Below are 44572 nucleotides of genomic sequence, written 5' to 3'. Positions count from 1 at the left end.
TCCTTCCCGGGCTAGTCCCCGCCGCCCCCCAGCCTTCGCAAGCTCAGGCCGGGGCCCTCGCCGGCGTGGGCCCACCCACCGCCTCCCTAACCTCGCTTCGCTCGGCCAGGGAACCCTGGCGGCGTGGGCCCACGTTCCGACAACGTCGCCACTTGTTCTCCACATAGCGCGGTTGGGGAGTGTTGTCGGCCGTCGAGGAGCCGGATGCTTGGGGCATGGGTACTGTGGGCCGTTGCCGGGTGCGTGACCCTGACCGCACTGTGGTCCCGAGTGACGACGCACGCCATCGGGGAGTCCATCCTGCACGATTGGCGAGGCTCGCGCAGGGCGTCGGTGAGGCCTTCGTCGAGCTGCTGGCTGTTCTGGCCCCGGTGGAATGTGTGTGCTGTGGTTTCGAAGATTCGGCGCTCTGCGGCACCTGTGCACGGCGACTGCGGCTGCTATGCGCCCGTCCGTTTCGCGCCGAAGGACAGGCACCGGCTTTGCTCACGGCGGAAGGGGCCGTGATCCTGCCCGTCGTCGCGGGCGGACACTACCGGGACGAACTGGCCCAAGCCCTGCTTTCTTTCAAGCATCTGGGCCAGGGACGGCTCGCCTCCGTGCTCGCGCCTGCACTGGGCAAGGCCATCCGGTCTGCCGTTGGAGACGCGGCAGGCGTCTGCCTTATACCTGTTCCCAGCAGTAACGCGGCTTTCCGGCGCCGCGGATTCAGTCCGGTCCATCTCTTGCTTGGCCGCTTGGGACAACGTGGCGCTTTGCCGGGTCTGCACATGACGGATGCCTTGAAGAAGGCGCCCGGACCGGGAAGCGGGCAAAAGGGCTTGGGCCGCGGAGAGCGTGCGCGCCGTGTCCGTGGTTCCATGACCGTTCGCCTGTCCCGCAAAAGGTCATTGGAGGGCAGGGCATGCGTCATCGTCGACGACGTCCTCACTACGGGTGCGACCCTCGCCGAAGCCGCCCGGGCCGTGTCGTCGGCGGGAGGCGTGGTGTGTGGAGCGGTGGTCCTTGCCGCCACCCGGCCGCCGGCCGGCAGCGACCTACCTGCGGACGGGCTGGACACCCAGCCCGCGCCGACTCAAACAAAAAATAAGTGACGAAAGGATGAATTACCAGTGGCGATGAACTAACGTCGGTTATGGGTACCAAGAACAGATGTACCTGTCGATAGCGGCTCGGAAAGGGGCTCGACTGTCCGTCAGATCAGCCCCTAGAAGCGCCCTTATCGTGTCACCTGAGTTGTTTGGAGGGCACCATGGAGTTCATGATCAGCGGCCGTAATCTGACCGTTTCGGATCGCTTCCGCGAGTATGCCGGCGAGAAGATATCAAAGATTGAATCGCTTGGGGACAAGGTCCAGAGGGTCGACGCGAAGGTTTCAAAGGAAACCAACCCGCGCCAGACACCGGGCCAGCTCACGGTCGAAGTGACAGTTCTGGGCCGGGGCCCTGTGATCCGGGCCGAAGCGAGCGCCGCTGACAAGTTTGCCGCCTTTGATCTCGCCTATAGCAAGCTGCTGGAGAGGCTCCGCAGGGCCAAGGACCGCAAGAAGGTCCACCACGGCCGCCACACCCCCAAAGCCGTTCGTGAGGCTACTGCGACGCTCGAGCCGGCCAGCGCGAGCGAACCCATTTACGTAGAGGCAAGCAACCACCAGGAGCCAACGACGCCACCGGTGGAGACCTCGCCCTACGACGTCGACAACGACATTCCGGCCGGTGATTCCCCGGTCCTGATTCGTCGCAAGGTTTTCCCCGCCGCTTCGCTCACCCTTGATGACGCGGTGGACAACATGGAATTGGTGGGCCACAATTTCTACCTGTTCGTGGACAAGGAAACCAACACGCCGTCGGTCGTCTACCGCCGCCGTGGCTGGACATATGGAGTAATCACTCTGGACTCCACATGCGAACCAGGAGACGAACCCGTGGAGGAAAAGATCCACGCTTACCGTTCGAATGACCAAGCCGCCACAGCCTAGCTTGCATTCGTAATTCCCATGAAAGGACTGGCATGGCCGCTTCGCTGAGCCTGTTGCAGGCGCGGCGGATTGCATTGGCAGCCCAAGGACTGGACAAGGAACGGCCCACCGGCCCCGTGACTTCGCGGGCGGTGGGCCGCACCTTTGCCCGCCTCCACGTGGTGCAGATCGACTCCGTCAATGTCCTCTCGCGCAGCCACTACCTTCCTTTCTTCTCAAGGCTTGGCAACTACGACCGGAGCATCCTTCATGCGATGGCCGGGCGAAGTCCGCGGCGCATGATGGAATACTGGGCGCACGAGGCGAGCTTCATCCGCCCGGAACATTTCCAGGATCTGCTGCTCTGGCAAAACCGCGCATGGGTGGGCGCAGCCCACTTGGAACATGGACTCCGGGAGGACATGGCCAACCGGATCCTCGATACGCTCGCGACCGGGCGCCCCATGACTGCCGCACAATTGACGGCCCACCTAGGGCACCAGGAAGACCGGCAGCACGATAACTGGGGGTGGAACTGGAACCTGGTCAAGAGGGTTTTGGAGCACTTGTTTGAAGAGGGGCTCGTGACGGCCGCGTCGAGGACGGAGCAGTTCGAACGCCGGTACACGCTGACATCGCGGGTCCTGCCACCGGGATTGCCTGCGGTCATCCCCCGAGCAGGAGCCCTCCCGGACGGCGGCTCCGAGCTGTCGACGGCGGCAATGGACCGACTGATCGACGCGGCAGCCCAGGCCCATGGAATCGGATCAATCCGCTGCTTCGCCGATTACTTCCGGACTCCGGTGAAGGCAGCTGCAGCATCGATCGACAGGCTCGTTGCCGCCGGCCGCCTGGAGCCCGTCACGGTGCGTGGTTGGGACCGGGCCTTGTACCGGCACGCGGAGGCCCGTCTTCCCAGGGCCGCCACGGGCCGTGCCTTGCTCAGCCCGTTTGATTCACTGGTCTTTGAGCGTAGAAGGCTCGAGGAGTTGTTCGGCTTCCATTACCGGATCGAGATCTACACGCCTGCGGAGAAACGCAAGTTCGGGTATTACGTGCTGCCCTTCCTCCTTCGGGACGCAGTGGTCGCGCGCGTAGACCTCAAGGCCGACCGCGCAGCCAAGCAGCTTCTGGTGCGTGCCGCCCACGGCGAGCCGGACGCTCCGGCGGACACCGCCGTCGAGCTTGCCGCCGAGCTGCGGCTTATGGCGCAGTGGTTGGGGCTCGACGACGTCGTCGTGTCACCGATGGGCGATCTCTCGTCGCCGCTTGCCTCGGCAGTGGCCCGCGGCTGAGGTCATGGGTCTCCGGCGGTGGCCTGCGGGCGCCTTGCGCTCCGCTCTCAGGGAAACGGGGCCGCGTGGCGTTGGTCTCTCCCGTAGACTGAAACCGCCAGAATTCGGCAGCTTGAGACTGGGAGCAACTTTACGTGGCATCACTTATCGAAAAACTTCTCCGCACGGGTGACAAAAAAACCCTGAGGCAACTGCGGACCTACGCCGATTCCATCAACGCCCTCGAAGACTCCTTCAAGACCTTCTCCGATGCCGAATTGCGCGAGGAGACGGACAGGCTGCGCGCCCGCCACGAGGACGGCGAGAAGCTGGACGATCTCTTGCCGGAGGCTTTCGCAGCGGTGCGTGAAGCTTCCTCCCGCACCTTGGGGATGCGCCACTTCGATGTCCAGCTCATGGGTGGGGCCGCCCTCCACCTGGGCAATATCGCCGAAATGAAGACCGGTGAAGGAAAGACCCTTGTGGCCACCGCTCCGGCCTTCCTCAATGCCCTGACAGGCAAGGGCGTGCACGTCGTTACAGTCAACGACTACCTCGCCGAATACCAGTCCGAACTCATGGGCCGTGTCTATCGCTTCCTTGGCCTCAGCAGCGGTTGCATCCTGTCGAACCAGGATCCCGAAGTGCGCCGTCAGATGTACGCGGCAGACATCACCTACGGCACCAACAACGAATTCGGCTTCGACTACTTGCGCGACAACATGGCGTGGGACAAATCCGAGCTTGTGCAGCGCGGCCACAACTACGCGATTGTCGACGAAGTGGACTCCATCCTCATCGACGAAGCCCGTACTCCGCTCATTATTTCCGGTCCTGCCCAGGGTGACACCAACCGCTGGTACAGCGAATTCGCCAAGGTCGTGCAGCGCCTCCAGGCTGAAGTCGACTACGAGGTCGACGAAAAGAAGCGGACGGTCGGTGTTCTCGAAGCCGGCATCGAGAAGGTCGAAGACTACCTCGGCATCCAGAACCTGTACGAATCCGCCAACACCCCGCTTATCGGCTTCCTGAACAACGCCATCAAAGCCAAAGAGCTCTTTAAGCGGGACAAGGACTACGTCATCCTCGACGGCGAAGTCCTCATTGTTGACGAACACACCGGCCGTATCCTCGCCGGACGGCGTTACAACGAAGGCATGCACCAGGCGATCGAGGCCAAGGAAAACGTCGAGATCAAGGCTGAGAACCAGACTCTCGCCACTGTGACCTTGCAGAACTACTTCCGCATGTACTCCAAGCTCTCGGGCATGACCGGCACGGCTGAAACCGAAGCCGCCGAGTTCATGAGCACCTACAAGCTTGGCGTGGTACCCATTCCCACCAACCGGGACATGCAGCGCATCGACCAGTCGGACCTCGTGTACAAGAACGAAATCGTGAAGTTCGAAGCCGTCGTGAAGGACATCGCGGAACGGCACGAGAAGGGCCAACCCGTGCTCGTCGGCACTACCAGCGTTGAGAAGAGCGAATACCTTGCCAAGCTGCTGGCCAAAGAGGGCATCCGGCACGAGGTCCTGAACGCAAAGAACCACGCACGCGAGGCCGCGATTGTCGCGCAAGCGGGACGCAAGGGCGCCGTCACGGTCGCCACCAACATGGCTGGCCGCGGTACTGACATCATGCTGGGCGGAAACGCCGAGTTCACGGCCATCGCCGAACTGGCAAAGCGGGGCCTGGACCCTGAGGAAAACTCCGAGGAGTACGAGGCCGCATGGCCCGAAGCGCTCGAAGCGGCCAAGCAGGCAGTCAAGGACGAGCATGAGGAAGTGCTTGAACTTGGCGGGTTGTATGTGCTGGGCACGGAACGCCACGAATCCCGTCGAATCGACAACCAGCTGCGTGGCCGCTCGGGCCGCCAGGGCGACCCGGGGGAGTCCCGCTTCTACCTCTCGCTGACCGATGACCTCATGAGGCTCTTCAACTCCGGCGCTGCCGAGCGCCTCATGAACAGCTCGGTACCGGACGATGTTGCACTCGAATCCAAGCTCGTGTCCCGCGCGATCGCTTCGGCCCAGGGCCAGGTTGAAGGGCGGAACGCCGAGCAGCGCAAGAACGTCCTCAAGTACGACGACGTCCTGAACCGCCAGCGTGAAGCCATCTATGGCGACCGCCGGAGGATCCTTGAAGGCGACGACCTGCACGAAAAGGTCCAGTTCTTCCTGGAAGACACCATCAATGCCTTGATCGATGCCGCGACGGCAGAGGGAACCGGCGATGACTGGGACTTCCACCAGCTGTGGACCAACCTCAAGACCCTGTACCCGGTAACTGTTACGGCCCAGGACATCATCGACGAAGCCGGCGGGAAGGCGCGGGTGTCCGTTGAATTCCTTAAAAACGAGATCCTTTCGGACGCCCAGCTCGTTTACAAGGAGCGGGAAGAAGCCATTGGCGCCGAGAACATGCGCGAGCTTGAGCGCAGGGTTGTCCTCTCGGTCCTTGGCCGCAAGTGGCAGGAACACCTCTATGAGATGGACTACCTCAAAGAAGGCATTGGCCTGCGCGCGATGGCCCAACGGGATCCCCTGGTCGAGTACCAGCGTGAAGGATTCACGATGTTCCAGAGCATGATGGAAGCCATCCGCGAAGAGAGCGTGGGCTTCCTCTACAACCTGGAAGTGGAAGTAACGCCCGCCGAAGACGTGGTGGTAGTGGATGGCAGCCCTGAAGGCGGTCACGTGGAACATCACGATCCGCAGATCCGCGCGGCCGGCCTCGAAGCCCCGGAAAAGCCTGTTCAGCTGCAGTACACGGCGCCTGGTGAAGACGGCGCGAGCCAGACCCGCGTCGAGGGGAGGGCCTCGGGCCGCTCAGGCAACCCCGCCAAGGCTGCCGCTGATGACAAGCAACGCGGATCCAACAGGAAGAAGCGCCGCTGACACTGCGACTGCCTGACGCATGTAGCTGACGCCCGCAGCCTCCGGACGTTTCCAATAAGCCGATGCCTGCAGCGAAAACGGAGAGGGACCAGAACGCGCGTTCTGGTCCCTCTCCGTTTTCGCGTGCTTTGAACCGGGCCGTCAGCCGATTTCGAGGGCGGTAACCCGCCATGCGCCGTTGATCCCTTCAAGCCTCATGGCTACGGCGCGGGAGCGGAGTTCTTCCGAGACAACCAAGCTGGCCTCGTACACTCCGTCGTTCACCGCGCAGACACGCACGGAACGGACCATTGGACTTCGGTGAAGGCGCCGCCCACCCGGGGCGTTGGCAGCATGGGCTCGCGTCAATGCGGCACGGTGTTGAAGGGCGCTGAGGCATCCGGGATCCAGGGTCCGTGAGAGCTGTTGCGCCGGCCGGGTGCCTGCAAGGACTTCGACCGCGGCTTGGGCGATGCTGCGGGCCAGTGCGCGGATTTCGCCGTCGAGACTGCGGATCTGGGCCGCTTTGCGGGCAGGAGATGGCCCCCCGCCCGACGGCCCGTCCGTTCGGGCTTTCGCACGAGGGGAAGCCATGATCGAACGGGAGGCAATGGGTGGCGAAGCCGCCTGAAGGACTTCATTCGGCACGCTGCGGAAGGCTGGTGATGCGCTCATGGACTTCCTCGGTTACGGATCGCTGGTTGGTGGTGGTTGGGCTGGGTCACTGGTTCGGCGGTGGTTGGAGGACCTGACCCGGTAGGAGGAGCCCAGGGTCGTCTCCAATGACATGCCGGTTGGTGGAGTACCACCTCGGCCAGTGGTGGGCAATGTCGACGTCGCTGGCCATGGGGCCCAGCTGCCGGGCGGCAATCGACCACAGTGAATCGCCCTGTTTCACCACCACTTCGCGTTGATTTGGCGAAGCAGGCTGTTCGGCGCCACGCTGCGGCCCGTTACCCAGGAGCCCAGGCGCAGTGGCAGGTGCGCGGGGTTGCCAATGCGGGTTGATCTCCAACGAGCCGGACTCAAACGAGGGAATGGCCGGGAGATGGGGAGAAGGACTAGGGGAGGGTTTCCATTGGGCAGAGATGCCGCTCGACGAGTTTGAGCCGTTCGCCGGGCTCCACGCTGCTTCAAACTGTGCCGGTGCCGCATTCGCCACGGGGATTCCCGCGAGATTCAGGCCCAGAATTGCAACGGCCAGTCTGCGCATGAACGCAGGGCTGAGTTTGGCGGTGGCGCTCGCGCAGCGGTTCTTTCCCATTTGCTGGAGGAACGCGGCGGCCATTGCCAGGATGAACGTGGCGATCCACCAGGCGCCGATCCCCAGACCGGAGGCAGTTGCGACAAATCCCAGGAGGTCTTCGAACATGGGTGTCTGGAGTCGTCCTGCCGCGGAGTTCCATCGGTCAACCAAGATCAGTCCAGTGACAGCGAGCAAAAGGGCGAGCACCAGGATGGTCACCGCCATTGCAACATCGTTCCGAACGGGCCTGTTCGTCTGTTCCATGGGTTCCCCTTACCCAGTTGATGCAAGTATGTGCAATTTGATGCTATTTAATGATGTTTGAATTATTTTGGTCACAACGAGCGGCATTTGTCTAGGACTAGCTTGTCGATAAAGACAGATTGACCGTCGAGGGATGCCCGCTTACGCTGACGCAATGCGTTGGGATGCTCTGTTTGAAGACATGGAGGCACAGTTGGCCTCTGAGCGATTGCTGGGACTTGAATCGGAAATTTCAGAGCGGGCACGTGTGGAGATCGCCGGAATCGACGTCTCCGACAGGCTGCGTGGCGCGATCGGCCGGAAGATTGATGTGAAGCTCCGATCCGGAACGCAGGTGTCAGGGACGCTTAGTCATGTCGGGAGCGAATCGGTGGTTTTGGACGAAGGTCGCCACCAGTGGTTGGTGCCCGTCGCGGCGGCTTTGGCGTATCAGGGCCTGGGTCGGCAGGTCCGGGCTGGCCAATCGAAGGCATCACAGCGGCTTGGCCTGGCCAGCGCACTGCGAATGCTGGCCCGTGACAGGGCGGAACTGGCGGTTCATCTGCTTGAGTTGGCGCAGGAGGAGCGGACGATGCGGGGCGTCATTGATCGCGTGGGCAAGGACCACTTTGATCTCGCGGTTATGTTGCCGGGCGAGGTCCGCCGGTCCGGGAACGTCGTATCTGTGGCAACAATTCCGTTCCAGTCACTTGCCGCGCTGCGTTCATTGCGGGGCCAGGACTTCTAGCCCGGCCGGCTCCCCGCCGTCGTTGTCCTGGGGCGCTGGACGGAGATCAGGACGACTTGGATTTGGCTTCTTGGATGATCCTGCTGGCCTCGGCGTAGCGTTCCTCGATGTACTGCTCCAGCATCTTTTCTTCGACGCGCCACTGGCCCCTGCCGCCCACTTGGATGGCCTTGAGCTCACCGCTTCGCACCAGAGCGTATGCCTGCGGCGAGTTGATCTGAAGCTGTTCGGCGACATCAGCGAGGGTGAGGAATCGGGGCATGCATCCATTTTGCCACTGTTCGATCCACTTGCCGCGGTTATCCACAGGTTGACGTAATTTGAGGCATGTGGCTTTCGGAAGGGACCCAGATGCGGTCAGAATAAAGCCCACTGAAGGTCGACGCCGACTAACAAAACAAACGGGGGAGCAGGATGGGTGTAACTACCGCGGCCGCTGCAGCGCGGCTCAGGAAACCGTCATGGAGGGATCCGCGGCTTTTGGTGGGGATTCTCCTGGTCTTGGCATCGCTGGCCGGCGTCATCGCCCTCGTTGGAACCGCGGACCGCACCATTCAGGTCTATGCGGCGCGCGAGTCGATTGCCGTGGGCCAGAAAGTCAGCAAGGACGATCTTGCGGTTGTCAAGGTCCGGCTCGACGACGTTGAGTCCAGCTATGTCACTCTGGCTGGCGGTCTGCCGGAGGGAAGAGTTGCCATCCAGCGAATTGCCAAGAACCAACTCGTCCCGCAGGAAAGCCTGGGCGCCGCCGACTCCTTGGACCGCAAGCCGGTGGCGATCGCGATCCAGGAATCGCTGCCTTCCCAGGCTGTGGCAGGATCCCGCGTCGACGTCTGGGTGGCCCACCCCGATGTGCGCAACGGTTTCGGCACGCCGCAGTTGCTGTTGCCCGGGGCGGAGATCGCCCAGGTCACGGAGGGTGCCTCCACCCTTGGAGCGTCCAAGGAGAAGGTGGTTCTGGTCCTGGTGACCGATGAGCAGATGCCGAACCTTCTTGGTGCGCAGGCTAACAAAGCGAAGATTGCCGTGGTGTGGAATCCGGGCGGTGCCGGCAAGTGAGTATCCCGGTTGTCACAGTCGGGCAATCCCGGGAAGATTTGGTCGGCGGACTCGAACGGCTCCACGGGCCGGTGACGGTGGTGCGTCGGTGTGGTGAACTCGCCGAACTCCTGGCCGCATGCCAAAGCGGTCTCGCCCGCGCCGCAGTCATCGCCGAAGGCGCTGGGGAATTGACGGCGTCGCTGGTCGACCGGCTGGCGGCTGTCGGAGTCTCCATCGTCGCCCTGAGCGACGATCCGGGAGAGGAGAGCCGCCTGCGCAGCATCGGCGTCGTGACGGCGTCGCTCGATGTCGATTCGGCAACGCTGGCGTCGAGGATCTCCGATGCCGTAGGCCAGTTGCCCGGACAAGGAAGACGACGCGCGGAGCCTCGGGATTCCGGGTTTGCGGATACTGCGGCAGAACTCCGTCCCACCGATGCGCCGGAAGAACCGGAACACGTGCCGGCCGGGGCTGGCCGGATCATCGCGGTCTGGGGGCCTACCGGGGCGCCTGGCAGGACTCTTGTGGCGGTCAACCTTGCTGCAGAGTTGGCGGCGGAAGGCAAGTCAGTGATCCTCCTCGATGCAGACAGCTACGGGGCCAGCGTCGCGGCTTCGCTGGGCTTGCTGGACGAATCCGCCGGACTGGCGCAGTCTTGTCGACTGGCGGACCAAGGATTGCTGGATACCGAATCGCTCAAGCGGATCGCCGCGCCGGTCTTCGCCAAATCCACCAGCTTCCGGGTTCTTACCGGCATTACGCGCGCGGACCGGTGGACGGAGCTCCGAGCCGCCGCGCTCTCTTCGGTGCTTGAGCTCTCCAAGGAGATCGCGGACGTCGTCGTAGTCGATGCAGGTTTCTGCCTTGAAGCGGACGAAGAACTCAGCTTCGACACCATGGCACCTCGACGCAATGCCGCGACCCTCCGCAGTATCGAACTGGCGGACACCGTTTACGCCGTCGGCGCGGCCGATGCCGTTGGCGTTCCGCGACTGGTGCGTGGCCTCGCGGAGCTCGAACAGGCTGTCCCGCACGCGGCTCCCCGAGTGGTTTTGAACAAGGTCCGGGCCGCATCCGCTGGCCGCTCACCCGAACGTGAACTCCGTGAAGCATGGGAGCGGTACGGACCCAATCAAGGCATCGAAGCGTTCCTGCCATCCGATCCTGAAGCCTGCGACGTGGCCCTGTTGTCCGGCTCTGTCCTCTTCGAGGCTGCGCCCGAATCTCCATTGCGGCTCGCCATCGCAAATATGGTATGTGCACCTGTCCAGCAAAATCGCAAATCCTCTGTCATTTATTCCAGAGCAAGGCGTCGTCTAAAGCGTTAGGCTCGCCATGTGGGCTGCAAGGACGCAGCAATTGAGATGTGATGGAGGCGTTTGTCGATGTCGTCAGGATCCAGCGTGGAGGATCGTTCTAAACCTGCAGTAGTCCGGGAGGGATTCTTCGGGGACTACTACGAGCATCTCGCAGAGGAGGACGCGCGCGGGTACGCTGCCGAGCAGTTGACCTCCAGGGCGGCGGCACACCGGGAAGCGGGGCAGAGCCGCAAGCCGGGCACTGCCAACGTCAGGATCGCCAATGAGGGTGACCGCAGCATTCTGTACATCGTCACGGATGACATGCCGTTCCTCGTGGACTCGGTGAACGCCGAACTCGTTCGCCAGAACTGCGCTATCCGGCTCGTCATGCACCCGCTCTTCGTGGTTTCGCGTGACCACCTCACCGGCGACCTGTCCGACATTGCCCGGGTGCCGTCGAACATCGGCATCTCGAGCGGTGACACCGCGGCGATGCCGAACATCGCCCATCTGATCGCCCAAGGTGACAATGTCTCCCACATGGAGTCGTGGATCGCCGTCGAGGTTGACAGGGTGGCCGACGACTTCCAGAAGGAACTCGTGGACGGAATCCACCGCGTCCTGAACGACGTCCGGGCCGCCGTCGAAGACTGGCCCAAAATGCGCACGAAGGCGCTCGAGCTGGCATCGTCCCTGGACAAAGTGGCCCACCCGGAAGACATCGCGGAACTCAGGCAAGCGCAGGACCTGCTGCGTTGGTTGGACAACGGCAACTTCACGTTCCTTGGTTACCGGGAATACGACCTCATCACCGAGAACGGTGAAGACGTACTCGAGTTGCGTGAAGCAAGCGGTTTGGGACTCTTGAGGGCGGGGGACCACCCGCACCAAATCCAGCACCTCACCGATGCCGGACGCCGGAAGGCGCGCGAGAAGCGTGCCTTGGTCATCACCAAAGCCAACTCGCGGTCCACCGTTCACCGCCCTGCGTACCTGGACTACATCGGTGTCAAAAGCTTCGATGTTGCCGGCAACGTCAACGGTGAGCGCCGCTTCATCGGCCTCTTCGCAACGAGCGCGTACACCGGTTCCGTAAGGAACATCCCGATCGTTCGGGAAAAGGTCGACGCCGTGCTCCGCTCGGCCGGTTTCCCCCAGGACTCACACTCTGGCAAAGACCTTGTCGGTATCCTCGAGACCTACCCCCGTGACGAACTCTTCCAGATAGAGACCGAGGACCTGGCAGCAACGGCTTTGGGCATCCAGCGTCTGCAGGAGCGGCGTCGTACGAAGCTCTTCCTGCGCCCGGACATCTATGGGCGATTCATGTCGGCATTGGTCTACCTGCCCCGTGACCGCTACACCACCAACGTCCGGCAGCGAATTGAACAGGAACTCCGCGAGACTTTCGAAGCCGAGAGCATCGACTACGAGGCCCGGATCACGGAGTCCGCACTCTCAAGGGTGTTCTTCCGTATCCGGCTCCCGCGGGAGGCTGAGCTTCGCGACGTCGACGCCGGTGAACTCGAAAAGCGGCTTGTCCGGGCTTCGCGGTCCTGGGCCGAAGGAATTGCGGAGGTGCTCCGCGAGAACACCAGCGGTTTGGATGCCGAGCGGTTGTCCGCCCTGTGGGCAGATGCGTTCCCCGCCGGCTACCGGGTCGACTACGAAGTCGAAGACGCCCTCAAGGACATTGAGCGTTTCGAGAAGTATGCCGCCACAACCGACCGCGACGCCGTCGCTGTCCAGGCGGTCCCCGGCGTGCATGTCTACCTGCCCAACGGCGCCGGTGAACTGCTCGAAGAGGATGCCCGCGTCAAGCTCTACCTTTTGGAACCGAAGAGCCTGAGCCAGATCCTGCCCTACTTCCACAATCTTGGCCTTGAGGTTCTCGATGAGCGGCCTTTCGAGATTGAGACTGCCGACCACCGGGACTTCTTCCTCTACGACCTTGGCCTGAAGTACCCCGCCGGTGTCGATCCCGTGGCTACCGGCCAGCTCTTGGCGGACTCCTTCAGCGCCGCCGTGACCGGTGCGGTGGAGTCCGACAGTTTCGACCGGCTCGTCCTCCGGGAAGGTATCCACTGGCGGCAGGTTGTCATGCTCCGCGCCTATGCGAAGTACATGCGCCAGATGGGGAACACCAACTCCTTCGAGTTCATAGCGGATACCCTCCTCGCCAACCCGGAGGTTGCCCGCGGCCTTATTGACCTCTTTGGGGCGCGCTTCGATCCGTCGTCGCCTGACGCCGCGCGTCCGGCCCGCCAGGAGGGCGCCCGCGCCGCACTGGCCGAAGCAATTGACCAGGTGGCAACGCTCGACGCCGACCGGGTCCTGCGGACTTTCGTCAACCTCATCGAGTCGACGCTGCGCACGAACTACTTCCAGGGCAAGTCGTACGTCAGCTTCAAGCTCGATCCGACCACGATCGACGGACTGCCGTTCCCGCGGCCAAAGTACGAGATCTGGGTGTACTCGCCTCGCGTTGAAGGCGTGCACTTGCGCTTCGGCAAGGTGGCCCGTGGCGGTTTGCGGTGGTCGGACCGCCGTGAAGACTTCCGGACCGAGATCCTCGGGCTGGTCAAGGCACAGACCGTCAAGAACGCCGTGATTGTGCCGACCGGTGCCAAGGGCGGATTCTTCGCGAAGCAACTTCCGGATCCGGCACTTGACCGTGCCGCATGGATGGCCGAGGGCATCGAAAGCTACAAGACCTTCATCCGCGGCCTGCTCGACCTCACCGACAACCTCGTGACCACAGCCGACGGCGAGAAGATTGTGCCGCCGTCGGACGTTGTCCGTCAGGATGACGACGATTCGTACCTGGTGGTGGCAGCTGACAAGGGCACCGCTACCTTCTCGGACACCGCGAACGGCCTGGCCGCCGAGTATGGATTCTGGCTGGGGGACGCATTCGCTTCCGGTGGTTCCGTGGGGTACGACCACAAGGCCATGGCTATTACGGCCCGCGGCGCATGGGAGTCGGTCAAGCGCCACTTCAGCGAGCTGGACCTTGACACCCAGAGCGAGGAATTCACCGTGGTTGGCGTCGGTGACATGTCCGGCGACGTGTTCGGCAACGGAATGCTGCTTTCCAAGCACATCCGCCTGCTGGCCGCCTTCGACCACCGCCACATCTTCCTGGACCCGACGCCGGATGCGGCTTCGTCCTTCGGCGAGCGGCAGCGTCTCTTCGAGCTTCCCCGCTCCTCCTGGGACGACTACGACCGCTCGCTCATCAGCGCAGGCGGCGGGGTCTACCCCCGGCAGGCCAAGGTCATCCCGATTTCGCCGGAAGTCCGCCGTGCCCTTGGCCTGCCGGACGGAACGGTTCAGCTGAGTCCGCCTGAACTTCTGCGTGCAATACTCCTGGCTCCGGCCGATCTCCTCTACAACGGCGGGATCGGAACGTACATCAAGGCCAGCACCGAGTCCCACGCCGAGGTGGGAGACAAGGCAAACGACGTCATCCGCGTGAATGGGCGCGAACTCCGCGTCAAGGTCGTGGGCGAAGGCGGCAACCTCGGAATGACGCAGCGCGGACGTATCGAGGCCGCTCTGCAGGGTGTCATCCTCAACACCGACGCAATCGACAACTCTGCCGGCGTCGATTGCTCCGACCATGAAGTCAACATCAAGATCTTCGTCGACCGGATGGTTGCCGCAGGAAAACTGGATGCTTCCGAGCGCACCTCGTTCCTCGCCGACATGACCGACGAGGTCGGGCGCCTTGTGCTCGAAGACAATATCGATCAGAACATCCTCTTGCTCAACGACCGCACTCGCGTCGCCGAATGGAGCCCGAGCTACGAGCGCCTGATGGACTGGCTCGAGAAGTCCGCCGACCTCAAACGGGACCTCGAAGCGCTGCCGACCACCGAGACGCTACGCGAACGGTTGGAACAGGGCCAGGGCCTGACGTCCCCGGAACTGTCCGTGCTCGCCGCCTACGCCAAGATCGAATTGGGCTCGGCATTGCGGGACAGTGATCTGGCGGATGACCCCTGGTTCCGTAAGACGATCCGCTCCTACTTCCCGAAGCAGCTCCGAGAGCGGTTCGACGCGGAACTGGACACCCATCCCTTGCGCCGCGAAATCATCGCCACCGTGGTGGCCAACGATATGATCAACCTGGGCGGGATCACCTTCGCCTTCCGCACCATGGAGGAGACCTCGGCTACCGAGGTCGCCGTCGCCAAGGCGTTCGTAGCCCTCCGTGAGATCTACGAACTCGAGTCGATGGTGCGGGAGCTCAATGCCCTGCCTGCCTCGTTCCCCACGGAACACTGGAGCACCGTCCACCTCGACATCCGGAGGCTCCTGGACCGTGCCGTTCGCTGGTTGCTGAGCCAGGGCAACGCCTCGAAGCCGATCTCGGAGATCGTCGCGGAATTCAAGCCGATGATGGATCCGATGCGGGCCCGGGTGCTCGACTACTTGCGCGGCAGCGACAAAGAGCGCGTTACCGGCTGGCTCGAAAAGGCGCGCTCGTGGGGACTTCCCGACACGCTCGCCCATCGCTGGGCCGAGCTGTTCGAGAGCTTCGTGCTCCTGGACATCGCCAAGATCACGCACAGCCGCGACGCCCGTGTGGAAGAGGTCAGCCACGTCTACTACACGGTATTCGACCGCTTCCACGTCGATTCATTGCTGGAGCGAATTACCGCGCTCCCGCGCGATGACCGCTGGCAGGCTCTTGCCCGTGCAGCCCTGCGCGACGACCTCTACTCGACCGTAGCGGACATGACGACATCGGTGCTCGAATCGACCGACGCCGACCTCGACGCCGAGGCCCGTTTGCGGGCCTGGGAAGGCATCAATGCCGAGCAATTGGGCCGCGCGAAGAGCATGTTCGACGAGGTCAACGCGCTGGAGGCCGACGACATGGCTTCTCTGTCGGTAGCATTGAGGCTCTTGAGGTCAATCGTTCGACGCTAGGGACAAGCCCGGGCGTTATATGGAGGTGCAGTGGCAATCTTTACAGACCCCATCAGGGAGCACGCTGATTTCGGGCCTGGAGATGCCGAATGGCTGCACCTCCTGGTCGGCGACTGGCAGATGGTCGCCGACCTGGCGTTCGCGGACTTGGCCCTATGGTTTCCGCATCCTGAATTCGGTTACATCGCGCTTGCTCACGTGAGGCCGTCGACGAGCCACACGGTGTTTCATGCGGACTTCGTCGGGGAAGGCATCCGCTCGGATCTGCGACCGATAGTCGACAAAGCGTGGTCCAGCCGTTCCATCGAACGCTCCAGCGAAACGAGCTGGAGCAGCGAGATGGCCCTGCGCGTCGAGGCGGTTCCCATGGTCAGGAACGGACGGACCCTTGCCGTCGTCACGTCGCATATGGACCTTTCCAGTTCGCGGATGCCTTCCCGCCTGGAGCTCACCTATCGGCAATGCGCCTACGATCTGCTCCGGATGGGAACGCTGGGACTCTGGCCGGATTTCGCTTCACCGACGGGTTCCCGCCGTGGCGCTCCCCGCGTGGGTGACGGCCTGATAAGGCTCGACGCCGACGGGATCGTCCAGTACGCGAGTCCAAACGGTGTCTCCGCCTTCCGTCGCCTCGGCGAGGTGGAAACCTTGGAAGGACGGTCCCTTGCGGAAGTAACCGCAGGACTCCTCAAGGACCGGCGGATGGTGGACGAGACATTGCCGCTGGTCGTCACGGGTCGGATGCCCTGGAGGAGCGAGATCGAGTCCCGCGGTGTCAGCTTGTCGTTGCGCGCGATTCCGTTGCGTGACGAGAAGCATCGCTTCGGAGCCTTGGTGCTGTGCCGCGACGTGTCCGAACTGCGACGCCGTGAGCTCGAGCTGGTGACCAAGGACGCGACAATTCGTGAAATCCACCACCGCGTCAAAAACAACCTGCAGACCGTGGCGGCTTTGCTGCGCATGCAGTCGCGACGGATGGTCAGCGATGAGGCGAAGCAAGGCCTGGAGCAGGCAATGCGGCGAGTGGCGACGATTGCCTTGGTTCACGAGACACTTTCGCAAGGCCTCACGCAGAGCGTTGATTTCGATGAACTTATTGGACGCCAGTTCCGGCTCTCCGCAGAAGTAGCGTCCCCTTCGCAGCACGTCCGGACCGAGCGCGCGGGCCTGTTCGGCGAGTTGCCGAGCGACTTTGCCACGCCCCTTGCTCTTGTCATCAATGAGCTCGTGACGAATGCGGTGGAGCACGGCCTTGAAGGACGGGCCGGAACGGTTTGGCTCATGGCCGATCGGTCCACGGGGGAGCGCGGCGATGAACTCCTCACCGTGACGATCGCCGATGATGGCGTCGGGCTGCCCGAGGGGTCATACACGGAAGGTCTAGGCCTTCAGATTGTGCGGACGCTCGTCACGAGCGAATTGGGTGGCAGCATCCAGTGGCGGCCGCGCGACGGCGGCGGCACCGCCGTCGAGATCGTCCTGAACCTCGTCCGGAGCTGACGCCGGCCGCTGGCGACGCGTTCTGTCTCTGACCGCGGTCAGAAATGCGAAGATGGCCCGGACTTATCAGTCCGGGCCATCTTCGTGTGTTCTCTTTGCCTCAGGCGTTGTGTTTTGCGGGCCGAGTCGCTTAGGAAGCGCGGCGGGCGCGGGCGGCGCGGCGCTTGAGTGCACGTCGCTCGTCCTCGCTCATTCCGCCCCAGACGCCAGCGTCCTGACCCGACTCAAGGGCCCACTGAAGGCATGTGTCCACGACGGGACAGCGGCGGCAGACACTCTTCGCTTCCTCGATCTGGAGAAGCGCAGGGCCGGTGTTGCCTACGGGGAAGAAAAGCTCCGGGTCCTTGTCAAGGCAGGCTGCGCGGTTACGCCAATCCATGCTGATCAGTCACTCCATTCGTGAGTACTAGTTAAGCCTTTTGTGAAAATATTCACGAGAGGCTTCATAGGAAAGGGGACCCATTGGGCCCCCTTGGTCGTCTGAGTCAAGCGTGTCATGTTAACGCCATGTAAACAAGGGGTTCAAGCGTTTGAAACCGTGAGCGATGCATCACATTGGATACCGGCCTACTCACAGGTATTCGACTATGTCCGGTAGTGTGCCAGTGTGTCAAGACCCCCTCTGAACCCCCACCATCACCCAGCAGCGCCCGGCGACGACGGCCAGGGGACCAGCCGCGATAACTTAGGCCGGGCAATCGGCGGAGGACCGCGTCCTGCAGGAATCGTTGTTATTTCGATTGTGGTTGTGCTGGAAGCCCTCGCACTATTGATCGCCGGGGCGCTGTATATATACGAGCTCGTGACAGGGGCTCCGGTGGCCTCATTCTGGGGAGCCGTATTTACTTTGGGCCTTCTGCTGGCCTTTTCTGCATTGTTGTTTGCCGTGGGACACTTCCTGTTCCGTGGCTACCGTTGGACCCGGGCACCGGCGTTGGTTGCCCAGCTGTTCGCCCTGACCATCGGGTTTCCCACCATGACCGGAGGCCTGGTTCTCGCCGGCCTGGCCATGGTGGTGCCGGCTTTGGCCGCGATCGTCTTTTTGTTCGACAAGCGGGTGGTTGCCTTTGCTTCCCGGGCGGGCGGATCCCGCGCCGCCCTCTAGCTGTTTTCGCTTTGGTACGGCTTCCTAACCCGGAGCGGCGATCTGCAGGGAGCGTGTTCGTCCATTCTCAATGAGGACAGCACGACCCGGTGGCGGCGCTTGTTCGGCGGCGATGCGCACGCCGAAGAAATCCGCAGCGGCAGGCGGCGCATTGCCAAGGAGAAGTCCGGTTCCGTGGTTTCCGGCCAGGGAAGCAAGCGGCGTCCGTTGCATGAGGGCTGGGCTTCCCGCAGTCGCCACGACTGAGAAGCCCATGCCGGGAAGTTCAGCCAGGAGGACGGCGGTTTCGCTGCTGAGGCGATCGACGTCGTCCACGAGGGGGATGACTTCTGCTCCCACGAGCCTGCGGCGCGCATCCCGGTGGAATGCAGCCCAACAGGCATCAGGATCGGTCCCTTCGGGTGGCGCCCACCAATGATGGCCTGGATTGAGCATGGCCAACGCGGCGAGCAACGAGGACTTGCCGGAACCGGGAGTGCCAAGGGCGAGGAGGATGCCTGGGCGCGGCAGTGTGATCCAAGCAGGTTCGTGTTCGTCCCCTCCAACCCCGAGGAGTACCGACCCCTGCGCACGAGCGCGGGAGAGGGAAGCGGTTTCGGTTCGGCTATGGGCAGCGAGATCCGAAGCCCGGATGAACTGCGGCAGGGGATCCACCCGGAATGGGCGCCGTGCGGGCTCCGGGGGCACACCGTATGGCCAGGCCACGCCTGGAGGGGGCGCCACGAGCTGCGCGACTGCCGTGTCGACGTCAAGCAGGTTGCCACTCACGACCGCCCGGCCTGTCAGAGGCTTCATAGCCACGAAACGCGGCCACGCCAAGCGCCCTTCTTCCGTTGTCCCGGTGGGAAAGTAGGCGCGGTTGGGGATTGACGCGAACATCCGTGACGCTGTCAGTTCGCGATCGCCGGTGACAAGAACAGCCACTCCTGCCTTTGGTCCATCGCGGACGATCGCATGAACAACGTCTTCTGCCCAGGCCAGCGCTCCGGCGCGCAACTCGGAGACCCACGAACCCCAGTTCGAGATAACCAGCAGAAGCGGGACCTGCCCGGCGGTTCCCGGGGATTGCCGCGACGACATCTCAGCCGCGAGCCTCTCCAGGATGCGGACTCCCCTCCTGCTGTCGGTGGAGGAGGCGACGGCCGCCACTCGTCCCTGGGCTGCCACGTCGGTGTACGAACCGTCCCCGTCGAGGATATAGAGATGGAGTTCCTCGGCACTTCCAACAAGCTGCGCCGCTGCCGCCTTACAGGTATCGTCGACTCCACTCCCAGGAGGACCAACGAGTCCAAGATTCCCGTGGACGAGCGGAGTCCAGTACAAGCCGGCAACTCGTTGTTGCGCCGGCAAGTCTGCCAAGCCAAGGTAGGCTGTCGGCCCTGCCGGCGATCCGCTTGCCGCGCGCTTTCCCGTGATTGCCGCTATGCCGGGGGAATCGTGAAACGGAACGGATTCTGGAAGGGGATGTGCAACGGGTCTCCGGGGTGCTGAACGCCCGCGGACGTCCCAAACCTGGTTGATCGCCTTAATAATGGAACGGGCGGCTTCTGCTGGCGTCGCGATTGCCCCCTGAGTCGCTGCGTCGGCTGTTTCAGACCAACCGCCGAAGCGGAGTGACCCCGTTGTCGGCAATGCAACGGCCTTTGTGAGCGCCGGGGCCTTTTCGCTGCCCGCAAGAGTTGCCGACTGAAAGGGCTCGGCATCCTCCCCTCCGCGAACCATATATGCCCGGCCAGGTCGAGACACCGGAATCGATGCCGCCGCCGGTGAGTTGATGATGTCCCGGGATTCCATTTCTGATTGGACGCGAAGGGCAATGCTGGTAGTCACGTTGGCCCGGATGTCCGCACTCAGGGCACCCTGTGGACGTTGTGTAGCCATGATCAAGTGAATGCCCAGAGACCGTCCTACCGTGGCGATCCGCATCAATTCGGCCAAGGCATCGGGGGCGTCTTCAATGAGCATCCTGAATTCGTCGATTACAAGTACAAGACGGGGCAGTATTGGAAACCGGCTCCTTCGTCCCGACTCGCCCCCGCCCCCGGTTCCGCCGGCTTTGGCCCAATATGCCGGCAAATCAGGGACCCCGGCCTTCGAAAGGGTCGCTTCCCGCATCCGAACCTCGGCCCGGAGGGAGGAGAGGGTACGTTCGAGCTCGTGTTCGCTGAGGTCCGTCAGCATTCCGACGCATTGCGGAAGGTCGAGCAACGGCCCGAGGCCCGAACCTCCCTTGAAATCAACAAATAGGAAGTTGACCCTGTCCGGGCTGTGGGTCAGCGAGATTGCGGACACTATCGTGCGCAGAAGCTCTGACTTTCCCGATCCCGTAGTTCCAGCAACGAGGAGATGCGGGCCGTCTGAAACCAGGTCCAACGACCGGGGTCCGTCGGTTCCTTGCCCGATGACCGCAGACAGCCCTCCGCGTACTGAAGAAGTGCTCCAGCGGTCCGCGATGCTTGAAGGCTCTGGCGGAAGCAATTCGGCAAGTTGGCAACTAGAGGGGACAAGCGGCGCCCCTTCTGCCGCCGAGCCGGGCAATCTCGCCAATGACCGACAGTAGCGGTCGAAGACAAGGTGCGGTACAAGGTCAGGGTCAAATTCCGTTTCCGATAGACACGAGCGGAGGATTGCGCCATTGCTCCACAGTTCGACCGCGCAACTGCTTTCGTCCCCGCCTGCGGAACGTTGGAAGACTCTCCATCCGGACTCGATCGCCGCCGCCCGGAGTGGGCCGATGGTGGGATCACGTTCGGGCCCCACCAGAAACAGTGCTCCCGGTCTGTCCGCGGGCGCGGAAAGAACAGTTGCGGCTGAAGAGGAGTCCGTGGTCAAGGTGACGCGGGGGAGGAACCGGGCACTTGACGGCAAGTGGGTCATCGCTCCGTGTATGAGGACGGGGATGTTGCTTGCGCCCGGAAAGGCGGCCAGTTGCATGAGTAGGAATCTGAACATTCCTTGCACCTTGGCTTCCGGTCCCGAGAGGGAAACGGTTTGCATGGAGGGATCCAGAACTACCGGAACCGGGCCTAAATGCGGTGGCTGAAAGCCCGGGTCCGCGGGATCGAGCGCAACGCGGGCATTCTGCGGACTGGTGCCGAGCCGGAGCCAGACATCGCGGCAGCCCGCCGTTCCTTGCGTTGCGCCCGAGGCTTGCTCCGTACGGGCTCCCTTAACCGTGCCGGTTCCTTGCGTTGTGCTGGTTCTTGGCGGTGTCAATTGCCTTCGTCCGTGTTCCGTGGGGAGGCAGGCTGCTGAGCTGACGGCAAAGGCGAGCTCAGCGGCGGATGGTGAACACCGCCGTCGTCTGGCCCGATCCTGTTCGACGGCCGCCGCGATCGCGGCAGTCAGAAGGCGGCGCTCGCGTTTTCCCGAAATTGCCGGGACAAGAATCGCGATGGCCGAAATTGCGGTGAATCCGAGGAACATCCACATGCCGGTGGCGAGTGCCATTCCGACTCCCAGCAGGACCGGGAGCCCGGCCGTGAGGAGAAGGTGCGTTCGGTTGCCGGCATCATGGCGCCGGGGTACCAGGATCGGCTCGGCGACGCCCAGGCCTGCGGTCCCCAGCGACTCCGCTCCGTGCTCATCGTCGCCGAAGACTATTGACATGACCGAGCCACCACATCGAATCCTGGAAGCGGTTGAGAGGTGGGCGGAGCGGACTTTGCGTCCATCCACCACTGTTCCGTTCGCGCTCCCCGTGTCGCTTATGGTGACGGCTGTTTCGGAGATCGTGAGGACGGCGTGAACCCGGGAAACATCGGGATCCGGGAGGCAGATATCAGCGTTGCTCCGGCCAATCGTGTAAGTGCCCCGTTCCAACGGTATGACCAGGCCCGCGGCTGGTCCGGCATGCACCAGCAAGGACAACGCTGCCGGACTCCGATTGCCGTCACGGGTGTCCCGCCCCTCCTGACCGGCCCCGTCCACCAACACAGCTCCCGAGATGAGCGGCGCCGAACCAACGGTGAGGCCGCCGAGGGGCAGTCCATCGACCGCAAGTTTTCCGGTTCCGAACTCAGCCGCGACTGCGGCCTCGACGACGGCGCCGGGTGTGCCGTTTCCCGCGGCCATGGTCAGTTCGATGGGCTCACTTTGCCGTAACGCCCCCGGGGCCCGGACAAGGGTGCAATGGAATGTCATTGTGTCCGCTCCTTCGGTTCGCGCGTCTGCTGTTCTCCCACGATATTTGTGCTGAGCACCGGGTGTTCATGGGCAGTTGGCCTATGTGGAAAACGTGGCACTCGTTCGCCCGGGAGGGGGCCGGCTCGAAAACCGGGCGCGCCATCTCGGGTAGGCTTGACCTGCAGCCAATGCACACCATTGGGCTGCCCATATTCGAACCAGGAGATTTTGTGACCGCTGACCTCGTCATTGTCGGGTCGGGCTTTTTTGGCCTGACAATCGCAGAACAGGCAGCCACCGAGCTGGGCTTGAAGGTTGTTGTCATCGACCGCCGGCACCACGTCGGAGGCAACGCATACAGCGAAATGGAAGAGCAAACGGGCATCGAGGTGCACCGGTATGGTGCGCATCTGTTCCACACCTCGAATGAACGGGTTTGGGAATACGTCAACCGGTTCACTACCTTCACCAATTACGTGCACAAGGTGTACGGCGTCCACAAGGGCGAGGTCTACTCCCTGCCCATCAACCTGGCAACGATCAACCAGTTCTTCAGGGCCAACCTGAAGCCCGGCGAGGCGCGGGCACTCATTCAGGAGCAGGCTGGCGAACTTGCCGGAACCGATCCGCAGAACCTCAACGACAAGGGCATCCAGCTGATCGGCCGTCCACTCTACGAGGCCTTCATCAAGCACTACACCGGCAAGCAGTGGCAGACGGACCCCAAGGACCTGCCGGCAGGGATCATTTCCCGGCTTCCCGTCCGCTACAACTACGACAACCGCTACTTCAACGACAAGTACGAGGGCCTGCCGAGCAACGGATACACCGCGTGGGTCGAGAAGATGGCCGATCATCCGAACATCGAAGTGCGGCTGAACACGGACTTCTTCGACAACTCCCATGAGTATTCGAAAGACAAGGTTGTCGGCAAGATTCCCGTCGTCTACACGGGACCGGTAGACCGCTACTTCGACTTCGTCGCCGGAGACCTGTCCTGGCGCACCATCGATTTCGAAGAGGAAGTCCTGGACATGGGCGACTTCCAGGGGACCTCCGTTGTGAACTACAACGACGACGACGTCCCGTTCACAAGGATCATCGAGCCGCGGCATTTCCACCCCGAGCGCGAATACCAGACGGAGAAGACCGTGATCATGCGTGAGTTCTCTCGATTCGCGGAAAAGGGCGACGAGCCGTACTACCCGGTCAACACGGCACTCGACAGGGAGAAGCTGCTCAAGTACCGGGATTTGGCGGCGGCGGAAGAGAATGTACTCTTCGGCGGGCGCCTTGGCACCTACAAGTACCTCGATATGCACATGGCCATCGGTTCGGCGCTGTCGATGTTTGAAAACAGGATTCGTCCGCACTTCGAAAGCGGCGCGGCAATTGAAAGCGGAGGAGTAGACGCGTGAGCAGCGAAATCAAGATGCAAGTATTGCAGCGGGTTATCCTGCCCGCTGATGACCAGCTGGACACCACAGCGTTGTACGTCGACGCCGGACCAGCGAACGGTATCCGCCTCCGCGAGAACGACGAATTCGCCAGGAACCCCAAGTCGACCGAGGAGAAACTTCACTTCGTCAGTTCGGGCGGCGAAGAGGTCCATTTTGAAGACGTCCTCTCCAGGAGTTCCGTAAGGCTCCGCGCGGGAGAGCAGCTTTCCTTCGGAACGTACTTCAACGCGTTTCCCGCGAGCTACTGGCGCCGCTGGACGGACCTTCAAATGGTCCGCCTCGTTGTCCGTACAACGGGCCACGGTACAGTCACGGTCTACAAGTCGAACGCGCGGGGCACTCTCCAGCGTGTTGATGGTGCGAGGGTCGAGGGCGCCGCTGTCACCGAATTCGAGCTCTCCCTCAAGCCCTTCGGCGACGGCGGGTGGTACTGGTTCGATCTGGCCTCCAGCCGCGAGGAGCTGACGCTCGATTCAGCGGAATGGCAAGGCGCGGAGCGCAAGGGCAACCCCGGCAAGGTGACCCTCGAGATCACCACCATGAACAAGCCGGACTTCTGCCTGAACAACGCCAGGATCCTCTCGGAGCATCCCGAGGTGCTGGAACACGTCCAGGAAATCCTCATCGTGGACCAAGGAACCCAAAAGGTTGCCGAGCAGCCAGGCTTTGCCGAAGTGAAGTCCGCCCTCGGTGACAAGCTGCGGATCATCAACCAAGCCAATCTCGGCGGCTCGGGTGGCTTCTCCCGCGGCATGTATGAGGCCGTGGAGAACGGCAGCGACTACGCGCTCCTGTTGGACGACGACGTCGTGATCGAACCGGAGAGTATCGCGCGCCTGCTGACCTTCTCGGACCATTGCCGGAAGCCGACTATCGTCGGCGGCCACATGTTCGACCTCTACAGCCGCAGCGTTCTCCACACCTTTGGTGAAGTGGTGGACCCCTATCGATTCGTGCCGGCCATGCCCCATGCGGACATGGAGATGAGGCACGACTTCAGCGTTGCGAACCTTCGGCAGACGCCGTGGCTGCACCGGCGCGTCGACGTCGACTACAACGGCTGGTGGCTGTGCATGATCCCGACGGAAATCATCCGCGAGATCGGGCTGTCGCTTCCTGTCTTTATCAAGTGGGACGACGCCGAATACGGACTTCGCGCCCGTGAAGCCGGTTTTGCCACGGTTTCCTTGCCCGGCGCGGCCGTCTGGCATGTCTCCTGGATCGACAAGGACGACCTGGTCGGATGGCAGGCCTATTTCCATGGCCGGAACCGCCTGATCACCACGCTCATCTACAGCCCCTATAAGAAGGGTGGCCGCGTTATCCGGGAGTCGTTCCAAGCCGATGTAAAGCACTTGGTTTCGATGCAGTACTTCACCGAACATTCACGCCTCGATGCCCTGAAGGATCTCTTCCTCGGGCCCGCGCATCTGCATGGCAATCTCGCCACGAAGCTCGGCGAGATCAATGCGTTGAAGTCCGACTATCCCGACGCGGAGATGCGCGAGAACGTCGATGATTTTCCAGCCCCGGCATTGGGCCGCGGACCCTCCGGTCTCAATCCCATTGGACTTCCCAACAAGAAGGACCTCGTTAAATGGGGTGTCACCACGGTTGCCCGCCAGTTGGTGAAGAAGCCGGCCGCGGAATCGGCAGAGCGGCCGCAGGGCTTCCTGGCACACCGGGACAACAGATGGTTCCGCTTGGCGCACTATGACAGCGTTGTGGTTTCGAACGCCGATGGCACCGCGGCTTCCTGGTACAAACGCGATCCTGACAAGCTCAAGTCCATGCTGGCGGAAGCAGGAAAGCTCCACGCCAATCTCTACCGCCAGTGGGAGGAGCTCTCGGAGCAGTACCGCAAGGCCCTCCCGGAGATCACCTCCATGGAAGCTTGGAAGAAGACGTTTGGCTTGGCCGACGAGGAAGGCCACTAGATGGCACAGCCCGTGACCGACTTGGTCCAACCGGGCCGCGGCCGCGGCATCGTCGACGTCTACAAACACAAGTTCCTGCTGCAATTACTGGTGCGCAAGGAGATCAAGATCCGCTATCGCGGCTCCGTCTTGGGACTCCTGTGGTCCTACGTGAAGCCGCTGATGCAGTTCTTGATCTACTTCGTCGCTCTCGGCGTCTTCCTCGACATGCAGCGCGGAACCCCCAACTACGCGATCTATCTGTTTGCGGGAATTGTGCTGGTCAATTTCTTCACGGAGTCGCTGGGCAACGCGACCCGTTCGATTGTGGACAACCGAGACCTTATCCGTAAGATTTACCTGCCCCGGGAGCTGTTCCCCGTCTCGACCGTGTGGGTTTCCGCAGCCCATTTGCTTCCCCAGGTAGTGGTCTTGCTCGGAGCCTGCCTCTTGACCGGTTGGAGTCCCTCGGTCTGGCAATTGCTGGCAGTCGTCGGGGCGTTTGTGCTGACAGCGATTCTTTCCACCGGCCTTGGCCTCCTTTTCGGTGCCGCCAACGTCTACTTCCGCGACTCCGAGAACATCGTGGATATGATCCTCATGATCGTCACGTGGGCCTCACCGGTCCTTTACGTGTGGCCGATGGTGCAGCGCGTCATGGGTCCCTGGTTCTTTTTGTACCAGCTGAATCCGGTCACAGTCGCCGTCGAAATCTTCCACTGGGCATTTTGGTCCCCGACGCTGAGCGCTGCGCAATCCGGGTCGATTTCCATGCCGCCGGACCTGCTCACCGTCTGGTTCCCCTCTGCCTTTGGCGTCGCTGCACTCGTCCTCGTGATCGGCCAGCTCGTCTTCATGAAGTTGTCTGTCCACTTTGCCCAGGAGCTCTGAAATGACTGTACCCGCGGAAGTTTCCGACAGGGTGGCGATCACCTGCCGGAATTTGCGGAAGAAGTTCGTGCTCCGGCACACCCGCAGCATGAAAGAAGCAATTGTCTGGTTGCTGACGGGGCGTAAAGGGGACCTTTCGAAGAAGTTCGATGCGCTGAAGGACGTTTCGCTGGATGTCGAACAAGGCGAAACCGTGGCGTTGCTCGGGCTTAATGGCTCAGGCAAGTCAACTCTCTTGAAGCTCATTTCGGGCGTGCTCCAGCCGGACGAGGGTACCGTGCATACAAGGGGAAGAGTCGCTGGACTGATCGAAGTCGGAGCCGGTTTCCACCACGACCTCAGCGGGCGCGACAACGTGTACCTCAACGGGGCCATCCTTGGGATGAGCCAAAACCAGATCGATGAAATGTTCGACTCGATTGTGGAGTTCTCCGAAATCGGAGAGTTCATCGACACCGAGGTCAAGTTCTATTCATCGGGCATGTACCTGAAGTTGGCTTTCTCGATCGCGGTTCACACGGACCCGGAGGTCTTCCTCATCGACGAGATCCTTGCCGTGGGCGACGAACCGTTCCAACGCAAATGCATCACCAAGATCAACGAATTGGCAGCGGCCGGCAAGACGCTGTTCGTAGTGAGCCACGACTTGGATCTGGTCGCCTCGGTGTGCAAGCGTGGTGTGCTCCTGGAGCACGGCGAGATCATCATGGACGGCGAAGTGCATGACGTCGTCCGGGAACTCCGGCGCCGCTCGGCGGACTAGCCCAGGTGCGCGGGACTAGCGAAGGGGCCGGCCAACCCGCCAAGGCCGGCCTGGATACCGCTTCCGACACCTGAGGACACCAACTGGACAGTGCGCCTTCTCAGCTGGCTCCGCATGCGGTTATCTTGTAGAGCTTCGCATTTCCCTGGCTGTCTACGAGCTGAACTCCGGGGTTTTGGTCCAAGCGGGCCAGACCAGCCGGAGTGTGGTTGCCTCCATGGACTTCCAGCAATCCGAAGTCAAGGACGTAATAGGAATGCTCGCTCCGAACAGCCCTGCACACCGCGGGGTCCTTTGAGACTGCATCCAAGTGGTCGTAGATCTCTTGGAGATCAGGCGAAACATAGCTAAGGATATGGAGCTGAGCAGACTTGCGATCACCGAGGGCATACGAAAGAGACGCTCCGGTGTAGGGATTCCCGATCAAGATCGCGTCTTGCGGGACGTCATTGTGCAGTCTTTGGAAGATTGCCAGCTCGTCGCTCGAAACCAAAGGGGAGTCCGCCGACAAGGCGTACTTTGACGCCGCTTGCTCCACTTCCTTGTTCACTCCGCCCACTTGCCCGACGACGACGGCAACGGCGACGAGAACGGCAGCCAAGGCGTATTGAAGTGCATTCCGGAGACCGGACCGGCGGATCCCTGGGCCGCTTCGACGGAAAACCCGCTTGAACAGTTGCGAAAGGTATGGGTTGTGGCAGATCCACTCGACGCCCACGGCAGCAAGCAAGACAGCGACAAGGGGCAACAGTGCTGCAATACGGTAGCTGTCGTTGTACCAGACGCCCGTCAAAATACTACGGACCCTGGAAATGGGGAAGCCGGACACAACCACAAACAGCACCGTGAAAATCAGGAAGACTCCTGCGAGCCATTTGTACCGGATCCGCCCCAGCGCCGCCCAAAGGCCCAGGAGCGCCACCGGTGCCACCAGCCAGGCGGCAGGCAAATCCAACGGAGAGAAAACAAGGGCTTCGCCGAGAGCTTGCGGGACCGTATGGTACGGGCCCCAGAATGAAGCGTCCGACGGTGGCCTGAGGACGATCCAGAGGATGAGGAATACAACGCAATAGCCGATCAAGGGGACCATGAACCTGGCCCTCCCAAGACGCAGCAAACCCCGTCTCCGGAGCTTGAAGGCCTTCCACGCAAGGACACCGACCATCGGGGCCGTCCATGTGAGCCAGGCCATGAAGGTGGTCGGATGCGCCACAAGGAGCCCCGCAAGGCTCAACAAGAGCGCGAGGACCGCCGACAGGTCCCGGGGCACCCAGGCCGGGGAAACCCTGGAAATTGCCGCAGCCAGGGCTATGGAACCCGGCAGGATGCTGATCGACAGCAGATTGGGGTACAGGACACCGAAGTCCATCATCAGGAGCGGGAATGCGCCAAGCGAGGCGGACGCTATGCCGGCCGCCAGTGCAACCGCGGAGGAACGGCCGATGGTCCACCTGGCCGCCAAGACGCAGCCTAGAGGCCAAAACGCTGCCGCGAGGACTATGCTCGTGAGGTTCACGGCGACCGGAACGTCCAGCGCGAAGGTCGAGGCGACCAAGGTCGCCACCGCGTTCCAGCCTGCGGGATAGAAACCACCGCCGGTCATGTCGCCTATCGTCAGGGACGAGGCATTCCCGGTATCAAGGGCGTACTTGACGGAGTTGAGGTGAAACACCGCATCGTAGGTCTGCGAAAAATGCTCGGGGCCGCCGATAGCCTGCATAACCCTGGCGCCGACCACCGCGAGTGCGAGCGCACAGGCCACAAATGGTGCTGACCGCCGCCAAAGCCCCGGCCTCGGCATTTCCCCGGCGCGAGGACGGAACCGGGAAACGAACCACGCGATGACGCCGAGCGCGACCGCCACGATAGCGACCGGAAGCACGGTGAACCGGACATGCAAAAAGGGGCTCAGCGTCGAAGCCAGGACAATCACGCCTACCGAGAGGGCAGGGGACAGCCCTAGCGCATCAAATCCTCGATAGCGCAATCCGAGTGCCACAAGCAGTCCGGGAGCAACCAGCAATAAGGCAGCACCGACTAACTGCGGAAGGACAGACCACCACACGGGCGGGGACTAGTCTTCCAGCAGGCCGTGGAGGTACGCTCCGTAACCGCTCTTGACCAACGGCTCGGCACGTGCCCGCAACTCGTCGTCGGAAAGAAAACCCTGGCGCCAGGCGATTTCCTCGGGAGCTCCGATCTTGAGGCCTTGGCGGTTCTCTACCGTGCGAATGAAATTCGACGCGTCGTTGAGGTCGTTGAAGGTACCGGTGTCGAGCCAGGCCGTGCCCCGCGGAAGGATCTCGACATGAAGCTTTTCGTTCTGAAGATATGTCCTGTTGATGTCCGTGATTTCGAGCTCGCCACGGGGTGAAGGCTTGAGGTTCTTGGCGATCTCCACAACATCGTTGTCATAGAAATACAGGCCCGGAACGGCGTAGTGCGATTTGGGGTGCTCCGGCTTTTCCTCCAAGGAAATGGCTTTGCCATCTTCATTGAATTCGACCACGCCGTAGGCCTTGGGATCCTTCACCCAATAACCAAAGACCGCACCGCCGTCGATGTTTGCATGCTTCCGAAGCTGCGTTCCCATGCCCTGTCCGTAGAAGATATTGTCTCCCAGGACGAGGGCAACGGTTTCATTTCCGATATGTTCCTCGCCCAGGATAAATGCTTGGGCGAGACCGTCGGGCGACGGTTGCTGGACGTAGGAAATGTTCACGCCGAATTGGGAACCGTCGCCAAGGAGCCGTTGAAACTGCTCTGCGTCGTGGGGAGTGGTGATGACGAGAATGTCTCGAATGCCCGCCAGAATGAGCGTGGAGAGGGGGTAGTAGATCATCGGCTTGTCATAAACCGGGACCAGCTGCTTGCTGATGCCGTGAGTAATCGGATGGAGACGAGAGCCGGTGCCACCGGCAAGAATGATTCCACGCATGGTCCCCATCATCCCTTACCTTCGAGTCCGCGGCAAAACCAGCGACTGGCCAATGGCCACCGACTCAACTCCTAGCCGAGGTGCGCTCTTCCGCTCCGGCCGCGGAGGCCGTCGATGGTTCCCCTCAATGCTGACCGGAGCCGGGCAGCGCGGCCGGGCGCCAACACTGACACGAAAACGAGGTGCCTCATGTCGAGAAACAAGCCAGAGGCAACCCATCCTGGATGTGCCTTCGCGTATCGCCGGCCAACCAGAATCCTGTTTCGGAAGATGTAGTAATAACGCCAGGAAGCAGCAATGCGGACTTTCAACGGACGATCTTGAAGTTTGATGTCCCTGCCCAGAATATTCGCATCTACCAAGGTTCCTAGCGAATGGTCGAATTCTGCGTCCGCAAGTACAGTCGGAAGCCCGGCATCGAGGGCGCGGAAGTAGTATTCCGTGTCCACGAGGTCGATGAAAAGGCCATCCCAGAAGTTGCCGATAGCGTCCAGGGTGGAAACCGGAATCAGCAGTCCGGATTGAATCGGTTCCCGTCCCAGCTGGATCCCGGATTTCGAACCGGCCTTCTTCACGGGATTGCCATGGATGCGGGCCGGGGAAACAAGGCCCGGGGTTATGCCTGCGGCCTCGGCCGACTGGGCGGCCTCCACTAGCCGGTGGACATATTCGGCGGTCAGGAGCGAATCCTGGTCGACGGTGATGATGTAGTCGATCGGCGCTTTGCGCGCCAAGTCGATCCCCGCGTTCAACGCGGATGCGATTCCGGAGTTTTCTTCGAGCCGCAGCACCATAGCGCCGGCGTCCGCTGTTTCCTCGAAGATCCGATCGAAACCGGGCCCGCCGCCGTCGTCGACTACTACAACGGTGGTGAGTTGGCCCAGCAAGGACGAGACGTTACGGACCAGGTGCGACGTCGGACGATAGGCGGTGACCACCGCGGCTACGCTGTTTAGCCGCTTCGACGGATCAATTTCGGGTGGCAAGTCGAACTTCCTAGTTTCCAAGGGCATGCCTCAGGAGGGAACCGACAGCCGCGGGGCTGCCGTGCAAGGCGGCATTGGGCAGGAGCAAGAAGGCATGGGCCCGGGACGTCAGGCGCAATGCAGCCGCCCGTGATGCCTTTCTCCACCCCTTCTTCCTGCAGAGCTCTGCAGCAAGTTCGAAGTAGCCGCGTTCGCCGGCAAAACGGGAGCCGTCCAGCAATTTGCTTGAGGACGCGCTGGCGGTGTGCCTGCGGTATGCGAAACATACCTCCGGCTCGATGAGCAACTCAGCTCCAGCCAAGACCATGTCGATGATCAAGCCAAGGTCCTGGATGACGTGGAGACCATCCCTGAAATCGAAGTTCCCGATTTTGTCCCGGCGGAAAATCAGGGAGGGCCAGTAGAGCCAGTCACCATGGAGAAGGCTGACTGCCAGTTTCTCGCCGCTGACCACCCTGGGCCGGGACCCGTGTGGCTTGACGAGGTGCTGCTTCACAAGGTCGGCAATCGGCCGGGCGTTCTCCCCGGCCTCGTTGATCACTTCCACGCCTGGCTGGATGATCCAGGCTTCCGGGAAATCCCGGTGCGCGCGAAGTGCGACATCAACGAAGTTAGGGAGCAGGATGTCGTCGCAACCCATGACCACAAGCGTGTCCTGCGTTGCCCGGGAGACACACGTGCGGAAGTTTGCCGTAATTCCTTCGTTGGTTTCCTTGCGGACATAGGTGATGCGTGGATCGTTGATTTCTTCCAAGTATCGGCGGACCTCATCGCCCGGATAGGCGTCATCCACAACGGTCAGGAGCCAATCGTCCGAATTCTGTGCCAGTACGCTGTCGACTGCCTGCCGCATGTAGTCAGGATCCCCCCAGTAGGGGATGAAGATATCAAGGGCCATTCGGTTCCTTACTTTGGTCCGGAAGGAGCGGAGGTGTCGTCCTCCTGGGTCTCGGCGGCCTGGAGGCGCTCAAGGAGGGTGCGCATGATCGCAACTTCCTCAGCCAGCGTCCTGGTCTCATCTTCGACGACCGAGATCTCCCAGGAAAGGTGCAAACAGACGCCCAGCAGCAGCAGGATGCTGATGATGAACAGCAAGTTCGACGGAAGCTGCACACCAACGAGTTCGGCAACGATTGTCAGCAAGCTCGGGAACGCGGCAAGGACCAAAGTTCCAATGCCCACTACGAGCCATAGTGCCGCATATTTCTCGCGGAGCTTCTTGCGCCGGAGCATTTCGAAAACGATCCCCACGATCGCCAACGAGAGGAGGAAGGCCGCCAGATTTCCCATTAGGATGCCTCCTGGGCCCATATTGTTGATGCGGATGGAATAGCGGATCTCTTACGTGTAAGCGCGAAAAGGAGTGCGAAAGTGGAACGGCCGAGATAAACCGCTGCCTTGGCAGGATTGTGGCTTGGAGTTCCGCCCTGACGCGGGCGCATGGCCACGGGGATCTGGGTCACTTTGCACCCGGAACGTATTGCCACGACCAGGGAGTCAATCGTGTCGCCGAGGTACTCCGCGGGATAGTGGTCAAGATACTGGCTGATGGCGCGGTCGTTGGCGGCACGAAATCCTGACGTCACATCCGTGAGGCGCGTCTTTGCAAGGCCGGAGATGACTTTTGCGAGGAACTGCATTGCCCATTTCCGGGGGCCGCTCACCTTGTATTCACCTTTGTCCGCGAATCGGGCGCCGATTGAGATGTCGGCGTGCTCCAGTCCGGCGAGCACCTCGCCGATGTTCCGGGGATCATGCTGCCCGTCGGCGTCGACCTGGATCACGCGGCTGTAGCCGAGGCGCTTCGCGTATTTGAAGCCGGCGCGCATGGCACCACCGACGCCGAGGTTGAAGGGAAGGTTCAAGACTGTCGCTCCGGCTTCTGCGGCAACTTCCGCGGTGGCGTCGGAGGAGCCATCATTGACGACCAGTACGTCGTAAGGGCATCCGACGCCGAGGACTTCGCGCACGGTGTCGCCCACCGACTCGGCTTCATTCCACGCCGGCATGATGACCAAGACCCGCGTTGAGTCATGATTTTCCATCGTTCTCCTATATGTCATCGTGGCTGGATGCGGTTGAGGAGGTCCTGGCTGATGCGACCCTGCCGTCCGCGGCATGAATCGATGAGCCCCTCCCAAGCGGCGATCGCCAAGTACCGTCGATCCGGGCTGAATGCGAAGCGGAGAAGCTGTGCTTTCGCGTCTTCCAGCATGCGCCGAATCACCCAGGCCGGGTTGCGGCGCCAGTACCTGCGGGCGAGTGTGGTGCCGTTTCGCATGATGTAGTACATCCGGAAAGGCGAGTAGTAGTTGAAGGACAAATCGTTGCCACGGAGCCGTAAGGGCCGCCCAAGCACCTTCGCCGGGAGGCGCGCCCCGAGCCTGTGCCCGACTTCGCAACCTGCCCCGATGAGGATGCTGTAGCCGGCTGCCCGGACTCGCGCGGTGAACTCGGAATCCACGCAGTCGATGAAAAAGCCCGACTCGAAGTTGCCGACGTCGGCCAAGGTAGTCATCGGGATGAAGAAACCGGACTGCATGGGATCGAAGGCTTCCGGAAATCCGTGGGATGCTCCGAGGACCGGCACCTGGTGCCCGCTGAACGTCTCAGCGCTCACGAAGCCCACTTTTTGTCCTTCGGCCGTGGCCCTGTCATAGGTGGCGAGGGCGCTTGAGACGTAATCCGGGACCGGCAGCGAGTCTTGGTCGAAAGTCAGCACGAAATCCGGGCGGCTGGTCGATTCCAGCTCTTCGAGTCCGCGGTTCAGTGCGGCTGCGATTCCGGAGTTGTTGTCCAGGCGCAGTACCTTGGTTCCGTTACCGGCAAGGTGGTCAAAGATCTGCTCCGACGCCGGAGACGTACTGCAGTCATCGACGACTATGAGTTCGTCTACTTGCGTCGCGATGGATTCAGCGTTGGTGAGCAGTTCGTCGTCTGGGTTGAAAGCGGCGATCACCGCTGCGGTTCGTCTTTGTGGACTTTCAATCACGGAGATGATCCTACCCGTCCACACTTACGGGGAGCGCCTTGGCGGGCAGCAGCCTTGACGCGGGGAGGAGGAGGCCGAAGAAGAGCAACGCTTCGCTGATGGCCATTCCCAGTGCCACACCCGGAACATTTGACGCCAAGCCGGCCACTACCATGAACGCGACTCCCGCAGCTGCCGACAGCCCGGTCCACAAGAGGACAGTACTCTGGCGCCCGGCGGGAATGAGGAGGTTCCTGATGAGGGGCGTTGAAGCCGAGAGGAAGAAGAAGGAAATCCCATAGAAGACGGACGTCGCGGTATCGGCCTTATTCGCGTCGCTGAACAGGATGGCAGAAGCCCATGGACCCAGCAGGCCCAGGCCGAGCGCTCCGGCGGCTCCGAGCGCGAGGTGCGTCATCAGCGCAACTGTGTGGCGCCGTCGGGAGTCCTCGGGGTTTCCCTCAAGCGTCCAGCTTTGAAAAGTGTTCCCGACGGCCACCACGCTGAAAAGGCCAAAGCGGTAGATGCTGTCCGCGGAGGCGAATCCGGCAGTGGCCGTTGCCAACGGCACCGTCGCCGTGGCTATCGGGACGGGGGATGAGGCGTAAGCGCTTCCGGCAAAATTGATTGCCGCGGTCCCACTTTCGGGAACGATCTCGCGGATGGCATTCCCCGGGCGCCGGGGGAACCACGTCCCGCTTTCCCCGAATCGAAGCTGGAATGCTATCGACGCCACAATGGTGGCAAGGAGTGCAAGGACGCCATAGATCCAAATCTGGCCGGTCGCAAGAATGAATGGCACGCTGAGCAGTGCTGCGCAGAACCGGGGAAGGGTGTCATAGACGGCCAGAATCCGCGGTTGTCCTGTGCCGATACCGAACCAGGCCGGGGAGAAGCCGGTGAGGGCAGTGGCCCACGCCATGGTAATCGCGTCAAGGCGGTAACCGTCGTGCGCTACGAGGGCAACGATGATGCTCATGAGCGGAAAAACGACGAGCGCAATGATGATGCGCGTTCGGATGCTTCTTGAATAAAGTGATGCGCGAGCCTGCGGTGAGGGGCTCCGGGCAATGGCCACGGGACCGGAAATGTTCCAGCTCCACAGAATGATCGTGGCGGCAAATACTCCGATGGCCTGGCCGGACGTGATGCTTGACCAGCCGGCCGGCCCTGCGACACGGGCAATGACGGGCAGCAGGAGGAAAGGCAGTACCAGTGCGAGAAGCGGAAGCAGCGTGAATCCAGCGAGTCGAAGCAACACGGGTTTCATTACTGGTAGGTCCTATTGCTCGACGGCGTGACCTTACGATGATACGCGATGATGCCTGCCCGCTAACGCCCTGGTAACTCGCCTAGAGTGGAGGTCATGAACGATTCGACGACGCCGGACGGCCAGGCGATCCGGGTGAGTGTCTGCCTTGCGGCCTACAAGGGATCCCGATTCATCGAGGAGCAGATCGCCTCGATTCTTCGGGATCTTGGTCCCGACGATGAACTGGTGGTCGTGGACGATGCGTCGCCCGATGACACCGCCGAGATCGTCAAGGGCATTCGGGACCCGCGGATCCGTTTTGTCGGGGCATCTGTGAACAAGGGCTATGTCAGGACGTTTGAACAGGCCGTGGAAATGAGCCGTGGCGAATTCATCATGCTTTCCGACCAGGATGACGTATGGATTCCCGGGCGAGTGGAAACCATGCTCGATGCGCTGGCCGACCACAAGGTTGTCGCAGGAAACTTCGACGTCCTCGGCGGTGGACCGAGACCTTGGATTCCAAGGCTTCGTTCTTCCGACTCGGCGAGGCACCTGGCCAATCTGTTCGCGATCCTGATCGGGTACCGGGCCTACTACGGATGCGCCATGGGCATCCGCCGGGATGCGCTCAATTACTTCGTGCCGATCCCGTCTTATGTGAACGAATCGCATGACCTCTGGCTCGCCATTTGCGGAAACGTTGCAAGGTCCATCCGCCACCTAGACGAATCGACCGTGCTCCGACGTCTGCACGACGACAACCAGACACCCGCCGGGTGGCGTTCGCTCGTCAAAATCATCAAAGCGCGGATGATGATCGCCCGCCTGATGTTCGAAGCGCTACGCCGGGTACGCCTGGGTTCTTGACGGCCTTCACCTTGGGGTTCGGTAGGCTGTTCCCATGCAGAAACTTCTGGTTACCGGCGGTGCCGGCTTCATCGGTTCGAATTTTGTCCACTACGTCCTGGAGCGCACTGAGGACAGTGTCACCGTTCTCGACAAACTAACCTACGCCGGCAACGTGGACTCCTTGAAGGGGCTTCCGGAGGAACGGTTCCAGTTCGTCCAGGGTGACATTTCGGACGCGGAACTTGTGGATCGGCTCGTTGAAGACTGCGACGTGGTGGTCCACTATGCCGCCGAATCACACAATGACAACTCGCTGCATGACCCGCGCCCGTTCCTGGATACAAACATCATCGGGACGTTCACGCTCATCGAGGCTGCCCGGAAGCACGGCAAGCGGTTCCACCACATCTCCACCGATGAGGTGTACGGCGACTTGGAGTTGGACGACCCCGAGCGGTTCACCGAAGCGACGCCGTACAACCCGTCCAGCCCCTACTCTTCGACCAAAGCCGGATCCGACCTTCTGGTGCGCGCATGGGTGCGATCGTTCGGACTGCAGGCGACCATCAGCAACTGCTCAAACAACTACGGGCCGTACCAGCATGTGGAGAAGTTCATTCCACGCCAGATCACCAACGTGATCGACGGCATACGCCCCAAGCTCTACGGCAAGGGTGAAAACGTCCGCGACTGGATCCACGCGAACGACCACTCCTCCGCCGTGCTTGCCATCATCGAAAAAGGCCGGATCGGTGAAACCTACCTGATCGGTGCCGATGGCGAGAAGAACAACAAAGACGTTGTTGAGCTCATCCTCAAGCACATGGGTCAGTCGCCCGATGCTTACGACCACGTCGTTGACCGGCCTGGCCACGACCTGCGGTATGCGATCGATTCGAGCAAGCTCCGCGATGAGCTCGGCTGGCAGCCGCAATACTCCAACTTCGACGCAGGAATCGAAGCCACCATCGATTGGTACCGGGACAATGAGTCCTGGTGGCGTCCGCAGAAGGCAGCCACTGAAGCCAAATACAAGGAACAGGGCCAGTAGACCAATGACGATCGAGTTTTCGAAGCCGCTTGCGGCCCGCGAAACGCCGATTCCCGGCGTCGTTCTCTATGAGCTGCCGGTTCACGGCGACAACCGCGGCTGGTTCAAGGAGAACTGGCAGCGGGAGAAAATGGTCGCGCTTGGGCTGCCGGACTTCCGTCCTGTCCAGAACAACATCTCGTTCAACGAGAAGGCCGGCACAACGCGCGGCATTCACGCCGAGCCCTGGGATAAGTTCATTTCGGTAGCGACGGGCCGGATATTCGGTGCGTGGGTCGACCTGCGTGAAGGTCCTTCTTTCGGCTCGGTCTTCACCGCGGAGCTTGATCCGAGCCAGGCCATCTTCATTCCGCGTGGGGTGGGCAACGCATTCCAGACCCTCGAGGACAATACGGCCTACACGTACCTCGTCAACGATCACTGGTCTGCGGACGCACAGAGCCAGTACACATTCCTCAACCTCGCCGACGAGACCGCTGCCATCGACTGGCCCGTGCCGTTGGACCAGGCTGAGCTGTCCGACAAGGACAAAGCGCATCCGCGCCTCGCCGAGGTCGAGCCGATGCCGTCCCGGAAGATCCTTGTGGTGGGTGCAGACGGCCAGCTTGGCAAGGCATTGCGTGGACTGTACGACGGCGACCCTTCGGTTGAGTTCGCGGCACGAGCCGACTTCGACCTATCAAAGGAAGAGTCGTTCGATGGACGGAACTGGAAGAACTACTCCGCGATCATCAATGCGGCCGCCTACACCGCGGTTGACGCCGCCGAGAGTCCCGAAGGCAGGGAAGCCGCCTGGCAAGTCAACGTCTCGGCCGTCGCGCGCCTCGCCAGGACCGCGATCGAATACGATCTCACGCTCGTTCATGTCTCCTCGGACTATGTCTTCGACGGGTCGCGGGAATCGCACGACGAAAACGAGCCGTACACCCCGCTTGGCGTGTACGGTCAAACCAAAGCCGCCGGGGACGCCGTCGTCAGCGTGGTTCCGCGCCACTATATCGTGCGCACCAGTTGGGTGATCGGCGAAGGCAGCAACTTCGTCCGGACCATGGCCTCGCTCGCCGATCGCGGGATCAAGCCGAGTGTCGTCAACGACCAGATCGGGCGGCTCAGCTTCACGGAAGACATCGCTGCTGGAATCAGGCACCTGTTGGAGTCCCGCGCGCCGTACGGCGCGTACAACCTCAGCAACGACGGTGAGCCGCAGTCGTGGGCGGACATCGCAGGAGACGTCTACGAGCTCCGCGGTGCCTCGGGAGACGACGTCACCGGCGTGAGCACCGAAGAATATTTTGCGGGCAAATCCGCAGCCCCGCGGCCGCTGAAGAGCATCCTCGACTTGAGCAAGATCAAGGGCGCAGGGTTTGTTCCGGCGAGCAGTGCCGCGAGACTGACGGCCTACCTTCGGGGCTAACACTCCGGAGAACGACTGCGTCAATGCAAAAGGTCTGGCCAGGCAGTGCCTGGCCAGACCTTTTGCGTTGGGTTTTGCGATCTTTACTCGACGCGCTGGCGTTCCGCGGGTTCCTTGCTTGCTTGGTTCCCGACGGCGGCAGTCGCCGGACGGCGCGCCGCCCAACGCAGCGCCCGGATCACCGGGACCGGGAAGAACGGCAGGCCGGGGTAGAGGAAACGGTACAGCTGGGCTGCCGCAACGACCAATGCAACGGCGAAGAGCAGGGTGAGGACTTCCCAGGAAAGGGGCGGCTGCCAATCCGGCTTGGTGAACATCACCAGCCAGTTCGCGAAGTCCGGTATTCCCACTACGTACCGTCGCAGGATGTACACGAAGCCGTAGATATGGGCAGCGCAGGTTGCCCAGAGAAGAATCTTGGCGACCCTGCGGCTGATGAGATTTGCGTGGAACTTGCGGAACCGAAGCGCCAACCCGGCCGAGATGACCGCGATCGCGAACAACGGGAGGCTGTACCTTCCTTGCCAGATGAATCCGCTGCTCGTGACAAGCGCGGCCTGGACCAGGGCGGGAACTACCGCAAGCATTCCGATCGCGGCCCAGAAGCCCAGCTGCAATCTAGCCGGACGCATCAGGAAGACCAGCAGCAACAGGGCAATGAGCAGCATGTTCCAGAACATCAGGACGGCTTGCGGCACCGGAGCATCAAGCCAGCCTGCGACTCCGATGTACTGATTGACGAAGTCGAACGACCTGTCCAGCATGGTGGCGAAGGCGTTGGAGGGCCGAAGGCCTTCAACCGCATTGGAGATTCCGGCGGGCGCCTCGCCTGCCGACGGAGGCGCGGTCAACATGATGAAGTTCCAGATGACACCCAGTGCCACTCCGATGGCGGACAATCCGGCAACTATGAGCAATAGCCGATTGCGGAAGATTGCAACGATGTCGGCGCCCCGGAAGAAGAGGCAGGCCACAATCGCCCCGCAAAGGAGCCACAACAAGGACACGTTCCTGGTGTTGGCCAAGGTCGCTGCCGATACTCCGACTGCCAGGATTCCCGGGCGGGCCAGGTGAAGCTGCCTTGAGTTCTCAAGCACGGAGACCAAACCGCAGAAGGCTGCCATCGACGCCGCGACCTCCAGGGAGTTCGGATTGATTCCCGTGGCCAGGAAGAAAACCATGGGCGTTGTCGCAACCGCGGCCGCAACCATGGGCCACTTGGGATGCCGCAGCCTCGACAGCGCGGTGAACCCGGCCGCATAGAAGGCGGCTGACATGAGTCCACTGACAATCCGCATGGCAAAGATCGCGGGGGCTCCGGACATGAACAGGCTAGGGAGCCCGACGAACCAGTAGTAGAAGGGGTTGTACAAGCCGGCCGAGGTCACGCCGATGGTGGTGTAGGTGTCGCCAACGGGAATGGCAGGCGCACAGCCCGCGGGCATCTCCTTGAGGAAGGCAAAACACCGCTGGGAATCGACGTTGGCGATGTAGGAGGGGACCTGTACGTGGATCCCGTTGCCATAGGACTCGCCGGGACCCGGGAAGAACTGCCCCCTCGCCACGGCTGCTGCCTTGATGGTGTGGGCGGGTTCGTCGGGATACGCCATCAGCGGCGTGGCCAGGATCCAGAGCGTGATCAGGGCTGAGAGCAAGGCAAAAACGCGGATGAAGAAACCGAATCCGGCCTTGGTGGCGGGGGACACGTTGCGAGTCCGGGACCGCAATCCGCCTGCCCGGGGGAGCGACTCCTGCCGAACGTCGGGACGAGCGGGGCCTTGGGCAGCTGGTTGGTCGATCATTGGTCGCTCCCGATCTTCTCAATCAGGCGTGACGCATCCCGCAAGGACTCTTCACTCGGGGAGGCCACCCCTGCGAAATAGGTCGAAGCGACCTGACCGTCGGGGCCGACCACGAAGTCTGCCCAGGATTTCACGAGGGACGCAACCTCCCCGTTCTTATAGCTGGTACAAAATGCCTGGTAGTTCACGTTCCCCAATGCGTAGCCGTGGTCGGTCTTGTCCGGAAGGCGAAACTCGACTCCCGTGGCCACCGTTCTGGTGGTGCCGTCCTGGACGGCCGCAGCCACCGAGTCCTTGGACATTCTGACGAAGCTGCCGCCAAACGAGAGCAACGCCGTGTCAAACCGGGACCCGATGGACGCCGAGTCCATGAAGGCTATTGCGCCGGCGGTGCCGTCGACTTTCTTGGCGATGTCGCTGAAGTTCTTGACCTCTTGGCCGCCGGGTATCTTGGCCCACTTGTTGCTTACCCCGGACGACCAACTGGGGGAGGCCGCCAGATAGCCCGTGCTGGCCGAGGTCAGCGCTGAAGCTGTGCTCGCGGTCACCGGGACGATCGGCGCGTCCGGGAGCGTGGTTCCCGGATTGATCGCTGCGATTGCCTTGTCATCCCAGCGATTGATATCTCCGGTGAAGATCCTGGCGAGCAGGTCAGGCGTGAGCTTGAGGCTCCGGATGCTTGGCATATTAAAGACGACGCCGATAGAGGTCACCGAGGTCGGAACGCTGAACGCCCCGTTCGGACCGCATTCCGCTTTGGTTGCGTCTTGTTGCTGAGCGGTCAAGGGGGCGTCGAGGGCTGCATAATAGGCCTGGCCCGTGGCCAAGGCTGTCAGCCCAACGTCAGAGCCGTCCGGAGAATAGCTCAATGACGTGGCCGTGAAGGTCTTTTTCCAAGCGCTGGACCATGCTCCGATCGGATCGCTCTGAATGGGACTTCCAATCGCAGTGAGCGCGCCGCGGATGTTTTGCTGTTTGGCTGGGGGACTGGCACAGGCGGCCAAGCTGATACCGACAAGCAGGAGGCATCCTGCCGCTCGGTGAATCGACCGATGATGCACCGGGGGTCCTTTCGATTACGGGTATAGCTGAGACTTGCGTCTTGATAACCCTAACCGTTCAACCTGAGCGTCGTAGCCCGTTTCGGCTCGATGCCCTCTGGTTGAGGCGCGGTGCACAGGTCCCGCTCCGTGCAGGAGACTTAGTAATTCAGGGATTGACAGCCTGCAAGCGCGTTGCCTGAGCTGTACTGCGCTATCCCGATCCCATAAGTACAAACCGTGTATCTGCCCCGTTGAGTGACGGGGACCAGCGTCGAGTAGCCGTGATTTCCGGTAATGCCGAAAGCGTTGTTCACATCAGCCCTCGAAACGTTCGCCGCGAAGGCATACCCCTGACGGCTCCCGTCCGGATACGTAATGTAGACATGCACTGGATTGGACGAGCCCGGAACCGCCGGGTCGTATGTCCACCCCGTCGCCCTGATATTGGCTTGTCCTGACACCGATGCAACTCCGACGGAGTCGAGGTAGCCGGCCGGGACTGGCGTATTGCTTACCTGAATGGACATGCATCCAAGCGCCGTGTTCCCCGAAGCGAGCGGGGCAACCGGGATGGCATAGGCACAGGCGGTGTAGGTGCCGGTGCCCTTGGTTGGCAATGAGGCGCTGAAGCCGTGATTACCGGTAATGCCGAAGGCGTTGTTCAGATCGGGACGGGATTGATTTGCCGTGAATGCCGTGCCGACGTTGCTTCCATCCGGTGCCTGGACATAGACATGGACAGGAATGCTGGCCGCGGTGTTGGTGGGGTCGAATGCCCAGCCCGTCGCAACGAGGTTGGCCGCGCCAGGCGCCTGCGAGATTCGAATGGAGTCGTAATATCCCTTCGGCGGCGGGTTGGATCCGACAGTGATGTCTTTGCAGCCAAGCGCGGTGTTGTAGTACTGCCCGATGGCATAGGTACACACGTGATATGTACCGGCTTTGCTCAGGCTGATCGACTTGTCGAAGCCATGGTTCGAACCGTAGCCGGTAGCGCTTCCCACATCCGGCCTGGAAGTGTTGGCCGTGATGCGGTAGCCCGTGGTCTGTCCGCTGGGGTCGGTGACGTAAGCGTCGGCGAACGAGGCCGTTTGCGGGTTGGCACGGTCAATGGCCCAGCCCGTCAGGCGAAGGGAAACGTCGTCGGGAGCACGAACCTGTCCGAGCGTGTCGAACGATCCGATGGGAGGTTCAACACCGTTTGCCTGAAAACTCTTGCAGCCAAGGTCTACAGTGCCGTTGACGCTGACGGCGGTGGCGCAAACCTTGTACGTGCCGGATGCGGTGATCTGGATGTTGTTGTCAAAGCCGTGTGCAGGGCCGTAACCGAAGGCTTGATCAACGTCCGGGCGATATGCGTTCGCCAGGAACGAGTACCCGGTGGTCACGTTGCCCGGATCGGTGACTGAAATATTGACGGGAGTCGATACCCAAGGTCTGGAAAGGTCTACAGACCAGCCCGTGACCCTCAGGTATGCCGAGGTGGTGTCCCGGACGAGCGACAGTGAATCGAACGAACCCCTGGCTGGATTGCCGGCAAACCTTTGGAGGGAAGCGTAGTCCCCGTTCCAGACGTCCGAGTCGCCGCTGAAGGGACCCGTACTGCTGTACTGCCACATGCTGTAGTTGGCCCAACTGGAAGGAAGAATTCCAGCGTCGTTCGACGGCCCGCCTGGATACGAGGCGACCCAGAGGGGGTAGTCCCCGAATCCGGCAGGATCTCCGGTGCACTGTTTCCACCAACTCGTGTTGGTGTAGATCATCGGGAGCCGTCCCGTCAGGGAACGCATGGTGTTGCCGAAATTCTGTACCCACGACGTGAGCTGGGCGGGCGACATGTCGTAGCAGGTGTTGCCCATATAGACGCCGTTGATGGTCTGCCCTGCATACGGATTGAACTCAATGTCCAGGACGGGCGGCAACGTTGCGCCGTCCGAGCTCCATCCGCCACCGTTTTGCACGAAGTAGTTGGCTTGATCGGCGCCTGAGGACCAGTTGGGAATCGCGAAGTGGTAGGCGCCGCGGATCATTCCGACTGCCCGCGAGCCTTGGTACTGCGAACTGTACGAGGGGCTGGTGTAGTAGTTTCCCTCACTGGCCTTGACGTAGGCGAATCGCGCCCCCATATTCCACTGCTGCTGCCAATCGACGCCGGCCTGGTAGTAGCTGACATCGAGACCCTGGATGCCGAAGGTGGGTGTCCAGCTGCCCTGGGCGGTTACCGCGCCCTGGACTCGTGGGGAGCGTTGGCCCATCTGCGCGCCCCCTGGTCCGGCAGCTGCGCGCATTGCGGCTTGGCGATCTGTGCTGCTTTGGGTCGTCGCGGTTGGTGACGGCGTTGCTGTCTGGCTTTTTGCTGCCGGCTGCGTCGGTGAAGGCGTTGAGCTTGCGCTCGGCAACTGGGTCGCCGTCGTTTGCGGGGAGTTAGCGGGAGACGACGTCGGGGAGCTCGCCGGGGAGGGCGTCGGTGAAGGAGCCGGTGCTGCAACGGCCGTCGTTGCAGAGAGAAGCAAGACCGCCGCGCCGCACATCGCTGTTAGCGCAAGGTCTTGAACGCGGCGCACCCGGGAAGTGGAGACAGGGGCTTTAAATTGAATGGTCTTCATCTCTTGGCTCCACACGAGATTGCCGGCTCCCGATGGGGCGGCACTTGATTCATTCCGCCGTTTCAAACCCGCGACGGTAAATGGCTGTTGGCACTTCTAATTCGAAGGCAACCATAACACTGATGTGCAAGGTGGTGCTAATGTGGCCAATGGGATTTGAGTGAGTGGTTCAATGCAGTTCGGATACTGTCTGCACGGCCGCCAACAGCCAAACACCGCCGCTCCGGCCTGCGCAGTGCAGGCCGGAGCGGCGGTGGTTTGTTTACTTGG

General features: G+C 61.8%; 34 protein-coding genes. 18 read left to right on the top strand and 16 right to left on the bottom strand.

Annotated features, from left to right (window positions below; translation table 11 throughout):
• The first annotated feature begins 215 nt into the window (after positions 1–215).
• The 4 genes from AC3WJU_RS17050 to secA all read left to right on the top strand — a co-directional run bounded on the left by AC3WJU_RS17050 (position 216) and on the right by secA (position 6131).
• Complete coding sequence (locus AC3WJU_RS17050; protein ID WP_492260417.1) at positions 216–1094, top strand: ComF family protein; 879 nt, start codon at positions 216–218, stop codon at positions 1092–1094.
• 158 nt (positions 1095–1252) lie between these two features.
• A complete protein-coding gene (gene hpf / locus AC3WJU_RS17045) occupies positions 1253–1978 on the top strand; it encodes a ribosome hibernation-promoting factor, HPF/YfiA family (RefSeq protein WP_234748144.1) in 726 nt (241 codons plus the stop codon).
• Between the two features lie 32 nt (positions 1979–2010).
• Positions 2011–3252 (top strand): winged helix-turn-helix domain-containing protein, encoded by a 1242-nt coding sequence (locus AC3WJU_RS17040; RefSeq protein WP_306961046.1) that lies wholly within the window; start codon positions 2011–2013, stop codon positions 3250–3252.
• A gap of 134 nt (positions 3253–3386) precedes the next feature.
• Positions 3387–6131 carry a preprotein translocase subunit SecA gene (secA, locus tag AC3WJU_RS17035; protein WP_059387545.1) on the top strand — a complete coding sequence of 915 codons (2745 nt, stop codon included), beginning with the start codon at positions 3387–3389 and terminating at the stop codon, positions 6129–6131.
• 141 nt (positions 6132–6272) lie between these two features.
• Here the strand turns inward: secA and AC3WJU_RS17030 are convergent, their stop codons facing one another.
• A complete protein-coding gene (locus tag AC3WJU_RS17030; protein WP_492260416.1) occupies positions 6273–6785 on the bottom strand; it encodes an Rv3235 family protein in 513 nt (170 codons plus the stop codon).
• A 46-nt stretch (positions 6786–6831) separates the two neighbouring features.
• Positions 6832–7620, bottom strand: coding sequence for a LysM peptidoglycan-binding domain-containing protein (locus AC3WJU_RS17025; RefSeq protein ID WP_306961043.1), 789 nt, complete (start codon positions 7618–7620; stop codon positions 6832–6834).
• Between the two features lie 133 nt (positions 7621–7753).
• Between AC3WJU_RS17025 and AC3WJU_RS17020 the strand changes: the two genes are divergently transcribed.
• A complete protein-coding gene (locus AC3WJU_RS17020; RefSeq protein WP_306961041.1) occupies positions 7754–8347 on the top strand; it encodes a hypothetical protein in 594 nt (197 codons plus the stop codon).
• Positions 8348–8393: 46 nt separating this feature from the next.
• Here the strand turns inward: AC3WJU_RS17020 and AC3WJU_RS17015 are convergent, their stop codons facing one another.
• Positions 8394–8609 carry a helix-turn-helix domain-containing protein gene (locus AC3WJU_RS17015; protein WP_059387549.1) on the bottom strand — a complete coding sequence of 72 codons (216 nt, stop codon included), beginning with the start codon at positions 8607–8609 and terminating at the stop codon, positions 8394–8396.
• A gap of 152 nt (positions 8610–8761) precedes the next feature.
• On the opposite strand from AC3WJU_RS17015, the gene AC3WJU_RS17010 reads away from it, so the two are divergent.
• The 4 genes from AC3WJU_RS17010 to AC3WJU_RS16995 are packed head-to-tail and all read left to right on the top strand — an operon-like array spanning position 8762 to position 17127.
• A complete protein-coding gene (locus AC3WJU_RS17010; RefSeq protein WP_059387547.1) occupies positions 8762–9406 on the top strand; it encodes an SAF domain-containing protein in 645 nt (214 codons plus the stop codon).
• Positions 9403–10716, top strand: a complete 1314-nt coding sequence (locus tag AC3WJU_RS17005) for a CpaE/TadZ family protein (RefSeq protein WP_492260415.1) — start codon at positions 9403–9405, stop codon at positions 10714–10716. The genes AC3WJU_RS17010 and AC3WJU_RS17005 overlap by 4 nt, the downstream gene beginning before the upstream one ends.
• Positions 10717–10773: 57 nt before the next feature.
• Positions 10774–15627 carry an NAD-glutamate dehydrogenase gene (locus tag AC3WJU_RS17000; RefSeq protein ID WP_284988471.1) on the top strand — a complete coding sequence of 1618 codons (4854 nt, stop codon included), beginning with the start codon at positions 10774–10776 and terminating at the stop codon, positions 15625–15627.
• Positions 15628–15657: 30 nt separating this feature from the next.
• Positions 15658–17127, top strand: coding sequence for a sensor histidine kinase (locus AC3WJU_RS16995; protein ID WP_236811889.1), 1470 nt, complete (start codon positions 15658–15660; stop codon positions 17125–17127).
• A gap of 130 nt (positions 17128–17257) precedes the next feature.
• Here AC3WJU_RS16995 and AC3WJU_RS16990 read toward each other — a convergent pair whose 3' ends face one another.
• Complete coding sequence (locus tag AC3WJU_RS16990) at positions 17258–17506, bottom strand: WhiB family transcriptional regulator (protein ID WP_003804966.1); 249 nt, start codon at positions 17504–17506, stop codon at positions 17258–17260.
• Positions 17507–17824: 318 nt separating this feature from the next.
• Here AC3WJU_RS16990 and AC3WJU_RS16985 point away from each other — a divergent pair, with 318 nt between their 5' ends.
• Positions 17825–18232 carry a hypothetical protein gene (locus AC3WJU_RS16985; RefSeq protein ID WP_253257159.1) on the top strand — a complete coding sequence of 136 codons (408 nt, stop codon included), beginning with the start codon at positions 17825–17827 and terminating at the stop codon, positions 18230–18232.
• A gap of 24 nt (positions 18233–18256) precedes the next feature.
• On the opposite strand, the gene AC3WJU_RS16980 is transcribed toward AC3WJU_RS16985, so the two are convergent.
• Entirely contained in the window at positions 18257–22375 is a 4119-nt protein-coding gene (locus AC3WJU_RS16980) for a type VII secretion EssC family protein (RefSeq protein ID WP_492260414.1), read from the bottom strand.
• A 212-nt stretch (positions 22376–22587) separates the two neighbouring features.
• On the opposite strand from AC3WJU_RS16980, the gene glf reads away from it, so the two are divergent.
• From glf to AC3WJU_RS16960, 4 genes are read left to right on the top strand one after another with little or no spacing between them, the layout of a single operon-like run.
• Complete coding sequence (gene glf, locus AC3WJU_RS16975; protein ID WP_492260413.1) at positions 22588–23775, top strand: UDP-galactopyranose mutase; 1188 nt, start codon at positions 22588–22590, stop codon at positions 23773–23775.
• A gap of 14 nt (positions 23776–23789) precedes the next feature.
• A complete protein-coding gene (locus AC3WJU_RS16970; protein WP_307053603.1) occupies positions 23790–25754 on the top strand; it encodes a glycosyltransferase in 1965 nt (654 codons plus the stop codon).
• Positions 25755–26624 (top strand): ABC transporter permease, encoded by an 870-nt coding sequence (locus AC3WJU_RS16965; RefSeq protein ID WP_059387556.1) that lies wholly within the window; start codon positions 25755–25757, stop codon positions 26622–26624.
• A gap of 1 nt (position 26625) precedes the next feature.
• Positions 26626–27387 carry an ABC transporter ATP-binding protein gene (locus AC3WJU_RS16960; RefSeq protein ID WP_059387557.1) on the top strand — a complete coding sequence of 254 codons (762 nt, stop codon included), beginning with the start codon at positions 26626–26628 and terminating at the stop codon, positions 27385–27387.
• 100 nt (positions 27388–27487) lie between these two features.
• On the opposite strand, the gene AC3WJU_RS16955 is transcribed toward AC3WJU_RS16960, so the two are convergent.
• The 8 genes from AC3WJU_RS16955 to AC3WJU_RS16920 form a co-directional block, all read right to left on the bottom strand.
• A complete protein-coding gene (locus AC3WJU_RS16955) occupies positions 27488–29452 on the bottom strand; it encodes a DUF6541 family protein (RefSeq protein WP_492260412.1) in 1965 nt (654 codons plus the stop codon).
• Between the two features lie 9 nt (positions 29453–29461).
• Complete coding sequence (rfbA, locus tag AC3WJU_RS16950; RefSeq protein ID WP_059387568.1) at positions 29462–30325, bottom strand: glucose-1-phosphate thymidylyltransferase RfbA; 864 nt, start codon at positions 30323–30325, stop codon at positions 29462–29464.
• 71 nt (positions 30326–30396) lie between these two features.
• Positions 30397–31311, bottom strand: coding sequence for a glycosyltransferase (locus AC3WJU_RS16945; protein ID WP_492260411.1), 915 nt, complete (start codon positions 31309–31311; stop codon positions 30397–30399).
• 10 nt (positions 31312–31321) lie between these two features.
• Positions 31322–32209, bottom strand: coding sequence for a glycosyltransferase (locus AC3WJU_RS16940; protein WP_284988466.1), 888 nt, complete (start codon positions 32207–32209; stop codon positions 31322–31324).
• Positions 32210–32217: 8 nt separating this feature from the next.
• Positions 32218–32601, bottom strand: coding sequence for a DUF2304 domain-containing protein (locus AC3WJU_RS16935; RefSeq protein WP_059387560.1), 384 nt, complete (start codon positions 32599–32601; stop codon positions 32218–32220).
• Positions 32601–33356, bottom strand: coding sequence for a glycosyltransferase family 2 protein (locus tag AC3WJU_RS16930; protein WP_492260410.1), 756 nt, complete (start codon positions 33354–33356; stop codon positions 32601–32603). Before AC3WJU_RS16930 ends, AC3WJU_RS16935 begins: the two co-directional genes overlap by 1 nt.
• A 14-nt stretch (positions 33357–33370) precedes the next feature.
• Entirely contained in the window at positions 33371–34303 is a 933-nt protein-coding gene (locus AC3WJU_RS16925; protein WP_284988464.1) for a glycosyltransferase, read from the bottom strand.
• A 10-nt stretch (positions 34304–34313) separates the two neighbouring features.
• Positions 34314–35552 carry a polysaccharide biosynthesis protein gene (locus tag AC3WJU_RS16920; protein WP_492260409.1) on the bottom strand — a complete coding sequence of 413 codons (1239 nt, stop codon included), beginning with the start codon at positions 35550–35552 and terminating at the stop codon, positions 34314–34316.
• A 96-nt stretch (positions 35553–35648) separates the two neighbouring features.
• Between AC3WJU_RS16920 and AC3WJU_RS16915 the strand changes: the two genes are divergently transcribed.
• From AC3WJU_RS16915 to AC3WJU_RS16905, 3 genes are read left to right on the top strand one after another with little or no spacing between them, the layout of a single operon-like run.
• Positions 35649–36404, top strand: a complete 756-nt coding sequence (locus AC3WJU_RS16915) for a glycosyltransferase (RefSeq protein WP_492260408.1) — start codon at positions 35649–35651, stop codon at positions 36402–36404.
• Between the two features lie 34 nt (positions 36405–36438).
• Positions 36439–37437: a dTDP-glucose 4,6-dehydratase gene (gene rfbB / locus AC3WJU_RS16910; RefSeq protein WP_492260407.1), complete on the top strand. Its 999-nt coding sequence runs from the start codon at positions 36439–36441 to the stop codon at positions 37435–37437.
• A gap of 4 nt (positions 37438–37441) precedes the next feature.
• Positions 37442–38851 carry a sugar nucleotide-binding protein gene (locus tag AC3WJU_RS16905; RefSeq protein WP_492260406.1) on the top strand — a complete coding sequence of 470 codons (1410 nt, stop codon included), beginning with the start codon at positions 37442–37444 and terminating at the stop codon, positions 38849–38851.
• A gap of 83 nt (positions 38852–38934) precedes the next feature.
• Here AC3WJU_RS16905 and AC3WJU_RS16900 read toward each other — a convergent pair whose 3' ends face one another.
• From AC3WJU_RS16900 to AC3WJU_RS16890, 3 genes are all read right to left on the bottom strand, one after another.
• Positions 38935–40653 (bottom strand): DUF2142 domain-containing protein, encoded by a 1719-nt coding sequence (locus AC3WJU_RS16900; RefSeq protein ID WP_284988460.1) that lies wholly within the window; start codon positions 40651–40653, stop codon positions 38935–38937.
• On the bottom strand, positions 40650–41714 hold the full coding sequence (locus tag AC3WJU_RS16895) for a substrate-binding domain-containing protein (protein WP_084784325.1): 1065 nt from the start codon (positions 41712–41714) through the stop codon (positions 40650–40652). Before AC3WJU_RS16895 ends, AC3WJU_RS16900 begins: the two co-directional genes overlap by 4 nt.
• Positions 41715–41854: 140 nt before the next feature.
• Positions 41855–43951 carry a lysozyme gene (locus tag AC3WJU_RS16890; protein ID WP_492260405.1) on the bottom strand — a complete coding sequence of 699 codons (2097 nt, stop codon included), beginning with the start codon at positions 43949–43951 and terminating at the stop codon, positions 41855–41857.
• Between the two features lie 49 nt (positions 43952–44000).
• On the opposite strand from AC3WJU_RS16890, the gene AC3WJU_RS16885 reads away from it, so the two are divergent.
• On the top strand, positions 44001–44249 hold the full coding sequence (locus tag AC3WJU_RS16885; RefSeq protein WP_284988458.1) for a hypothetical protein: 249 nt from the start codon (positions 44001–44003) through the stop codon (positions 44247–44249).
• Positions 44250–44572 lie beyond the last annotated feature (323 nt).

It is taken from the genome of Arthrobacter sp. FW306-1B-F12A (genome assembly GCF_058781865.1).
This window is presented reverse-complemented; position numbering and strand designations above follow the sequence as displayed.

Excerpts from the sequence above, each read along its gene's own strand:
- AC3WJU_RS17050 (WP_492260417.1), top strand. The coding sequence starts at position 216 with ATGGGTACTGTGGGCCGTTGCCGGGTGCGTGACCCTGACCGCACTGTG.
- hpf (WP_234748144.1), top strand. The coding sequence starts at position 1,253 with ATGGAGTTCATGATCAGCGGCCGTAATCTGACCGTTTCGGATCGCTTC.
- AC3WJU_RS17040 (WP_306961046.1), top strand. The coding sequence starts at position 2,011 with ATGGCCGCTTCGCTGAGCCTGTTGCAGGCGCGGCGGATTGCATTGGCA.
- AC3WJU_RS17030 (WP_492260416.1), bottom strand. The coding sequence starts at position 6,785 with ATGAGCGCATCACCAGCCTTCCGCAGCGTGCCGAATGAAGTCCTTCAG.
- AC3WJU_RS17025 (WP_306961043.1), bottom strand. The coding sequence starts at position 7,620 with ATGGAACAGACGAACAGGCCCGTTCGGAACGATGTTGCAATGGCGGTG.
- AC3WJU_RS17020 (WP_306961041.1), top strand. The coding sequence starts at position 7,754 with ATGCCCGCTTACGCTGACGCAATGCGTTGGGATGCTCTGTTTGAAGAC.
- AC3WJU_RS17015 (WP_059387549.1), bottom strand. The coding sequence starts at position 8,609 with ATGCCCCGATTCCTCACCCTCGCTGATGTCGCCGAACAGCTTCAGATC.
- AC3WJU_RS17010 (WP_059387547.1), top strand. The coding sequence starts at position 8,762 with ATGGGTGTAACTACCGCGGCCGCTGCAGCGCGGCTCAGGAAACCGTCA.
- AC3WJU_RS17000 (WP_284988471.1), top strand. The coding sequence starts at position 10,774 with ATGTCGTCAGGATCCAGCGTGGAGGATCGTTCTAAACCTGCAGTAGTC.
- AC3WJU_RS16990 (WP_003804966.1), bottom strand. The coding sequence starts at position 17,506 with ATGGATTGGCGTAACCGCGCAGCCTGCCTTGACAAGGACCCGGAGCTT.
- AC3WJU_RS16980 (WP_492260414.1), bottom strand. The coding sequence starts at position 22,375 with ATGACATTCCATTGCACCCTTGTCCGGGCCCCGGGGGCGTTACGGCAA.
- AC3WJU_RS16970 (WP_307053603.1), top strand. The coding sequence starts at position 23,790 with ATGCAAGTATTGCAGCGGGTTATCCTGCCCGCTGATGACCAGCTGGAC.
- AC3WJU_RS16965 (WP_059387556.1), top strand. The coding sequence starts at position 25,755 with ATGGCACAGCCCGTGACCGACTTGGTCCAACCGGGCCGCGGCCGCGGC.
- AC3WJU_RS16960 (WP_059387557.1), top strand. The coding sequence starts at position 26,626 with ATGACTGTACCCGCGGAAGTTTCCGACAGGGTGGCGATCACCTGCCGG.
- rfbA (WP_059387568.1), bottom strand. The coding sequence starts at position 30,325 with ATGCGTGGAATCATTCTTGCCGGTGGCACCGGCTCTCGTCTCCATCCG.
- AC3WJU_RS16940 (WP_284988466.1), bottom strand. The coding sequence starts at position 32,209 with ATGGCCCTTGATATCTTCATCCCCTACTGGGGGGATCCTGACTACATG.
- AC3WJU_RS16935 (WP_059387560.1), bottom strand. The coding sequence starts at position 32,601 with ATGGGAAATCTGGCGGCCTTCCTCCTCTCGTTGGCGATCGTGGGGATC.
- AC3WJU_RS16930 (WP_492260410.1), bottom strand. The coding sequence starts at position 33,356 with ATGGAAAATCATGACTCAACGCGGGTCTTGGTCATCATGCCGGCGTGG.
- AC3WJU_RS16920 (WP_492260409.1), bottom strand. The coding sequence starts at position 35,552 with ATGAAACCCGTGTTGCTTCGACTCGCTGGATTCACGCTGCTTCCGCTT.
- AC3WJU_RS16915 (WP_492260408.1), top strand. The coding sequence starts at position 35,649 with ATGAACGATTCGACGACGCCGGACGGCCAGGCGATCCGGGTGAGTGTC.
- rfbB (WP_492260407.1), top strand. The coding sequence starts at position 36,439 with ATGCAGAAACTTCTGGTTACCGGCGGTGCCGGCTTCATCGGTTCGAAT.
- AC3WJU_RS16905 (WP_492260406.1), top strand. The coding sequence starts at position 37,442 with ATGACGATCGAGTTTTCGAAGCCGCTTGCGGCCCGCGAAACGCCGATT.
- AC3WJU_RS16900 (WP_284988460.1), bottom strand. The coding sequence starts at position 40,653 with ATGATCGACCAACCAGCTGCCCAAGGCCCCGCTCGTCCCGACGTTCGG.
- AC3WJU_RS16890 (WP_492260405.1), bottom strand. The coding sequence starts at position 43,951 with ATGGGCCAACGCTCCCCACGAGTCCAGGGCGCGGTAACCGCCCAGGGC.